This is a genomic window from Sphingomonas sp. AX6 (assembly GCF_902506605.1).
In the GTDB taxonomy this organism is placed as follows: Bacteria; Pseudomonadota; Alphaproteobacteria; order Sphingomonadales; family Sphingomonadaceae; genus Sphingomonas.
Window position 1 is genome coordinate 621256 of record NZ_LR733979.1, and the last position, 57671, is coordinate 678926.

The 57671-nt window shown below is 62.8% G+C and carries 51 protein-coding genes and 1 pseudogene (2 of these 52 only partly in view); 37 read left to right on the plus strand and 15 right to left on the minus strand.

What is annotated here, in order from left to right:
• Positions 1-1132 carry the 3' portion of a hybrid sensor histidine kinase/response regulator gene (locus ENHY17A_RS03050; protein ID WP_236547715.1) on the plus strand. Its footprint begins 878 nt before the window's first position, so 1132 of the gene's 2010 nt are visible here — the last part of the coding sequence; its start codon lies off the left edge, out of view; the stop codon is at positions 1130-1132.
• Positions 1133-1262: 130 nt separating this feature from the next.
• Here ENHY17A_RS03050 and ENHY17A_RS03055 read toward each other — a convergent pair whose 3' ends face one another.
• Positions 1263-1487, minus strand: a complete 225-nt coding sequence (locus tag ENHY17A_RS03055) for a DUF3072 domain-containing protein (protein ID WP_159709956.1) — start codon at positions 1485-1487, stop codon at positions 1263-1265.
• A 215-nt stretch (positions 1488-1702) separates the two neighbouring features.
• Here ENHY17A_RS03055 and ENHY17A_RS03060 point away from each other — a divergent pair, with 215 nt between their 5' ends.
• From ENHY17A_RS03060 to ENHY17A_RS03115, 13 genes are all read left to right on the plus strand, one after another.
• On the plus strand, positions 1703-2476 hold the full coding sequence (locus ENHY17A_RS03060; protein ID WP_159709958.1) for an alpha/beta fold hydrolase: 774 nt from the start codon (positions 1703-1705) through the stop codon (positions 2474-2476).
• A 323-nt stretch (positions 2477-2799) separates the two neighbouring features.
• Positions 2800-3426: a response regulator transcription factor gene (locus ENHY17A_RS03065; protein WP_159709960.1), complete on the plus strand. Its 627-nt coding sequence runs from the start codon at positions 2800-2802 to the stop codon at positions 3424-3426.
• 145 nt (positions 3427-3571) lie between these two features.
• Positions 3572-4177, plus strand: a complete 606-nt coding sequence (locus tag ENHY17A_RS03070; protein ID WP_236547716.1) for a hypothetical protein — start codon at positions 3572-3574, stop codon at positions 4175-4177.
• Between the two features lie 114 nt (positions 4178-4291).
• Positions 4292-4606, plus strand: a complete 315-nt coding sequence (locus ENHY17A_RS14680; RefSeq protein ID WP_236547717.1) for a hypothetical protein — start codon at positions 4292-4294, stop codon at positions 4604-4606.
• Positions 4603-5640: a hypothetical protein gene (locus tag ENHY17A_RS03075; protein WP_236547718.1), complete on the plus strand. Its 1038-nt coding sequence runs from the start codon at positions 4603-4605 to the stop codon at positions 5638-5640. The genes ENHY17A_RS14680 and ENHY17A_RS03075 overlap by 4 nt, the downstream gene beginning before the upstream one ends.
• Positions 5641-5811: 171 nt before the next feature.
• The gene (locus tag ENHY17A_RS03080; RefSeq protein ID WP_159709966.1) at positions 5812-6369 is read left to right on the plus strand and encodes a hypothetical protein; all 558 of its coding nucleotides are present in this window, start codon (positions 5812-5814) and stop codon (positions 6367-6369) included.
• Between the two features lie 329 nt (positions 6370-6698).
• Entirely contained in the window at positions 6699-7457 is a 759-nt protein-coding gene (locus tag ENHY17A_RS03085) for a fimbria/pilus periplasmic chaperone (protein WP_159709968.1), read from the plus strand.
• 15 nt (positions 7458-7472) lie between these two features.
• Positions 7473-9962 (plus strand): fimbrial biogenesis outer membrane usher protein, encoded by a 2490-nt coding sequence (locus tag ENHY17A_RS03090; RefSeq protein ID WP_159709970.1) that lies wholly within the window; start codon positions 7473-7475, stop codon positions 9960-9962.
• A 70-nt stretch (positions 9963-10032) separates the two neighbouring features.
• Entirely contained in the window at positions 10033-12180 is a 2148-nt protein-coding gene (locus ENHY17A_RS03095; protein WP_236547719.1) for an ATP-binding protein, read from the plus strand.
• A complete protein-coding gene (locus ENHY17A_RS03100) occupies positions 12177-12542 on the plus strand; it encodes a response regulator (RefSeq protein WP_159709974.1) in 366 nt (121 codons plus the stop codon). The genes ENHY17A_RS03095 and ENHY17A_RS03100 overlap by 4 nt, the downstream gene beginning before the upstream one ends.
• Complete coding sequence (locus ENHY17A_RS03105; RefSeq protein ID WP_159709976.1) at positions 12539-12826, plus strand: Hpt domain-containing protein; 288 nt, start codon at positions 12539-12541, stop codon at positions 12824-12826. Before ENHY17A_RS03100 ends, ENHY17A_RS03105 begins: the two co-directional genes overlap by 4 nt.
• 252 nt (positions 12827-13078) lie before the next feature.
• Positions 13079-13708: a response regulator gene (locus tag ENHY17A_RS03110; RefSeq protein ID WP_159709978.1), complete on the plus strand. Its 630-nt coding sequence runs from the start codon at positions 13079-13081 to the stop codon at positions 13706-13708.
• 129 nt (positions 13709-13837) lie between these two features.
• Entirely contained in the window at positions 13838-14152 is a 315-nt protein-coding gene (locus ENHY17A_RS03115; RefSeq protein ID WP_159709980.1) for a hypothetical protein, read from the plus strand.
• A 32-nt stretch (positions 14153-14184) separates the two neighbouring features.
• Here the strand turns inward: ENHY17A_RS03115 and ENHY17A_RS03120 are convergent, their stop codons facing one another.
• From ENHY17A_RS03120 to ENHY17A_RS03140, 5 genes are read right to left on the minus strand one after another with little or no spacing between them, the layout of a single operon-like run.
• Positions 14185-15117, minus strand: a complete 933-nt coding sequence (locus ENHY17A_RS03120) for a Csu type fimbrial protein (protein WP_159709982.1) — start codon at positions 15115-15117, stop codon at positions 14185-14187.
• Positions 15108-17369: a fimbria/pilus outer membrane usher protein gene (locus ENHY17A_RS03125; protein WP_159709984.1), complete on the minus strand. Its 2262-nt coding sequence runs from the start codon at positions 17367-17369 to the stop codon at positions 15108-15110. Before ENHY17A_RS03125 ends, ENHY17A_RS03120 begins: the two co-directional genes overlap by 10 nt.
• Positions 17370-17385: 16 nt before the next feature.
• Complete coding sequence (locus ENHY17A_RS03130) at positions 17386-18096, minus strand: fimbrial biogenesis chaperone (protein ID WP_159709986.1); 711 nt, start codon at positions 18094-18096, stop codon at positions 17386-17388.
• A gap of 14 nt (positions 18097-18110) precedes the next feature.
• The gene (locus tag ENHY17A_RS03135; protein WP_159709988.1) at positions 18111-18608 is read right to left on the minus strand and encodes a Csu type fimbrial protein; all 498 of its coding nucleotides are present in this window, start codon (positions 18606-18608) and stop codon (positions 18111-18113) included.
• Between the two features lie 7 nt (positions 18609-18615).
• Entirely contained in the window at positions 18616-19152 is a 537-nt protein-coding gene (locus tag ENHY17A_RS03140) for a Csu type fimbrial protein (RefSeq protein WP_159709990.1), read from the minus strand.
• 483 nt (positions 19153-19635) lie between these two features.
• Between ENHY17A_RS03140 and ENHY17A_RS03145 the strand changes: the two genes are divergently transcribed.
• Entirely contained in the window at positions 19636-20178 is a 543-nt protein-coding gene (locus tag ENHY17A_RS03145) for a tyrosine-type recombinase/integrase (protein ID WP_159709992.1), read from the plus strand.
• 1161 nt (positions 20179-21339) lie between these two features.
• Here ENHY17A_RS03145 and ENHY17A_RS03150 read toward each other — a convergent pair.
• The 3 genes and pseudogenes from ENHY17A_RS03150 to copC all read right to left on the minus strand — a co-directional run bounded on the left by ENHY17A_RS03150 (position 21340) and on the right by copC (position 24575).
• Complete coding sequence (locus tag ENHY17A_RS03150; protein WP_159709994.1) at positions 21340-22914, minus strand: calcium-binding protein; 1575 nt, start codon at positions 22912-22914, stop codon at positions 21340-21342.
• 287 nt (positions 22915-23201) lie between these two features.
• Positions 23202-23807: pseudogene (locus tag ENHY17A_RS03155) on the minus strand (tyrosine-type recombinase/integrase).
• Between the two features lie 378 nt (positions 23808-24185).
• Positions 24186-24575 carry a copper homeostasis periplasmic binding protein CopC gene (gene copC, locus ENHY17A_RS03160; protein ID WP_159709996.1) on the minus strand — a complete coding sequence of 130 codons (390 nt, stop codon included), beginning with the start codon at positions 24573-24575 and terminating at the stop codon, positions 24186-24188.
• 111 nt (positions 24576-24686) lie between these two features.
• On the opposite strand from copC, the gene ENHY17A_RS03165 reads away from it, so the two are divergent.
• The 3 genes from ENHY17A_RS03165 to ENHY17A_RS03175 are packed head-to-tail and all read left to right on the plus strand — an operon-like array spanning position 24687 to position 25944.
• Positions 24687-24968 (plus strand): hypothetical protein, encoded by a 282-nt coding sequence (locus ENHY17A_RS03165; RefSeq protein ID WP_159709998.1) that lies wholly within the window; start codon positions 24687-24689, stop codon positions 24966-24968.
• Positions 24968-25399 carry a periplasmic heavy metal sensor gene (locus tag ENHY17A_RS03170; protein WP_159710000.1) on the plus strand — a complete coding sequence of 144 codons (432 nt, stop codon included), beginning with the start codon at positions 24968-24970 and terminating at the stop codon, positions 25397-25399. The genes ENHY17A_RS03165 and ENHY17A_RS03170 overlap by 1 nt, the downstream gene beginning before the upstream one ends.
• The gene (locus ENHY17A_RS03175) at positions 25396-25944 is read left to right on the plus strand and encodes an RNA polymerase sigma factor (protein ID WP_159710002.1); all 549 of its coding nucleotides are present in this window, start codon (positions 25396-25398) and stop codon (positions 25942-25944) included. Before ENHY17A_RS03170 ends, ENHY17A_RS03175 begins: the two co-directional genes overlap by 4 nt.
• 2 nt (positions 25945-25946) lie before the next feature.
• Here the strand turns inward: ENHY17A_RS03175 and cueR are convergent, their stop codons facing one another.
• Positions 25947-26339: a Cu(I)-responsive transcriptional regulator gene (cueR, locus tag ENHY17A_RS03180; protein WP_159710004.1), complete on the minus strand. Its 393-nt coding sequence runs from the start codon at positions 26337-26339 to the stop codon at positions 25947-25949.
• A 144-nt stretch (positions 26340-26483) separates the two neighbouring features.
• Between cueR and ENHY17A_RS03185 the strand changes: the two genes are divergently transcribed.
• The 14 genes from ENHY17A_RS03185 to ENHY17A_RS03250 all read left to right on the plus strand — a co-directional run bounded on the left by ENHY17A_RS03185 (position 26484) and on the right by ENHY17A_RS03250 (position 45251).
• Positions 26484-27209, plus strand: coding sequence for a glutaredoxin family protein (locus ENHY17A_RS03185; RefSeq protein ID WP_159714068.1), 726 nt, complete (start codon positions 26484-26486; stop codon positions 27207-27209).
• Positions 27210-27279: 70 nt separating this feature from the next.
• Positions 27280-29085 carry a copper resistance system multicopper oxidase gene (locus ENHY17A_RS03190; protein ID WP_159710006.1) on the plus strand — a complete coding sequence of 602 codons (1806 nt, stop codon included), beginning with the start codon at positions 27280-27282 and terminating at the stop codon, positions 29083-29085.
• On the plus strand, positions 29082-30224 hold the full coding sequence (locus ENHY17A_RS03195) for a copper resistance protein B (protein WP_159710008.1): 1143 nt from the start codon (positions 29082-29084) through the stop codon (positions 30222-30224). The genes ENHY17A_RS03190 and ENHY17A_RS03195 overlap by 4 nt, the downstream gene beginning before the upstream one ends.
• 16 nt (positions 30225-30240) lie before the next feature.
• A complete protein-coding gene (locus ENHY17A_RS03200) occupies positions 30241-30591 on the plus strand; it encodes a DUF3147 family protein (RefSeq protein ID WP_159710010.1) in 351 nt (116 codons plus the stop codon).
• A 161-nt stretch (positions 30592-30752) separates the two neighbouring features.
• Positions 30753-31067 carry an L-rhamnose mutarotase gene (locus tag ENHY17A_RS03205; protein WP_159710012.1) on the plus strand — a complete coding sequence of 105 codons (315 nt, stop codon included), beginning with the start codon at positions 30753-30755 and terminating at the stop codon, positions 31065-31067.
• A gap of 14 nt (positions 31068-31081) precedes the next feature.
• Positions 31082-34081, plus strand: coding sequence for a beta-galactosidase (locus tag ENHY17A_RS03210; protein ID WP_159710014.1), 3000 nt, complete (start codon positions 31082-31084; stop codon positions 34079-34081).
• Positions 34078-35307, plus strand: a complete 1230-nt coding sequence (locus tag ENHY17A_RS03215) for a glycosyl hydrolase 53 family protein (protein WP_159710016.1) — start codon at positions 34078-34080, stop codon at positions 35305-35307. Before ENHY17A_RS03210 ends, ENHY17A_RS03215 begins: the two co-directional genes overlap by 4 nt.
• Positions 35308-35341: 34 nt before the next feature.
• Positions 35342-36454 carry a beta-galactosidase BglB gene (gene bglB / locus ENHY17A_RS03220; RefSeq protein WP_159710018.1) on the plus strand — a complete coding sequence of 371 codons (1113 nt, stop codon included), beginning with the start codon at positions 35342-35344 and terminating at the stop codon, positions 36452-36454.
• Between the two features lie 59 nt (positions 36455-36513).
• Positions 36514-37656 (plus strand): glycoside hydrolase family protein, encoded by a 1143-nt coding sequence (locus ENHY17A_RS03225; protein ID WP_236547720.1) that lies wholly within the window; start codon positions 36514-36516, stop codon positions 37654-37656.
• A gap of 2 nt (positions 37657-37658) precedes the next feature.
• On the plus strand, positions 37659-40070 hold the full coding sequence (locus tag ENHY17A_RS03230) for a glycosyl hydrolase 115 family protein (protein ID WP_159710022.1): 2412 nt from the start codon (positions 37659-37661) through the stop codon (positions 40068-40070).
• Between the two features lie 87 nt (positions 40071-40157).
• Positions 40158-41783, plus strand: coding sequence for an MFS transporter (locus ENHY17A_RS03235; RefSeq protein WP_236547721.1), 1626 nt, complete (start codon positions 40158-40160; stop codon positions 41781-41783).
• Positions 41780-42766 (plus strand): glycoside hydrolase family 43, encoded by a 987-nt coding sequence (locus ENHY17A_RS03240; protein WP_159710024.1) that lies wholly within the window; start codon positions 41780-41782, stop codon positions 42764-42766. The genes ENHY17A_RS03235 and ENHY17A_RS03240 overlap by 4 nt, the downstream gene beginning before the upstream one ends.
• Positions 42763-44034 carry a TolB family protein gene (locus ENHY17A_RS03245; protein ID WP_159710026.1) on the plus strand — a complete coding sequence of 424 codons (1272 nt, stop codon included), beginning with the start codon at positions 42763-42765 and terminating at the stop codon, positions 44032-44034. Before ENHY17A_RS03240 ends, ENHY17A_RS03245 begins: the two co-directional genes overlap by 4 nt.
• Positions 44035-44063: 29 nt before the next feature.
• On the plus strand, positions 44064-45251 hold the full coding sequence (locus ENHY17A_RS03250) for an SGNH/GDSL hydrolase family protein (protein ID WP_159710028.1): 1188 nt from the start codon (positions 44064-44066) through the stop codon (positions 45249-45251).
• Between the two features lie 8 nt (positions 45252-45259).
• Here ENHY17A_RS03250 and ENHY17A_RS03255 read toward each other — a convergent pair whose 3' ends face one another.
• Complete coding sequence (locus tag ENHY17A_RS03255) at positions 45260-46516, minus strand: N-acetylmuramoyl-L-alanine amidase (RefSeq protein WP_159710030.1); 1257 nt, start codon at positions 46514-46516, stop codon at positions 45260-45262.
• A 471-nt stretch (positions 46517-46987) separates the two neighbouring features.
• Between ENHY17A_RS03255 and ENHY17A_RS03260 the strand changes: the two genes are divergently transcribed.
• Complete coding sequence (locus tag ENHY17A_RS03260; protein ID WP_236547722.1) at positions 46988-49759, plus strand: Rne/Rng family ribonuclease; 2772 nt, start codon at positions 46988-46990, stop codon at positions 49757-49759.
• A gap of 55 nt (positions 49760-49814) precedes the next feature.
• On the opposite strand, the gene ENHY17A_RS03265 is transcribed toward ENHY17A_RS03260, so the two are convergent.
• On the minus strand, positions 49815-52190 hold the full coding sequence (locus ENHY17A_RS03265) for a S8 family peptidase (RefSeq protein ID WP_159710032.1): 2376 nt from the start codon (positions 52188-52190) through the stop codon (positions 49815-49817).
• A gap of 110 nt (positions 52191-52300) precedes the next feature.
• Here ENHY17A_RS03265 and ENHY17A_RS03270 point away from each other — a divergent pair, with 110 nt between their 5' ends.
• Together ENHY17A_RS03270 and dapD are read left to right on the plus strand one after the other, a co-directional pair.
• Positions 52301-52978 carry a pyrimidine 5'-nucleotidase gene (locus tag ENHY17A_RS03270; protein ID WP_159710034.1) on the plus strand — a complete coding sequence of 226 codons (678 nt, stop codon included), beginning with the start codon at positions 52301-52303 and terminating at the stop codon, positions 52976-52978.
• Positions 52963-53802, plus strand: a complete 840-nt coding sequence (gene dapD, locus ENHY17A_RS03275; protein WP_159710036.1) for a 2,3,4,5-tetrahydropyridine-2,6-dicarboxylate N-succinyltransferase — start codon at positions 52963-52965, stop codon at positions 53800-53802. Before ENHY17A_RS03270 ends, dapD begins: the two co-directional genes overlap by 16 nt.
• Positions 53803-53846: 44 nt before the next feature.
• On the opposite strand, the gene ENHY17A_RS03280 is transcribed toward dapD, so the two are convergent.
• From ENHY17A_RS03280 to ENHY17A_RS03290, 3 genes are all read right to left on the minus strand, one after another.
• Complete coding sequence (locus ENHY17A_RS03280) at positions 53847-54233, minus strand: hypothetical protein (protein ID WP_159710038.1); 387 nt, start codon at positions 54231-54233, stop codon at positions 53847-53849.
• A gap of 78 nt (positions 54234-54311) precedes the next feature.
• On the minus strand, positions 54312-54743 hold the full coding sequence (locus ENHY17A_RS03285) for a CoA-binding protein (RefSeq protein ID WP_159710040.1): 432 nt from the start codon (positions 54741-54743) through the stop codon (positions 54312-54314).
• Between the two features lie 4 nt (positions 54744-54747).
• Complete coding sequence (locus ENHY17A_RS03290) at positions 54748-55713, minus strand: Mrp/NBP35 family ATP-binding protein (protein ID WP_201296331.1); 966 nt, start codon at positions 55711-55713, stop codon at positions 54748-54750.
• Between the two features lie 229 nt (positions 55714-55942).
• Between ENHY17A_RS03290 and hflK the strand changes: the two genes are divergently transcribed.
• The gene (hflK, locus tag ENHY17A_RS03295; RefSeq protein ID WP_159710042.1) at positions 55943-57058 is read left to right on the plus strand and encodes a protease modulator HflK; all 1116 of its coding nucleotides are present in this window, start codon (positions 55943-55945) and stop codon (positions 57056-57058) included.
• A protein-coding gene (hflC, locus tag ENHY17A_RS03300; protein WP_159710044.1) for a protease modulator HflC crosses the window boundary here: on the plus strand, positions 57055-57671 show its 5' portion. Its footprint extends 244 nt past the window's final position; only the first 617 of its 861 coding nucleotides appear in the window; it begins with the start codon at positions 57055-57057; its stop codon lies beyond the right edge, outside the window. Before hflK ends, hflC begins: the two co-directional genes overlap by 4 nt.

The following is a 57671-nucleotide window of genomic DNA, read 5'->3' on the forward strand; positions in this document are numbered from 1 at the left end:
TGCCGCCGAGCAGCTGCACGAGGCCCAGAAGCTTGAGACGATCGGGCAATTGACGGGTGGCGTTGCGCACGACGTCAACAATCTGCTCACCCCCATCACTGGTGCGCTAGACCTGCTCAGCCGTCGTTACGCGGATCAAGATCCTCGCATGGGGCGCCTGATCGATGGAGCGCTTCAATCGGCGGAACGCGCGCGATTACTGGTCAGCCGTTTGCTCGGTTTCGCGCGGCGACAAGTGCTGGAAACGAAAGCGACCGATGTCTGTGCATTGGTCGACGGGGTTCAGGACTTGGTCACGAGTTCAATCGGGCCCGCGATCAAACTTCAGATCGAATGCCCTGATACCTTGCCCGCTGCGATGGCGGATCCCAACCAGCTTGAGCTGGCGATCCTCAATCTCTGCGTCAATGCGCGTGATGCGATGCCGGACGGTGGTACCCTGACGATATCGGCGTCGTGCGTGTCGAGCGACGACTCAAACGCCGATGGTCTGAAGGCGGGACGCTATATCAGCCTCGCAGTCCGCGATACCGGCACAGGCATGGATGCCAATACGCTCGCTCGGGCGGTCGAGCCATTCTACTCTACCAAGGAAGTTGGCAAGGGGACGGGCCTCGGCCTTTCAATGGTCCACGGCCTGGCGGGTCAATTAGGCGGCGCGTTCACCCTGGAAAGCGAAGTCGGTCGCGGCACGCAGGCCCGGTTCTATCTGCCGGTAGCAGATGAGCTGGCACCCCAATCTGTGCAGCATTCAGGCGGCGACGTTCCTGATACCAGACCGCTGCGCATCCTTCTGGTAGACGACGAAGAGCTCGTCCGAGCAGGTACAGCTGAAATGCTCCGCGAGCTCGGACATTCCGTTCGAGATGTTAGCGGCGGTACGCAGGCGTTGAGCGAATTATCTGCCGGACTGGAAATTGATTTGGTGGTTACGGATTACATGATGCCCGGGATGAACGGCGCGATGCTAGCCAAGCGTGTTGCCGCTCAAGATCCTGATATGCCAGTCCTAGTCATCACGGGATATGCCGGCGGCGATCTGAACATTGGCCTTCCCCAACTTACAAAGCCGTTCCGCCAGCCCGAGCTAGCGCAAGCCCTGCACCGCGTGATCCATCCTCAAGCAGCATAGATCGACATCTGATCGATTGATTTTATGGCACGGGGCTGCGCCAGCAGTCTTGGTCTCCCGTGCCTTGCAACACAAAACCGACGTTTGAGGCAGAATGGCAATAGGCCGGCTCGATCTGCGTACAGCCTTGTTAGTTGCGCCCTAGCTGCTCTTTCAATTCGTCGATGTGTTGTGATGCTTCCGCCTTGGTAAGGTCATTTGGCGGCGCTGGATCGCCTGACTCTTCCGCCAACGTGGTTAAATAACTCGCCTGCGCTCCGGTCATCGGCTCGTCACCGGAGACCCAGTCCTTTGGGTCCTTCTCAGCATTTGACGCAGGGTGGGCATCCAATTTGGGATTGTGAAGGTCAGTCATAGCATTGCTCCGTTCTTTCTATGTTCTAAATGCCGGTTGGGGTCGGTTGTTCCGAAGCCGAGAACGAACTTTCACATCGAATTCACAACGCAGCTGTGGGCACGCTCCCTGACGCAGGACCGTAAAGCACTGTCATCATAGCGGAGGGCCCCTCGGGCATATGGACCCAGCTCGTTGTTCCGACTGTTAAGGGCACCAACGAAACGGAGTCCCACATGCATCAGATAGCTCAGGGCAGCGGCAAGCCGCTACTTCTCATCCACGGGCTGGGAAGCAGCTGGCGGGCTTGGCGACCCATCTTGGATGATCTGGCAGCGGAACGATCGGTCATCGCCATCGATCTGCCGGGCCACGGTGCGACACCTGCCGAACCGGACAGCGGTACGTTCGAGGGGCTGGTCGGTAGCGTTGAGCGCTACCTGGCAAACAACGACCTTATCGGCGTCGATGTTGTAGGCAGCTCGATGGGGGCCCGGATCGTGCTGGAGCTGGCACGGCGGGGCAAGGTGGGCAACGTCGTGGCGCTCGATCCCGGCGGCTTCTGGCGCGGTTGGGAGCGTCCGTTCTTTCGCATTACTATCGGCCTGTCTGCGCGGCTATTGCATGCTTTGCGAGCGCGCTTGCCAGCAATCAGCAGGAGTGCAGCGGCACGCACAGCCTTGCTGGCTCAGCTTTCCGCAAAGCCTTCAGCCCTGTCGCCCGAATTGGTGTGCACGGAACTGACCGGGATCACCGATACGCCAACATTCGATGCCCTTGTCAGCGACCTTGCCGATGGCCCCGAGCAGCAAGGCCCTGCCGCCGATCCCATGAAGCGGATCGTGATCGGTTGGGGAAGACATGACCGATTATGCCTGCCCCGGCAGGCGGCTCGGGCGATGGCTGCATTCCCTACGGCGACGCTCCACTGGTTCGAACACAGCGGCCATTTTCCGATGTGGGATATGCCCCGCGAAGCGACGGCGGTTATCTTGGAGGCGACAAGCTAAGGCGACAGTCGCTTCATGCGGCGGTGGCGCGCGGTGGCAAATCGCCAGGCGCGATTGCGTCGTCGCGCCCGGTAGTCTTACGCCTGGGCCGTTTGGTCGAATTACGGTTCGTGAGGCGGCGGAAACGTCTCATTTGGAATGGCAAATGTGCCTCTGAATGAGAAGTTTAAAATGCAAAGAGGATTAGATCGAAAATGAGGGATCGACGTGACGCTGCCGGTGTCCCGTGTAGGCCGAGGATAATTATTTGTTAACGCGTAGCGCGCATGTTCCGCAAACCGGAGAAGACACGATCCTAATCGATCGCGTTACACAGCGTTGAAATGACCAGAGTGCTTTTGGCGGAAGACGATCCGCTCACCCTTGCCGGTATCGAGATACTTCTCGACAAGACCAATTTCGACATCGTTGCGACGGTGGGCACCGGAACTGCGGCGTTGGATGCCTTGCCGAGTGCGCGTCCGGATATGCTCATTCTGGACAATGGAATGCCTGAGCGCACTGGGCTCGACGTCCTACGAACATTGCGTAACCGGGGCGACAATCGCCCGGTCATCCTGCTGACCGGGGGAATTAACGATCTCGCGTCCCGCGAAGCCATGCAGCTTGGCGTCAACGGCATCGTCATAAAATCGACAGCGCCGCGCGATCTACTGACCTGTCTGGACGTGGTTTCTCAAGGTCGGCGATGGCTGGATCAGGAGGTGATGCAGCGCGCGATGGACTTGGCGATGTCGCCCGATGCAGTTCGCGATCCAATGGAGATACTGAGCAGTCGCGAACGTGCGGTGGCGACATTGGTCCAGCGCGGTCTGCGCAACAAGGAAATCGCTGACGAACTGGGCCTGACGGAGGGCACGGTGAAGGTGCATCTGCACAAGGTTTTCGACAAGCTCTCCATCCGGAGCAGAGCCGAACTCATCCTCCTTTCCAAAGGCCAACAGGCCTAGGCTTTCGAGCTACCTATATCGAACGTAATAGGTAAATTCTGCCGTTGGTAATCATTCTTCGTGCCACCTGTTGAATGGTGCACATCGACCGAGGGGTGCATCTGCATGTCTTGCTGGCGGCATCTGACCGCTCTCGACAAGGCGGATGATGACACGGTTACACACGCTCGGACTGGCGATTTTGATGGCGCTCTGCGCTATCATTCAGCCTGCGCGTGCCCAGGTCACCGCCTACGCCACTGGCCAAGGATCAGTGAACAGCATCGATGTCGCCGTGGAAGTGCGCGCTTCGGTGCGCAGCCGTTGCGGTTTTGCGGCTGGCGGTGCGCCAGCCGGGAATATCGATCAGGCCGATTTCGATCAAAGCGGTTTTACGAAGGATTTTGCGATCCAGCTCAACTGCACCGGTGCATCGCGAATTGCAGTCTCCTCGACCAATGGCGGGATGGCGACCCAAACTGTAGGCGGCACGGGATATGGGACCAAGGCCCCCTATCAGGTCGCGCTACGGATGGTGGCGGACAATGGTACCAGTGTTGCAGCCATGTGCGAGGCCGCAACGATCGGCGACGGAAGCTGCTCGTTCGCCGGCATGGCAAGCACCGCCACCGGCCTCCGTTTGGCTGGTGCATCGACCAAAGCCAATGGCTCTTACCTCCGCGTCAGCGCACCGAGCTATTCTGGCAGCGCGCCGCTGGTCGCCGGACGTTACACCGACACCCTGTCGATTACCGTCAGCGTAACCCCTTAAGGCGCCGCTAGGTATTTCATATGAGGCTTTATTCACTCGGAACGGGCTATGCCATGTCCCGTAATGATGCGCAGCCTTCCACTTCGCTTGCCAAGCTTGTGCCATACGGTGCGGATGACCGGCGCAGCGATGTTGGCGCTTCCGCTGCTCGCGAGCCCTGCTCAAGCGAATTCGGATGCCCAAGTCGGCGTGCACGGCCATGTCGCACCCCGCTGCTGGGTGGCAAACCCGGCAACCCGCCAAGCACCTTCGGAAATGCCGGGATCGACAATTGCGGCAATCTGCAATCAGGCGACACCGATGATTCAAACGACGATGCGCGCGCTCGACACCGACGACACCATGGCAGTCCGCACCGAGGCGGCTGGAACTTCCCCGCAATTCGGTGGTCGCGCCGCAAGGGAGATCACGATATCCCCTCAACCATGAGGGTAGTTTCTACTTTTGTTGGTGCCGCGGTTTTCCTGTTGTCCATTGCCTGTGCATCGTCCGCAAACGCACAGGCCCAGATTTCGTCCGTCTGTGGCGTCACCGGCAGCGCAACCGCGCCGACGACGATAACCTACGATCCGTTTTCAGCAGCGGGCCTTTCGGAAGTGACCATACCGCTCGTGCTCCGTCGCAATCGAGGTCTGGTTCTTGGCCGTACAAATGAAGTCAGTCTGGTGTTGGTCGCGCCCTCCGGCACGCCGCCGCTCGACATCACCTATCGCGGCTTTCGCGTTCTTTACGCCGAAGGTGCCACCGCCGGGCGTCCACGATCCCTCGACTCGCGCGATAATGGCGCAGGAGCAGCGGGCGAGATACGCTATAATTTCGGCAACCTGTTCTCCGCGGACGTGTCCGCGCCATTGAATCTTCGGGTGACCGTACCGCCGGGATCCGACCTGTCCGCTGGCGAGCCGATCATTCTGGACATTCTATATATCTGCTCTGGCGAGCTCGGCATTGGCAGCGTGACGACGCCGATGCGCGATACAGCGTCGGTTCGAATCAACGTCAACACCGTCAGCGCGCTTCAGGCATTCTATGCAGGCTCGGCGCTGGACTTTGGGGAAGTCGGCGATCTCACGACTGCGACCGTTCTGGCGGCGCCTGATCGTTACACCACGCCATCCGCCAATTCGCTCCGGGTTCGCAGTTCGGGTCCGTTCGAAGTCCGGATGCGGTCGCAGAACGATTTTCGCCTGACATATCCGGGAGGCAACCTGTCCGACCCCGCTCAGGTCATTCGGTACAGCGCACGGTTTCTGGGACAGGAGATCACGTCGAACGCATCGTTCGGGACACGCACCTGCGCGCGAGCGGGGATAACGGGTGCGGCGGGGACCTTGCCGTTGCGCGCGACGCTGAAGGAAGGCGGGGCAACCAAGACGCCGGCACCCAATTATGGCGACACGATCAGCATCACCTTCACACCGGTCGTCACTGCTTCGGCGGCGACCAACTGCACTGCAATTTAGGCATCACGCCGCGGGTGTGAGAGATATCCGCTATATCCTCCGGTATAATGCTTCACTCCCGAAGATAGCATCGCTTTTTGCCGCACGCTAAATGTGACCGGGCAATATTTCCGGCCATATCCAGGTCATCGGGGCATGGCGCTCCAACGTAATTCCACCTGGAGACTTGAAGTGAAAAAGCTGGTTCTTTCCGCCCTGATGCTCGGTTCGGTCCTCGCAGCAGCCCCGGCATTCGCCCAGGCAAATGGTTCGGTCGACGTGACCGGCACCGTGTCGGCGCGCTGCTCGGCGGTCACCCCCATCAGTGGGAGCATCACGCTGGGCGAACTGGCAAAGGCTGATGGAACCATCGATGCTGCTTTCTCGGGTAACACCGGTGGGCTCAGCCGCAACTTCACCATCAAATGCAACGGCAGCAATCCGAAGGTGTCGGTAGAAGCGAAGCCGCTGGTAAATGCCGCTGCGACCAACTCGCCCAACGGCTACACCAACACTGTCCACTACACCGCAACGGTGGTTGCGATGGGGGCGAAGGGTGGAACGGCCAGTGTCGCCGATCAGTCGATCAGTTCGGGTGCTACCTCGGGCCAAGTCGGCGATCGCCTGGCGGCAGTGGCGAACAACATCGCACTGACCATCGGCACCGGCGTTACCAGCGAATCGACCGCGATCCTCGATGCGGGTACCTATGCAGGCAAGGTCGAAATCACGGTTGCACCGACAGCCTGATCGAGCGACCCCCGGCAAGTTTCATGTTGGACCTGCCGGGGTCAACCTTCGCGCCCGACGAACGGACAAGACCTTGGATCGCTGACCGCCGAACTTCGCGTTCGCACGTTCGGTGCAGGCCTTTCGGAATTCGCTCAGCTAAACTTCCTATACGCTGAATGAGAGCGGCAAACAGAGAGGCAAGGGCAGGAAATCGTAAAGGTTCTGCTGCCAAGGTGACGTCTGTGCGGGCTGTTCGGAAAGCGCCGGCCTTGGCGTGAGCAGCCCATTCGTCCATTATCGGGCGATGCCCGCCCGGTAACAGGCGCGCACGTGTTGGAGTCTGTGTTTTGAAACTGCAGCGTAGATCTGTCATCGCCGCCCTGGCCGCATCGGCCGCTGTGTTGGGGATTTCGACTGCGGTCTATGCCATGACCGTGCAACCCGTTGTAATCGATCTGACCACGTCGGGCCGCGGCATGAGCCAGACGATCACCGTGGAAAATACCTTCGACCGGCCACTTCCGGTAGAACTCCGGGTCGAATCGCTTGATCTTGTTGCCGACGGTGTCCGGCCAACCGGTCGCGACACGGGTGAGCTTGCGTTTTTCCCGCCCCAGGCACTCATTCAGCCCGGCCAGCGCCAAAATTTCCGCGTACAATATGTTGGTGAGCCTGCGCTGGCACGCAGCAAGCACTATTTCATCACCGTCGCGCAATTGCCTGTCGATACCAGCGACACCCAGTCGAACATCCAGCTTCTCTATAATTTCCAGGTGCTGGTCAGCGTCTCGCCTGATGGCGTAAAGCCCGCGCTTTCCATTGCCTCGGCGGAAATCGGGAAAGATGCCGAAGGTGCCGCCGCGCCGGTCATCACCGTTTCCAACGCTTCTGCGGCGCATGGCTATCTCTCACGGGGACGCGTGCGCGTAACTCAGTTCGCGCCCGATGGCCGTCAGCTATTCAATCAGCAGATCGCGGGGCCGGAACTTCAGCAGACGATCGGCTATGGCCTGATCGGCGGAGGACAAACGCGCCGCATCGTGCTTCCCGTGAAGCTGCCGCGGACCGATGGGCGGATCGAAGCACAGTTCACGCCCGAGGGCTGAGACATCGCGCGCCGCATGAAACCCCGTATTGTAGCAGGGGCGCTGCTTCTCTGTGCACTCATCGGGCCGCTATCCGCGAGCGCACAAATTGCCGACCAAGCCCAGTCAAAGGTTATCATCGATCCCGGGACGGACGGGTCGCAGATCAATCCGACAGGCCGCGCGATCATACTCACGACGCCGGTCATGGACGGCCAAGCATATCTGGGGGACGCGACCGTTACGCTCGACCCGTCCGGCCAAGCCAGCTTTTCCGGAAGTCGACTGATCGCGCTACTGGAGCCCCGAATTGCTGCACCCCTGATTACGCGCTTGCGCGACAGGTTGGCCGAGCGCGGCCTGATCGACCGAACGGACCTTCAGAGCGTCGGCGTCGGCATCCGATACGATGCTCAGTCACTGCAAGTGATGCTGGACATCGCTGCGCCGAGCCGCGCGAGCAGAACCGTGGAACTAAAAGACGGCGCATCGCGGGCCTCGGCCACCTATATCGCGCCCGCAGATTTCAGTGCCTATCTCAATATCCGCGGTTCGCTCGACTGGGTGCAGCAGGGCAGCGAGCAGGGTTTGGCAGCGCCAATCACCTTTCTCGACGGTGCGATCCGCGCAGGTGGCGTCGTGGTCGAGGGTGAAGCCAATTGGCAGGCGGGCGCGATCGGCCCCGATTTCCAGCGGCGAGGGACGCGGGCGGTATATGACGATCGCCGTAACCTGGTCCGTTGGACCGGCGGCGATCTTCAGACGTTGGCACGAGGTTTCCAGTCTGCACCAGAGATTGCCGGGCTTTCGGTCTCGCGCTTCTACTCGCTGATCGATCCCCAGACGATCATTCGACCACGCGGCAGCCGCAGCTTTAAGCTTGAGCGACGCTCGACTGTCGAGGTTCGTATCAACGACCAGCTCGTTCGACGATTGGAACTCGATCCGGGCACGTTCGACCTGACCGATTTCCCCTTCACGCAAGGGGCAAACGACGTGCGACTGACCGTCACCGACGATACCGGGCGCACCCAGTCCTTCGACTTTGATATCTTCCTCGACCAATCTCAACTTGCCGCCGGGCTTAGCGAATTTGGTGTTTATGCAGGTACGCTCGCACCGCTTGGTCGGACCGGTCCAGTCTACAGCGACGACCCCGCGTTCAGCGGCTTTTATCGGCGCGGGATCAGCGACCAATTGACGCTTGGCGCCAATGCCCAGGCAGACCGACGGGGATGGATGGGCGGGGTGGAGACCGTGATAGGCACGCCGATCGGCGCGTTCGGTGGCTTCGCTTCGGCCTCACACGTCAATGGTGTGGGATCGGGTTGGGCGTCGATCCTGACGTTTCAACGCACCATCAATCGTTCGGAGCTTGGTGCCGACGCCTTGTCGTTTTCGATCGAAACGCGCAGCCGCGACTTCGCACCGATCGGCACAGCCTCTCCTTTCAACCCCTATGCGCTCATCGCAGGTGCCAGCTACAACACGACGATCAGCGAGGCAGTCTATGCCGGGCTCGATTTTCGCTATTCACGTGGACGCGACAACGAGCCTGACGTTGGCAGCGTTCGCGCGAGCGGCGGATGGCGAATTAATCCGCTGCTCAACTTCACGGGCGATCTTTCCTACGAGCGCGACGGCAGAGGTAGTCGCGTCGCTGCCTTCCTGTCGCTGACCCTGAGGCTCGATCGTGCATCCAGCATACGCGCGGACTATGACAGCCGCTTCAACCGGGCTCGCATGACGTACCAGACCTATCGCGGTTCGGGGACCGGTGCCTATAATCTGAGCGCTGATGTGGAACGCAGCGATCTGGGCGTGGGCGCAAACGCCAGCGGCGTGTATTACACCAATCGTGCCGAGCTCGGGTTCAGTCATTTCGGAACATTTGATCGGAATCTGTCGGGATCGACCAGCCAGCGAAGCTCGCTGAGGTTCGGCACTGCGCTGGCGGTGGCCGATGGCAGCGTTTCGATGGGACGCCCGATCCAAGACGGTTTTGCCATCGTCCGTCGGCATGCTTCGCTCGGCGACACCGACATTCTGATCGACGAGAGTGGTGGAAGTTCCACGGCCAATACCGGCATGCTGGGCACCGCGCTCCAATCGAGCCTCAGTAGCTATAGCGAGCGCAATCTTCAGGTCACAGCGCCCGATGCAGATCTCGGCGTCGATCTGGGCGACGGCTCGTACCGGCTTCTGCCGCCCTATCGCGCCGGATACCGGCTGACGGTGGGCTCGGATTACAGGATCAGCGTCGTCGGTCGCCTGACCAACGCCAACGGCGAACCTATCTCGCTCGTCGCAGGAACGGCGATTGAACTGGCGCAGCCCGAACGAGAGCCGGTTCCGTTGTTCACCAATGCAGCGGGTCGATTTGGCGCTACTGGTCTGGCGCCTGGCCGTTGGCGCATTACTCTGGCCGACCGCGACAAGACGAGCTTCGATCTATTGATATCGGACGCCGCCGAAAATACGATCGCCGTCGGTGATCTACGCCCGGCACAATATTGGACGCCTTAAACGGAAATTCGGTAGCGACACCATGGCGATAAGACTTGAGATCTAAGTCATCCCCCGCCACAATTCGACGATGATAAAGCGCAAGAGCTACGACCGTTTGCCTTGGCTTCTGGCCGTGTTGCTCGTGATTGCCATTCCCGTGTCATTGCTGGGGGTGAATGCCATCCTGGCGCGCGAATTTGACGCCAGTGAACGCTATGCAGCGGCAGTGTCGAGATCGTTCGAAACGCGCGAGCAATTGCGGCTTTTATTGTCGCTCCATCAGGACGCCGAAACGGGCCAGCGCGGATTTGCGTTGACTGCAAATCCCGCGTTTCTCGAACCGTACACGTTGGCCCGGGGTCGCATCGACGGCACGTTTCAACGATTGGGATCACTGCTCGGCAACGATTTGGGAACGCAAAAGTCGACCACCGCGCTCCGGGCTGCCTCCCGCGCCAAGCTTGAGATCGTCGATCGCGATGTTGCGCTCGCCAAGGCCGGGGAGATTGGCCAAGCCCAGGCGTTGATCGCGACGGGCGAAGGACGCAGGCGGATGGACGCCCTGCGCACAATGGTTGCCGCGATGGACGCGGCCGAAGGCGAGCAACTGGCTGAGCAAACTGCGGCATCGAACCAATCGCGAAAAACACTTCAACAAACCGCCCTTGCTTTGAACGCTGCACTGATCGTGTTGCTGGCGCTCGCCGGGTTCGCGATCATGCGGGCGCTTCGCGGTCGGGCACGCGCAGTGGATCAGGCTCGAGATCAGGCTGCGCGACAGGCAGCCGTATTTGACGGCGCCAAAGACGCCATGATCACGATCAATCCGTCGGGGAGCATAGAGACGCTTAATCCCGCTGCCGCCCGACTGTTCGGCCATGCCTCCGATGATTTGCTACGGCGCGACGTCGGCATTTTGTTTGAGGTCGCACCTGATCGGGGGCGCGTGGAAACGTTCCTAAAACGGCTTCAGGCCAGATCGTCCTTGCAGAACGGGCGTGCGGAGGAATTCTGGGCAAAACGGCAGGACGGATCAACGTTTCTTGCCGACGTCACGATCAGTCCTGTGCCGCTTGTCGACGGCTATCGCTATCTCGCGGTGTTGCGCGACGTCACCGAGCGAAAACAGGTCGAGCGAATGAAGACGGAGTTCGTCTCCACCGTCAGTCACGAACTGCGCACCCCGCTGACGTCGATCGCAGGATCGCTGGGGCTGTTGTCGGGTGGCGCGGCAGGGACGCTGCCCGAACGCGCGGGACGACTGGTCGATATTGCGTATAATAATTGCCAGCGGCTGGTGCGGCTGATCAACGATATTCTTGATATCGAAAAGATTGAATCGGGTCAGATGCGGTTCGACAATCGCCCCGTCGACCTGGTCACTGCAACGGAAAGCTGCGTTCAGGCCAATACCGGCTTTGCCGAAGCACATCGCGTGACGATGGCCGTTGCGTCATTCGCGGGCGATGCGACGGTCATCGCCGATCCGGACCGATTGACGCAAATCGTGACCAATTTGCTGTCCAATGCGATCAAATTTTCGCCAGCAGGGGGCGTGGTCGATGTCGAGATATTGCCCCTGGACCGGCGGTTTCGCCTGACCGTCGCCGATCGTGGTCCGGGCATTCCGGCGGAGTTTCGCGACCGTATTTTTGCCAAGTTTGCTCAGGCCGATTCATCGGACACGCGTAGCAAAGGTGGGACAGGCCTGGGTCTTTCGATCGTTCGTGAATTGGCCTTGCGGATGGGCGGATCGGTGATGTTCGAGGATCGCGAGGGGGGCGGCACGGTGTTCAGCGTTGATCTTCCCGCCGGGGAGACGACGATTGACGGAGAATTGAAACTTAAACCCGTTGCCACGATGGTCGGGCTGCCAATCATTCTTCATGTCGATGACGATCCAGACATGCTCCGCGTCGTTTCGGCAAACTTCGAGGGGCGGGCCGATATCCGATCAGCGAAGACCGTTGAGGCTGCACGCAGCCTGATCCGCGTCCAGCATTTCGACGCCGCTATTCTGGATATCGGGATGGCTGACGGATCTGGGCTCGATCTGTTGCCACTGCTGCGCGAAAAGCTACCGGCGGCGCCGGTTGTGGTATTCACGGCCCAGGATCCGGATTCCGACCTGGATGGAGCGGTCGAAGCCTTGTTCGTCAAGTCGCGCGCCAGTCTGGACAGGCTGGTCTCCCGAACGTTGGAACTCTGCGGCGCGAAGGACGCTGACCCTGTATGACCCGCATACTTTACATCGACGACGAAGCCGACATCCGGGAAATAGCGGCACTGTCGCTCGAACTCGAAGGCGATCTCGACGTTCGTTGCTGTGCATCGGGCGCAGAGGGAATTGTCGTGGCGCGCCAATGGCAACCCACGTTGATTTTGCTCGACGTCATGATGCCGCAAATGGACGGGCCGACGACATACGCGGCTTTGGCAGATGATCCGGCGACGGCGTCGATCCCCGTCGTCTTTATCACGGCGCGAACCCAATCCGCGGATGTCGACGCTTTAAAGGCTTTGGGCGCGCGGGGCGTAATCGCCAAGCCGTTCGATCCAATGGCGCTGGGCGGCCAGGTGAAGGCGTTGATTGAATGAACGACGTCGAGGCGCGGATGGCCGCGTTACGCCGTCGGTTTGCAGACTCGGCTGATCAACATTCAATTGCGCTACGCGCGGCGTTTCAAATCGATGATCGGGACCGTGTGTCGGAAATCGCACATCATCTCGCCGGTGCGGCAGGCATTTTCGGTCAGCCGGTTTTGGGGAACTGCGGAGCGCAACTTGAACAAGCAATAGACGCGGGCGCGGATGGCGTAGCGCTTGAGGCGTTTGTCGATGCTGTTTTAGCAGCGCTCAATCAGATGGCTCGATCGCGCTGACGAACGGTGGGAACCGATCGAGCGTTTGAAAACGAGCATGCGCATGAAATTCTGAGGTAGGCCCGGTCCTGCCAACGCTTCGCAGATCGCACGGCGCGATTTACGCAACCGGTAATGACAGCATGCGTGCAAAATTAGACGAAAGTCTAATTTCTTGGCCGTGATATTGGACATCGTGTGTCAAATCGGCGATGCTCGACACAGGAATAAGCAACAGTAATCGAACGACTTGAGCGCCGAGGGGACGACGCCATGCCGAACATGATACTGATCGCCGACGATCATCCGTTGACCTGCGAGGGGCTGGCAATGGCCGCGCGGCTGGCGGTTCCCGGCGCAATCGTTCATTTCGCTGGGACCATCGCGGAAGCCGAGCAACGCGTCGATGCCATTGGCAGTTATCAGTTGATCCTGCTCGACCTGATGCTACCCGATACAACCGGGTTTTCGGGCCTGCTCAGGTTGCAGTTCGCCGACCCGGATGCGCGCATCGCGGTGATCACCGCACGCCAGGAACCCGCCCTTGCGACCCAGGCCCGCGAATTGGGAGCGGTTGCCTTTCTTCGCAAATCCGAGCCAATCGACGCACTGGCAGCGCACATTCGAAACATCGTCGCCGGTGTGGCTGTATTTCCGCCCGACCTGCCGATCGCAAAGAACAGCATGCGCGACCGGATCGCCCAGCTGTCCGAGGCCCAGCGCCGCGTGTTGTTCGCGCTTGCCGATGGGCGTTCGAACAAGCAGATCGCCTATGACCTGGGCATCACCGAGGCGACGGTGAAAGCGCATCTGACTGCAATTTTCCGCGGACTTAATGTCTACAACCGAGCCCAGGCACTGGTTGCGCTGCAACCGCTCCTCGGGTCGATCGGCGACGAGTAGCGCCTGCTTCGACCAATAAGTCATCGCTCGAGTCAGACATTGGTCTTAGATTCGCGTCAAACTGTGCGCACAAGCGAACTCAGGTAAGACGAATGGGAGATCGTTGTTGGGAAACAGCGAGAGCCCATCATGCCCGAAATCGAAGCCGACCGGCAGCACCTCCATTTCCTGCTCGATCACATGCAACAAGTGCTCGATCACGCCGATGCCGCTTCGGGATCTGTGCTTGCGCAATTGCGCTGGGAGCTCGCACGTCGGCTATTCCCGTATTTGACGGTAGACGGCTTGCGAAACCCGTGCCGCAAGGCAAGCTGCGGCGTCCTTCTGGAGAGGGTACGCGGACATTTCAAAACCTGGGACAGCAGCAGGATCGATCGCGACTGGCCGGCTTATCGCCGAGAGGCGCGCGGACTGGTCCAGTCGCTAAGGCTACATCTCGGCTAATCCCCAAGCCGCAATACGCTGGGGTACCTATTTCAGAATGTAACGACCACGCTGACAGTGTCGGAATAGCTGCCCGCAGGCGGCGTCGGCTGGTTTACATCGATGCGCGCGCGATAGGTGAAGGGCTGGTTGGCAACCGTACTGCCCGTGCCCGGCGCTGCTGACACGAGGGGGTTGCTCTCGTCCCAGATCGTGCTGCCGTCGCTCCGATACAGATTGTATCGCAGGACGTTGCCGCCCGGCCCGCGCATCGCCCGCCACGGACGCGCACTACCATTGCCGCCGCTGGTCATCGACACGGCGTAGCTACTTCCCCTGGTACAGGCGACCATCACCGATTGGCTGATCTCGGCGAATTGACGCACCAATGAGGCGCTTCCGAAATCGAGCGGCGGGGCGGCGATGCGGCAATCTGCCGCAACCGTGATCGTCACATTGATCACCGCGATTCCGGTGCCGGTTTCCGACAGGATGCAAATGCCCGCCAGATTGACCAGCCGACACATGTTCCAATTCCACTGGACGGTCAGCGTGTCGCTATAAACGCCGGCCGCGACATTGGCGTTGCCCTGAATGGCGGCATGGAACACCGGCTGTAAATTGCTGCCGTTCAGTAATCCGATAAGGTCGCCCGAAAAATAATCGATCGTGCCGCCTTGCGTGAAGTTGCGCGTGCCGGTGGCGTTGGCGCTCAATCGGTACGGGATCAGGTCGCCCGTCGTGCCGCCCAGCCGGAAATTGCGCGCGCTGGTCACGGTCGCGCGGGCAGAATTGCCGCTCAGCAGCACGATCGGGGTACCGGTGCACGACAGGCCGCCCGGCCCGCTGGTCCCCGCGACGCTGCCGGATTGCACCGCGTAGGAACCGGTCGCGCCAAAACCGAGCGTGCCCCCGCCTACCGTGCAAGCGGCCTGCGCGATACCAGGAAACAGGATCGCGGCGATGATCGCAAAGATCAGACGCATGGTACGCCCCCGATATGGTCTAGGCCCTTACGTACTTCCGGCATGGTCACCGACACGCGGCACGATCCACCATCCTGGCGCGTGACGGAGAAGGCGAGCGAGGCGGGCGCATCACCGACGAACAGCACACCGTCCCAGCCGATGGACAGTACCTGCCCGCCCAGATCGGCAATGCTGCCCGCCGGGATGGCGCTGCCCTGCGCATCGACCAGGCCCAGCGTGACGCTGGCGGTGCGGTGGATCGGCATTCGGATGACCGCGCCAGATCCTTCGACGATCGCGACCCGCCGCTCGACCACGCTTGGCGACAGATCGGCATCAAGGCCGATCGGGTCGATCGAATAGCGCGCGGCGTGATAAGGTGCGACGCGCGGCACGAACACATGGCCGCGCCGGTTGGTCACGCCGACGATCTGATTTTCATAGCGGACCGGTACCCCGGCAACGCCTTCGGTGGAGACGAGCGCGAACGCGCTGCTGGTGCCGTTGGCCAGATGCACGCCACCGTCCATCACGATCACCGAGCCCGATACGCCCATCAGACCGATGGCCCGGTTTCCGGAGAAGGCGACGCCCGCATTTGCCTGAGCCGACTGGCCACGCGCGGTGAGGGTCGCTTGCCCCTGGTGGAAGCCACCGGCATCGGCGGCGATCCCGGCGTTGATGCCGATCCCCCCCGCATAGGGAACCGCGCTGCCATATTCGGCGTGAACCTGCGCCCGATCGCGCCCTGCCCGTCGTGCGCCGACACTGATACTCGCGCCGCCCAGCGCCATCGACACGCGAACCTGAAGCCCGAGTCGACGCCGGTCGATATCGTAATCCACACCCGCAAAACCCGCGACGCGCGATCCCAACGGCAACGACCAAGACGCCGTCGCCAGCCGTGCCCGTGGGCCTTGGGCGGGCCGCACATCCAGATAGCCGAGCCCGACATTGCCCCATCGTTCGAAATTGCCGCTGGCAAAGACGCGCGTGCTGTTACCACCGACGGCTAGCGCGCGCGCGTCAAGATCGGCGATCGACCGGAAATCTCGCGATGCGCGGCGATGATCCGCCGATAGCGACCAGCGCCGCGCGATATAGCTGTATCCGGCGGACCATAGATGCCCCGTCCCTGCGTCCGCGCGTCCCAGCGTCACATTGGCGTGGACGGTACCGAACAGGCCCGGCATCCACGCCGCGCCGATACCGGCGGCGGCGCTGCGTGTGCTGGCTTCGCCGTGCCCCTCGATCGTCAGCCGGTCATTCAACCCGTGTCGAACGAAACCGCTGGCGGCGACCATGCCGTAATCGAAGCTCGACTGGCCATAACGGCGGCGTACCAGCCCGGTTTCCAGTCCGAAATCGGTCAGCCCGCGCGCCAGCAGATCGGGCGCAACGTAAAATGGGATATCGGTCGCAATCTGGCGTCCGACCGCATCGGTGGTCACGATCCGTGCATTGCCGGCGCCGGTCACCACCGGCAGATCCTCGATCACGAAGCGCCCGGGGTCGACCGCGCGCTGCTGCTGTCGCTGGCCGTCAATGAACAGATCGACCGCCGACGGCACCGCAGCCTCGCCTGCGAAACGGGGCAGCGGCATGGTGATCAGGTCAGGCCGAATGCGCCACGCGCGACCGATCTGGATGCCCCCCATCCGGTACGCGCGCGTCCAGTTCAGCCCGCCCGAAATCAGGTCGCCCGCCACCAGATGCAACGCACGTTCCGCGTCCACGCGCCGGAAATGAGTGTCGTAGCGCAGATAGGCGGTCGGACCGTTACCGAAGCGCAGCACGCCATTGTTCGACAGGCTTCCGCCCGACGAAAACCAGCGCTGCTCGGTCCACAGGCCGCCGCCCACATGGCTGCCGCCGACCTGGACGTTCAGATCATAGCTGAACGCCAGGCCAGTGCCGCTTTCTGCTATGATGCGTGCAGTCGCGACGCTCGCGTGATGCGCAATAGGCAAAAGGGTGATGGCTACCGTCAGCGACAGGCGTTGGCCTAGCGGATCGTAATCGGCGGTGAAGCGTGAGTCATGCGCGACGTCGGTGCGCCCATCGCCTTCGATCGCGATGCCCGCTGCCATCAGCGCCGCATTGGGCACCCACAGCGCGTCGCTAATCGATTCGATCTCCACCAGCTCGGGATGGGCGCGACCGTTGACGACGAGCTCGACGAACAACGGCGTCCCGGCACCCTGCGCCGATGCGACCAGTGGCGACAGCAGCGCGCACCAGCTCAACAACAGGGCAAGGAGACGGATCATGGCCGTGGATACGCAGTCAGATTGCGGGCGTGAGCACGACCGAATGGCCGTTGACGCCCGCGCGCAGCACCGATGCCGGGGCCAGCGTATCGGGCAACGCCCAGCGCATCGTCGCGCCGGGCAGGACATAGCCGACCAGCCCCGACTGCACCGGCGATACCGCGCCGCGTTGTTCAAGGGTCAGGTCGGTCAGGCGCGCATGTCCGTTGCCGGTGTTGCGCACGACCAGCCAGCGCTTCCCGTCCTCGATCATGACGCGCGAATCGAGCGCAGGCTTGGCGGTGTCACGCGCTGCGTCGTAAGCGAACAATGGCAACGAATAGCGCATCTGGACGTCCAGCCGCGCGCTGACGGCGCCGGTTTCGCTGCGCGGGCGCGGCAGTTCATCGATAATCAGGCGATAGGCGCGCTCGCCGCTGGCCGCCGGGCCGCGTCGGATGACGCGCACCAACTGGCGTTCGCCCGGTGCGACCGTGGCAATCGGCGGGCTGGCGACGATCGCCGATTGATCGACATGCGCATCGGTGCCGCTCGACTGGTCCCAGCCGAAGCTGCGCAATTGCAGCGTGACCGGGTCTGCGCCCTTGTTCTCAAGCCAGATCGCGGTCGCCTGTTCACCCTGTTCGATCCTGGGATCGACCGGCCAGATCACGACGGCGGATTGCGCCAGCGCAGGCGCGGGCAGCAGAAGGAGCGCGGCCAGGACCGCGCGCGACAGCGAGTTCATCGTCAATGTTCCTTTTACCAGGTAACCGTGACGCGCACGGTGTCGGTGTAGAGCCCGGCGGCGTGCGCACCGGTCAGGGTCGCGCGACCCTTAAGCGCCAATCGCTGCGCGCTGCCGCCGACCGGAAAGCTGAGCGCGACGGACTGGCTTCCCCAGACCGTCGCCCCGCTTCCGACCAGCAGACGATACCCGATACGGTTGGTGCCATTGCCCAGCCGACGCTCCCCGCCCGCAGCATGGTCGCCCAAGTCCGCCGACACATTGGCAGTGGCGCCCGGCGTGCATTCGATCGCGATCCCGGTGCCGCTGCGGGACAGCAGATCGGCCTCTACGCTCTGGCTGGCAGTTCCCGGCACGGTACCGAAATCGATCCGCCCCAGCGCCCCGCCACCATCGATTGCGACTGCGCAACCGTTCACGACGCGAGCTGACACGGTGAAGTCGGCATGGGTCTGCGCCTGGGCCCGCACGGCCAAGGTCGCGACCGCAACCGAGAGCAGAACCAGGCGCATGACCGGCTTACCAGCTCAGCGTGATCTGAACCGTGTCGGCATAGCTGCCTGCAGGCAGAATGCCCCCGCTGTTGGTCGCGCGAGCATAGATCGGCACGACGATCGCGGCACTGCTCGCCGCACCCAGCGCTAGGCTGCGCCCGATGCCGATTTCGTCATTACGCGCCGCATTGGTGTAGAGCCGATACGGCACCGCGCTGCTCCCCGACACCATCTGCCGCACGCCCGCTTGGTCGTTGGCACCCGCGCCGATCGTAAGTGCTGGCGTAGCGCCCGGCGAACACCGAACAGCCAGTGCTCCCAGCGCACCGACCAGTTCGCCATCCACCGCGGAAAAGGTGCCGGGCTGATCGGTGAAGTGGATGTCGCCCGTACGCCCCAGATCGGTCTGAAGCGCGGTCGCGTCATTCACAACACAGGCATTGGTGATGTTGAGCCGAACGCCGATCGTGCCGGTCGCCGACTGAGCGTTTGCTGGTACCGCTGACAATAGGATGGTGGCCGGAGCCGAGATGGCGAATGCTTTAAACAAAGAAATAAACATGGTTGGTCCCCCGCAATCTACGAGCCACCAGATTGCCGCACCGGGTAAACGAAACCTTTCATCATCGGTTTGACCGTGATCTGGTTCGACCTAAGTCTATAAATTGCACTACCTGGTGAGGGACATCTCAATCTTTTTGGGCACTGCTCGTGCCGAGTTTTTACAACGCAGCAGACTGCACGGCGACTGTACAAACACGGACTTGCGTTGCGAGCTTTTGCAACTTTCGTCTTCGACAAAAACTTACGGTCGCCGCCACCAAGTCCATATTTCCATTGCTTAGGTTGGGGTCTGGCCTAGTTTCAATCACGGAAAATCAAAATTCTCCAATGATTTGAGTGCCCAGCTTTGTCCTCTGTGGGGCACCAGAGCCTGTTCCAGGGACGTCCAGAAACGTCCGGAAAGTGGCTGTTTTCCGAGGTTTTTAATGGCATATTCGTTCGGTAACATCCGGGCGGATTTACCACCGATACCATCAGTCTGATGGTATCAAGCCGCTCGAAAACGGGTGGATACCATCGTGGCGTTGACCGCAATAGGCATCAAGAATGCAGCGCCGCAGGGCAAGGCCTGTATCTGCTGGTCACACCGAAAGGCGTAAAGCTGTGGCGGATGAACTACCGGCATCTCAATCGGCAGAAGACGCTGGCGTTCGGCACCTGGCCGGACGTGACCCTGGCTGAAGCGCGCGCAAAGCGCGATGGTGTGCGCAAGCAAATCAGCCAGGGCATCGATCCTGCCGAAACGCAAAGGCTCGATCATCTGTCCGCGCTTCTCGAGGCTGAAAACACCTTCAAGGCGATTGCCGAGGAATGGGTCACGAAGAACGAGCGCGAAGGTCGTGCTCCGGTCACGCTCGACAAGATCCGCTGGCTTCTTAACATTACTTATCCAACGCTGGGCGGCCGGCCAATCAACAAGATCAGTCCGCAGGAAGTTCTGCTTGTTTTGCGGAAGGTCGAAGCGACCGGGCGGATCTCCCAGGTGCCACCGACCGTCGCACTGGGGGAAACTTCAATCTACTGACGAACTCTGTCAGCGCAGGCCTACGCCCAATCAGGCAGAGTGAAGACGCTGCCAATCACAGGCTTGAATTCTCATCTAATCCGATATGGGAGCATTCGAAACCACGCATTTATGGGGTTTTCAGGAAGTGGTGCCCCATGGGACAAAGATGGGCACCCAAATCATACCAAAGTTTCGGTTTTACGCGACTGAAATTGGGCGGGACCCGAAGGGCTGCTTTTTCGCAATCGTCGCGATTTCCTGCCGGTCAGGTCCCGACCCCATTGCGGACGCAGCCAAAACCTATATTCCATGTGGATGCTATCGATTGAATTGACCTTCTTAATCGGTGCGGTCTTCGGAATGCTGGCTGGGGTTTTCGCCTCTCGAAAGATCGGCTGCCTTCTCTTGCTTCCTATACCAATCGCAATGTTCGTCTACGTGGGCGAGTGGCAGGACCAACACCCCGAAAGCCTAAAATCTACAAGTGTCCTAGACTTTTATTTCAGCGCGCTTTGGCCGAGCCTTGGCGCGCTATTGGGATTGTGGACTGGAAGGTATTTGCGCGCCCGTATGCGCGAGAAATAGCGAATGCCCGCTTTCCACCCAGTTCGAGGCGTCGGATGCGCTCGACGACGTTCGCTAATGCAGCCAGATGATGTTCAACCTTGGAAAGAGGATTAACCTCGATTTCTCGATAAACCGAAAAGATACCTCACGGTAAAATACAACGGAATTCCATAGGACAGAATGAATAGAACTACCCATTTTGAATTATCTATAAGGTGTTCGCTTGTAAGCGGTGGCCACAAAGGCAATGAACCTGACCACAGCCAACCTAAGACCAATCCGGGCAATAGTAATATCAGCCAAAGAATAGCCAGCACCCATTCGAACTTGCTAATTTTATGCTTTTTATTTCTTCTATTAATATTTGCCATTATAAGCAGCATCCTTGTCGGTTTACCACGTTGGTTGTGGGGAACAAAACTCTCGATTGCTGCCCCCCTTACGGCAGCTAACCACCCAGTTCGAGGCGTGAGGCAAGCCACTTCGTTTTCCCGAAACCCGTCGCGCCGCGATCGACCCCATTGGAGTCATTTGGGGTCTGTCCCGTGTGTTTACGCATCACCGACGGTTGGGCTCGACGGCAAGTAGCCGAGCCCAATCTTGCTCTGCAAATTAGACCGAGGGTGTGGCCGCCGCGAGCATAGTAAAGCTGGTGGTCTCCAGCGCGGAACCTGGCGCAACGGTTGCGAACAGAACAGCAGCCCCGGTTCCGGTGCCGTCAGCATCATAGAACAGTTGTCCCGATACCTGGTCGTAGATAACTTGGGCATTGGTGCCGGCCGCAGCCGTACCCCTCAAGAACTCATTCGTATCGAGGCTTGCGCCGAGCGCCTCGAACCCGGTTGAAAGACCGATACGATCGGCCTGTCCGCCTGCGTTGAAGTCGCCAATCACGGCAACGTTGCCGGCAGCCGTTCCACTCATCACGAACAGATCGGCACCGCCGCCGCCGAACAGCGTGTCCATGCCGCCCCCGCCAGCGATCGTATCCGCACCCTCGGTCCCAGCGATCGTCTGCGCGAACACATTCCCGGACAATCGCAGTCCGATCGTCGAGCTGCGATCCTGTGCGGCAAGCAGCTCAACCGAGACGCCGGCTGCGAGGGAATAATCGACCGAGGTGACGACGGTGTCGAAGCCCTGGCCATCCTGTTCCTGGATCACCGTTGCGCTGTCGCCCACAGCATAAATATCGTTGCCGAATAGGCCGATCAGCGTGTCTAGACCGCCCGATCCGCCATTCAGAACGTTGTCGCCATAATTGCCGATAATCGTCTGGGCAACAAAGTTACCAATCAGGTTTATTGTGACGGTTGCCGAATGATCTACTGTAGATAGGACCTCGATCGAGTTATCGCCGAGATTATAACTGGTCGTAGTGTAGATGATGTCTGTCCCGCCATCGACGCGCTCGATGACAACGTCACTCGCGCTATCCACGAGGTAGGTGTCATTGCCTAGAAGACCAACAAGCGTATCATCACCCCCTCCGCCGATAAGCACGCTACCATCGTCGTTACCGACAATCAGTTGATCGAAGCGGTTACCGACTATATCGATACGAAGACCACCTGAAATACGAATTTCTTCAATCTCTGCATCAGCGGATAGTTCGTACGACCCCCCGGCGACCTGACGGTTCGTGTTGATAGTAATCGTATCATAGCCACCACCAACAGCCTCTATTACCTTTGTGGTGGAACCGCGGACAATGTAATGATCGTTTCCACCCAGGCCCATTAACGTTTCAGGGCGAGCGGGCGAAGAAGATATGTCAAATGTGTTTGCCGGTAAGCCGGTGTCGAGCAAGTCGTCCCCGTTTCCCCCAGTGATGTCCTGCGAGAAACTGTTGCCAATGAGCGTGATCCCGGTGGTACGGTCGGGATCACTAGCGCGAAGCACTTCAATGGCCATCTCGCTGCGATAGACACCGAAGGTGAACAGCTCGAAGCGGTCACCGCTGACCAAGACCGTGTCGAAGCCGTACCGCTCTTCGAAAATGTCCCCCCGCTCATCAATTACGACTTGGCCATCGACTTGGTAAGTATCATCACCCATGCCACCGGCCATCGTGTCAAATCCACCCCCACTGATTAGGAGATCATTCCCGCCGCCGGCGCTAAAAACGTCGTCCGCAGAAGTGCCAATCAGTGTGTCCGCACCCTCGGTTCCATTAATAACAGCCACGTGACTTACTCCAATTTTGGGGCACCAACAGCGCGATGATCGACCTAAAGCATCGAACCATGGAATTGAAAACAAAACAACTTCAAGTGGTTAAGAATATGGCCGCCGTCGCCAACGGAAATGCGGAACCGGAAATGGCTTTGGCTCAATGAACGATCCCGGACCATAAGAACCGATCGGTTTTGCCTAGAGCTGCCCGACAGCGATCACCCAGTTGCCGTCGATCCGAGACATATGCCGTCTCCCATTAGCGGCCATCGGGCAATGCCCGACAGCCGCATCGATGGTCAGATTTCGGTACGCTCAGCGAGCATGAGCGCATCCTCGACATCGACGCCTAGATAGCGGACGGTGTTCTCGATCTTGGTGTGTCCTGGCAGGATCTGCACCGCCCTGAGATTGCCGGTAGCCCTGTAGATCATGGTCGCCTTCGTCCGCCTCATCGAATGGGTGCCATAGTCTTCGCGCCGTAGTCCGATTGCTGTGACCCATTCGTCCACGAGCCGGGCATACTGCCTCGTACCCATCGGGCGACTGTGATCCAGTCGACTGGGGAACACATAGTCATCGGCTGTTCCGCCGCGGCGCTGCAGCCACGCGGCAAGGCTCCCACGCGCGTCAGCGGTAATTTCGAATTGCACCGGCCGACCAGTCTTCTGCTGGATTACCATAGCGCGAGTCCGAATATCCTACCCGGCTATGAGACCGCCGATCCTCAGCTTCACGAGGTCGCTGCCCCGCAACTTGCTATCGATGGCAAGGTCAAACAACGCGCGATCTCGCAGCCGCTCCTCTCGATCAAGAAGGAAGCGGATCGCCCAGATCTGCTTCTGCGTGAGCGGTCGCTTCGTGCCAACCGTTTTACCGGCATTCCAGGCCACGCGGTTCTGCATGACGGGATCCAGATTAGGTCATCGTCGTTCTCCTTGGCCGTGATTGGCCAAAGGCAAAAACGGACGACGATCACTGAGAGTCGTCCAAAGAGGACTCACACCACCGGGTAATATGACCGGTTTCCGGCGACACCGAGGGTTGGCCCTAGGACCGGGATGCGGGCGCGTTTCAGTCTCAGACCTGTCGCTAAAAGTTCTCGCCTAACCACTTAAGAGGCTTCTCGCATATACGGTTAAATAGCAAAGTTCTTCAGCGTAGCCGTGCCTGACAGTCGCGGCGAACCCCGCCTTACCAATCCAGCCGGCATTGGCAGATCGAGACTGCCAAGAAAACGCAGCGTCACCGCCGCGCCTTCCCCTGCCGCCCAGGCGATCACCTCAGTTGACGGCGAATGCGTGCGTACCCGTGATCCGATGGGTGTCGGCGCCGACGACGTGCCAATCGACGCGGTAGGTGCCCGCGGGAAGCGGCTTGGCCGAGGTCAGGACGATCGAGCTTCCGTCGCTGCCGATCGCGGCGTTGACGCCGGTCATCTTCATATCGGGATGATTGGCCATGCCGGGCATCCCGGTCATCGTCAGGGTGGCACCAGATAGCCGAGGCGTCAGCCGTTCGCTGAATTTGAGCGCGATCCGCGTCACCCCCTTCGCCGACGCGTTCGCCGCGGGAGACGCCGATACCAGCTTGGGATGGGCGACCGCGACGCCGGGTGCCGCAAAGGCAATGACAGCGGCCAGCGAGAGTGCGATTTTCGAGAGGATGCGCATATTCACTCCATGGGTTTTCGATCCCAGATACGCGATCGCGCGCCCAACCCCTCGAAAATTTCGAGGGGCGCGCCGACAGCACGCGTAGAGGGGACCGACGGAGACGAGGATATGACGACCGACATCGACGACGCATTGCACGCGCTGGGACGGGTTCCCGACCACGCCGCGCTGACCGGCATCGAGGATCGCGTGCTTGCCGCGATCGATGCGCGGCGCGGCGAAACGTTGGGCTCGCGGATGACGGTCGGGCTGGCTGTCGGCGCGCTGCTGATCGGCGCGGGCGGCGCGGCCTTGCCGTATCGATCGGCCACCGCATCTACGCCTGCGAGTTTTGCGGCACCCGGTCCGCTTGCGCCGTCGTCGCTGCTGCTGGGATCGGCCGAGCGGTGATGAAGCGCAATTTGACGATCGCCCTGATCGCTTTTGTCGCGGCATTGCTCGGCGTATTTGCCGGCCGTGCGCTGGCTCCGGCAGAAGCTGAGGCGGGGATCGATATCCATGCCGTGCTGCACGACCGGCTCGACCTCGACGCCGATCAGGAACGGCGGCTGGAAGTGCTCGAACGTGATTTCGCCGTTCAACGACGTGCGCTCGAAGCGGAAATGCGCGCCGACAACCGGCGGCTGGCAGCGGCGATCCAGGCCGAACATCGAAATGGTCCTGCGGTGGAATCCGCGATCGACGCGACGCACAGGACGATGGGCGAGCTGCAAAAGGCGACGCTGGCCCATGTGTTCGCGATGCGCGCATTGCTGCGCGACGATCAGGCCGTCATTTTCGACGAGGCGGTGACCAAGGCGCTGGTCGAAGACGGGCAGTGACCGCGCCATCCGGCGACAGCGATGGCGCGTTGGCGGCACGATCGATCGCGGGCGACGATCGGGCGTTCGCTGAAATCGTTCGCCGCCATAAGCAGTTTCTCTATGGCCTGACCGCGCGTCTGGTCGGCAATCCCGACGATGCGCTCGATCTGGTGCAGGAGGCGTTCGTGTCGGCGCACGGTGCGCTCAGACGCTACGACCCCGACCGACCGATGCGCACCTGGCTGGCGCGGATCGCGGTCAACAAGGCGCGCGACTGGCAGCGCAAGGAACGCGTGCGCGCGGTACTGCGTAGCATTCTGCCTTTGGGCGACGTCGCCGATGTCGCCGCCGAGCAGGTGTCGGTCGAACAGGCGGTGTCCGACCGTGCGGACCTGGCAGAGGTGCGTGATCGCATCGCGAAAATGCCCGCCAAGCTTCGTGAAGTGCTGGTATTGCGGACGATTGAGGGATTGCCGCAGGCCCAGGTCGCCGAACTGCTCGGAATTAGCGAAAAGGCGGTGGAAACCCGGCTCTACCGCGCGCGGCGGCACCTTTCCACATAGTCTCAGGCGGTATCGCCGAGCCGCTGGATGATCGGGCAATCGGGGCGGTCGTCGCCTGCGCAGGCGTCGGAGAGCGTCTGGAGCGTGTCGACCATCGCCTGCATGTCGTCGATCTTGCTGCGAAGCCGGTCGATATGGCTGCGCGCCATCGCCTTCACATCGCCGCTGCGGCGCGTTCGGTCGCGCCACAGGCCGAGCAGCTCGGAAATTTCCGCAACGGAGAAGCCCAGATCGCGTGCGCGGCGGATGAAGCGCAGTTCGTGGACGTTGGCGTCGGCATAGTCGCGATAGCCCGATGCGCGCCGGTCGGCGGGCGGGATGAGCCCGGTTTCCTCATAATAGCGTATCATCTTTGCCGAAATGCCCGACTGGCGGGCGGCTTCGCCGATGTTCATGGGGGCTCCTTCGCGTTGCGAGACCGATACGGCGATGCGCCCTTGACCTTCCAATGATTGGAAGCCCCACATGGTGGGTCAGACCGAAGCATTGACGAGGAGCGAGACGTGGCACAGCGCCCGACCAAGGCAGAACTATACCGGATGGTGATGCCCGAACACACCTGCCCTTACGGCCTGAAAGCGCTCGACCTGCTCAGGCGCGAGGGGTTCGAGGTCGCCGACCACCACCTGACGACGCGCCCGGAAACCGATGCGTTCAAGGCCAAGCACGACGTGAAGACCACGCCGCAGGTCTTCATCGATGGCCAGCGGATCGGCGGCTATGACGATCTGCGCCGGTATTTCGGCAAGCGGGTGGAGGACAAGGACGCGGTCACCTATACTCCGGTAATCGCGCTGTTCGCGATGGCGGCGCTGATGGCGGTCGCGGCCAATTGGGCGACGGCAGGCAGCGTGCTGAGCATCCGCACGGGCGAATGGTTCATCGCCTTTTCGATGTGTCTGCTCGCGCTCCAGAAATTGAAAGACGTGGACAGCTTCGCGACGATGTTCCTGAACTACGACCTGCTCGCCAAGCGCTGGGTGCCGTACGGCCATATCTATCCCTTCGCCGAAGGCGCGGCGGGGCTGCTAATGATCGCAGGGATTGCGATGTGGGCATCGGTGCCGATCGCGCTGTTCATCGGTACGATCGGTGCGGTCTCGGTGTTCAAGGCGGTCTATATCGACAAGCGCGAGTTGAAATGCGCTTGCGTCGGCGGCGACAGCAAGGTGCCGCTGGGGTTCGTGTCGTTGACCGAAAACCTGATGATGGTGGCGATGGCGCTGTGGATGATCGCCAAGCCTTCGCTGCTCGGCACGCATTGATGTGCCTCGACTTCGAGGGGTAGCGGGGCGCCGCGCGTAGAACCCGATAACCAACGGAGCTTCATACCAGATGACTGCATTATTCGACCGGCGGCAATTGCTACGCGGCGCGGGGCTCGGCGGCGGCGCGCTGGCGCTGTCGGCATGGATGCCCGCCTGGGCGCAGACCAATTCGCCGGGCCTTGTCCGCGACCTGCCCGAGGTGTCGGGCGAGGATATCCGGCTGAAGATCGCGCATCAGATGCTGACCATCGACGGCAAGCCAGGCCACGGCATCGGCATCAACGGCACCGTGCCGGGGCCGCTGATTCGCTTACGCGAGGGCCAGAATGTCCGCCTCCATGTCGAAAACGCGCTGGACGAGGATAGCTCGATCCACTGGCACGGGCTGATCCTGCCGTTCCATATGGACGGCGTGCCGGGTGTGAGCTTTCCGGGCATCAAGCCGCGCGCGACCTTCACCTACGAATTCCCGATCCTTCAGGCGGGCACCTATTGGTATCACAGCCATTCGGGGTTGCAGGAGCAGATGGGGCATTACGGCCCGATCGTGATCGACCCCGAGGGCGCCGATCCGATCACGTCCGATCGCGAGCATGTGGTGGTGCTGTCCGATTACAGCTTCCTGCACCCGCACATGATCTTCCGGAAACTCAAGCAGATGGGCGGCTATTTCAACCAGCAGAAGCTGACCGCGACCGACGGCGAGCCGATGGCGGCGAGCGAGCGGCTCGAATGGGGCCGGATGCGGATGGACCCGACCGACGTCGCAGACGTGACCGGTTCGACCTATAGCTATCTGGTCAACGGGCATGGTCCGCGCGACAATTGGACCGCCCTGTTCAAGCCTGGCGAACGGGTGCGGCTGCGCTTCGTCAATGCGTCGGCAATGACGACGTTCAACGTGCGGATACCGGGGCTGAAGATCACCATCGTCCAGGCGGATGGCCTTAACGTGAGGCCGGTGCCGGTGGACGAATTTCAGATCGCGGTTGCCGAAACCTATGACGCGATCGTCGAGCCCGCCGACGACCGCGCCTATACGCTGGTCGCCGAAAGCATCGACCGGTCGGGTATGGGCGTAGCCACGCTGGCGCCGCGGCCCAGTATGGCGGCCGAAGTCCCGCCACTGCGCAAGCGCCCGCTCGCGACCATGAAGGACATGGGGATGGGCGCGATGGATCACGGTGCTGCCGCGGGTTGCACCGCGGAGCATGCGGCGATGGGCCACTGCACAATGCCCGAGGGCGATAGCGCAGTCGATCATGCCGCGATGGGCCATGGTGCGGCTCAGGGCGCGGCGGGCGGCATGGCGATGGATCATTCGATGCGCGATTTCTCCGTCGCGCCGGGGGTGAAGAAGACGCCGACCGTCCAGACCATCTCGCCCATGCCGGTCGACCGGATGGGCGATCCGGGCCAGGGGCTGGAGGATGTCGGCCACCGAGTGCTCACGTACCGCGATCTCATCGCGACGACGCGCAACCCCGATATCCGCGCACCCGAACGCGAAATGCGCATCCATCTGACCGGCAACATGGAACGCTATATGTGGGCATTCGACGGCGAGAAACTTTCCGAAGTCCGCGATCCGATCCCGTTCCTGGAGGGCGAGCGGGTTCGCATCACCCTGGTCAACGACACGATGATGACGCACCCCATCCATCTGCACGGCCATTTTTTCGAACTGGTGACCGGGCACGGCGATTTTGCGCCGCGCAAGCATACGGTGAACGTCCAGCCGGGCGGCACCGCGGCTTTCGACTTCACCGCGGACGCGGTCGGCGACTGGGCGTTCCACTGCCACATGCTCTATCACATGCACGCCGGGATGATGCAGGTCGTGACCGTGCGTCCGCGGGAGGAAGCGGCATGAACCGGCTGCTGTTCCTGGGTGCGGCGATGGGCGAGTTGGTCACCGCGACGCCCGCGCTGGCGCAATCGCATGGTGGGCACAGCCAGCATGGCGCCGCGCCCGCGCCTCCGCCCGCCCCGACGCCCAGCCCGACACCTGCGCTGACAACATCGGCCTGCACACCGGAACATGCGGAAATGGGGCATTGCGAGATGCCCGCGCCGCCCGCCGCTTCGCAACAGACGGGCTGCACGCCCGAACACGCTGAGATGGGCCATTGCAAGATGCCCGAAGCGTCGACTCCCGAGTCCGCAGCCCAAGATCCGGACTGCCTGCCCGAACACGCGGAGATGGGCCATTGCACATCGGGCACTGGTGCGGCCGATGCCGATGGCGAAGCAGACGGAACCGACCTGTCGCCGGGCGATGCCCCCGCACCGCGACCGGTCGTCGCGAACTATGCCGATCGGGTGTGGGGCCAAAGCGCGATGCAACCCGCGCGCGACATGCTCCGCCGCGAGCATGGCGGCGGCAGCTTCAGCCAGGTGATGATCGACCTTGCCGAGGTAAAGATCGCCAATGGTCATGCCGGCTATAAATTCGAAGCCGATGCCTGGTTCGGCGGCGACATTAATCGGTTGGTGCTCAAAGCCGACGGCGAGGGCGAATTCGGCGAGCCGTTCGCAGACGTCGAACTCAAGGCGCTCTATTCGCGCGCGATCGGTCCCTATTTCAATCTTCCAGCGGGCGTCCGGCAGGATCTGGGCGTCGGCCCCGACCGCACCCATGCCGCGATCGGCGTCGAGGGACTCGCACCCTATTGGTTCGAGGTCGATGGCTATCTCTATCTCTCCACCCAAGGCGAAGTCCGCGCCAGCGCGTCGGCCGAATACGACCAGCGCCTAACCCAGCGCCTGACCCTCCAGCCGAAGGTCGAGTTCGAACTGTCGGCGCAGGACATCCCCGAACTCGGCATCGGATCGGGCCTGACCAGCGCCGAAATTGGCCTGCGCCTGCGCTACGAAATCGCTCGCGAGTTCGCACCTTATGTCGGCATCGTCCACGAAGCGAAGTTCGGTTGCACCGCCGATTTCGCGCGCGCGGCGGGCGACGATCCGTCCTCGACCAACCTCGTCGTCGGGATTCGTGCCTGGTTCTAAGGCCAAAGGGGAGCTCATGCTTTATCTCGTCATCAAAGCAGCGATTTCCGGCGTGCTGATCGCGGTCGCGAGCGAGATCGCGCGGCGCTATCCCGGCTGGGGTGCGCTGGTCGCATCGCTGCCTCTGGTATCGATCCTGGGCATGATGTGGCTGTGGCGCGACACCCGCGACCTGACCCGGCTTGGCGAGCACAGCACCGCGACCTTCTGGTTCGTATTGCCCAGCCTGCCGATGTTTCTAGTGGTTCCGTGGCTATTCAAACGCGGGCTTGGGTTCTGGCCGGCGCTGGCGATCGGATGCGCGTTGACGGTCATTCTGTACGTGGCAATGATCCAGATCCTGCCTAAAATCGGTGTTCGGCTCTGACAGAGTGACGGCCGTGATCGGTCGCGAGATCATCAAAGCGTGCCGCCAGCGTTCAGCAGTTTCAGACCGCCTCCATCCCGCTCCCGGCACATTGACCTGCCCCGCATCACCTGATACCAGATGGTGATAACATATTCCACATAGTGGTAATGGAGGGGGATATGGGCGTTCACGCCTTTCGGATGCAGCTCAAACCCGGCAAGCTTGCCGAATACCGTGCCGCGCACGACGCGATCTGGCCCGAACTGGTCGATCTGCTCCGCGACGCCGGAATCTCCGATTATTCGATCTATCACGACGCCGACTCCAATGCGCTGTTCGCGACCCTGACGCTGGCGGATGAGAGCAAACGCGATGCCTTGCCGCAGCATCCGGTGATGAAGCGCTGGTGGGATGCGATGGCCCCGCTCATGGAAACCAATCCCGACAATTCCCCACGCGAATGGCCGCTTGCCCGCGTGTTCCACCTGGCCTGATGAGGGGATTGCCGATGCTCCGCCCGCTACTGCTCGCCTGCACCATGCTCGCCGCCATGCCCGCCGCCGCTCAGGTCGCCAAGCCCACCCAAAATCTCGAAGCGCCCATCCAGAATTTCGGCCGCGTCGGCTTCGACGCGCGCTCGCTGCTGATCGACGGCAAGCGGCTGGTGATCTGGGGCGGGGAAATGCACGCCTTTCGCCTGCCCTCCCCCGATCTGTGGCGCGACATCCTGCAAAAGATGAAGGCGACCGGATACAACACCGTCGCGATCTACGTTTATTGGGGCTTCCACAGCCCGAAACAGGGCGTCTATGATTTCAACGGCATCCGCGACATCGACCTGTTGCTCAAAATGGCGGCGGAAGAGGGCCTCTACGTCATCACCCGCGCCGGTCCCTATGTGAATGCGGAATTGTCGCGCGGCGGCTATCCCGGCTGGCTGGTCAACCAGCGCGTCCGCGCACGCACCGATGCGCCCGAATATCTCGAAGCGTCGGACGAGTGGCTGACCGAGATCAACCGGATCATTGCGCGGCACCAGATCAATGGCGGCCCGAACGGGGAGAAGGGCGGCAGCGTCATCCTCCACCAGATCGAGAACGAACTCGCGCTGACCACGCCCGCCCAGTCGCGCTACATGGATCACCTCTATGCCAAGGCGCGCGCCGACGGCATCACCATCCCGATCTTTCACAACGACCAGGGCCGCAACGGATATTGGGTGCCCGAGGATTCGCCGGTCGAGAAGACCGTCAAAGGCCCGGTCGATCTCTATGCATTCGACGGCTATCCCGGTGGCACCTGCACCGTGGGCGGCGAGCCGACCAAGGGATCGGCGGCCCCGGACTGGGGCTATTACGGCACCGGGGGCGCGCGCGGTGGTGCCTCCGCCAGCCCCAACACGCCCGGCTTCGCCGCAGAATTCGGCGGCGGCTGGTTCGATTATTGGGGATCGAACGGCGGCTATGAATGCAACGCCATCCAGCGCGGTCGGCGTTATCAGCGCGTCTTCTACGGCACCAACCTCTCCAACGGGATCAACATCCAGAGCTTTTACATGACCTATGGCGGCACGAGCTGGGGCTGGACCCCTGCGCCGGTCGTGTTCACCAGCTATGACTATGGCGCCGCCATCAGCGAGCCGCGCGAGGTGCGCGACAAGGCGCTGGAGATGAAGCAACTGGGGGGGCTAATCGAGGCCGTGCCCGATCTCGCGGGCATGATCCCCGCGCCCGCGGTCCAGAAATCGAGCGACAAGGTTCAGGTATATCACAACCGGTCGCCGGAAACCGACGCGCGCTTCCTGCTCGTGACGCAGAACCCATCGAACGAGAGCGGCAACCACCGCTTCACGGTGACCACCGACCTGCCCGACGGGCGCTATACGATGCCGCTGCAACTCAACGGCTATGACGCCAAATGGCTGGTTGCGGGCGTGACCGTCGCGGGCCAGCGGCTGGTCTATTCGACGAGCGAATTGCAGTACGCGATGACGCTCGACGGCGAGGCGCTTGCGTTGATCTATGGCCGTGCGGCGGAGGATGGCCAGACATTGCTGCGTTACACCAGTGCGCCGACGGTGACCGTGCTCGAAGGCACCGTCCGCCACCGCTTCGATGCGGCGACCGGCGACCTCACGCTCGATTATCAGCATCAGGGCCTGGCGCGCATGAGGATCGAGGGCGGAGGGCGTCCGGCGCTCAATTTGCTGATCGCCGACGAACCCGAAGCGATGCGCTTCTGGAAGGATGGCGACGTGCTAGTCCGCGGCCCGCAATTGCTGCGCACCGCAGAATTGCGCGGCAGCCGTCTAGCGTTGACGGGTGATACGGCGATCGAAAGCCCGCTCGAAGTCTGGGCACCGCGCGCCGCGCGCACGGTTACGTGGAACGGCACGCGCGTCGCAACCGTGCCGGGCGTCGGCACCAGCCGCGTCGCTTCGAGCAAGCTAGCAGGGCCGGTCGACTTCGCGCTTCCCGCGCTGACCGACTGGCGCATGGCAACGGGCTCGCCCGAAACCCAGGCCGCATTCGACGACAGCGCGTGGCAGGCGATCGACCGCCGCGCCTATGCCAGCAACACCATCCGTCCCGATGGCGAGCCCAACATGCTGATGGATGCCTATGGCTTCCACGAAGGCGATGTCTGGTATCGCGGACGGTTCCAGGGAACACCCGATGCCGAGCGCATCCGCTTTCACTATGGCGCGGGCGGTGCCGGGATGGCGCAGGTGTTCCTCGACGGCAAGTTCGTCGGCCAGCATGAATTGCCCGCCGGCGCACCCCGCCCGATCACCACGGGCGCGACCAGTTTCGACTTGCCGCCAGAGGCGCGCACCCCCGGCGAGCATGTCGTCAGCATCATGGTCCGCAACAACGGCCATAACTGGAACCTCGAATCCGACGACTTCCACAAGGAAGCGCGCGGCCTTGTTTCCGCATCGGTCGAAAAGCAGGCCGGGCGCAGCTTCGCCATTCCGGTGGCGTGGAAAATCCAGGGCCGCCGCGGCGGGGAAGATCTCGCCGATCCGGTGCGTGGCGTACCCAATAATGGCGGTCTTTATGGCGAACGCGTCGGCTGGCACCTGCCCGGCTTCGACGACCGCCGCTGGGAAGCTGCGACCGTCCCCGCCACGACCGCGCAAGCAGGTACGAGCTGGTATCGCACCAAGTTCAACCTAAGCGTGCCCAAGGGTCAGGACGCGACCATCGCCGTTCAGTTCGGCGATCCCGATACGCCGCGCTCCGCCGTCGATTACCGTGTGCTGCTGTTCGTCAATGGCTGGAACATGGGCCAGTTCATCGCGCATGTCGGCCCGCAGCGCACCTTCCCGATCCCCGAAGGCATCCTCAACCATCGCGGGTCGAACGTCATCTCGCTGGCGGTGACGTCGGACGGAAAGCCGGGCAATGCGCTGGAACCGGTGCGGCTTGTGACGATGCGCAACGTAAAGGGTGGCCTGCCGGTGCGCATGGTCCCCGCCCCCCGCACGCCTGCGGAACTAAAATGAGCGGCCTCACCCGCCGCGATCTGGGCACGGCGGCGGGCGCAACGCTGGTCGCCGGGCTCGCCGGTTGCGCGACGATGCCGCACACCGGTGCGACGGCACCCAAGGCCGCGCGTCCCTGGCCCTATCTGATCGGTGCCGACGTTTCGTGGATCCCCGAGGACGAAGCACGGGGCGCCACCTATTTCGAGAACGGCGTCCGGCGCGATCCGTTCGACATCTTGAAGGACGCAGGGTTCAACGCGATCAAGGCGCGGTTGTTCGTCGATCCCGCCCGCGGCTATTCGAAAGAGAAACCCGGCGGCCCGTGGTGCGACATGGCGCAAATGGTGAAGTTCGCCCGCCGCATCCGCGACGGTGGCTTTCACACGTCGGTCACCATCCATTATTCGGACGACTGGACCAATCCAGAACGTCAGGACAAGCCGCACGCCTGGACCAACCTGCCCTTTTCCAGGCTGGTCGATGCCGTCCACGCGCACGGTGCTGACGCAATGAAGGCGATGACGGCGGGCGGCGCCACCCCCGACATGGTGGTGCTGGGCAACGAGATCACCTTTGGCATGCTGTGGCCCGAAGGGCGCCTGCCCGCGACCATCGCCACCGGCAATCCGGTCACCGATGCGCGCCAGAATACCAACATCCTGCCGGGCGGGCACGACCGCTTCGCCGCGATCATGAAAGCCGCGATCGCGGGCGCGCGCGAACACGCGCCCGATGCGAAGATCGTGCTCCACAACCATCTTGGTCGCCACTGGCAAATCGTCCAGGACTGGATGGACAATCTTCTCGCCCGCGATGTGCGGTTCGATTGCGCGGGTTTTTCCTGTTACCAGCAATTGGCGCAAGGCGATTGGGAACGGACCTTTGCGGCGTTCCCCGAACGCTATCCCGATCACGGTTTCCTCGCGCTCGAATATTCGTCGCGCAAGCGTTACCTCAACGACATTGTCCATGCGCAGCCATCGGGTTGGGGCAGCTTCATCTGGGAACCGATCCGGCATCAGGAAGCCATCTTCACCCGCGAAGGCGTCAACGCAGGCGGCGGCCCCCGCCCCGATCTGTTGAGCCAGGGATTGAGCGCCGCCGAAGCACCCGGATCGACCCCGGCCGCAACGACCGTTCCGCAAGAACCGCATTTCGACCATCCCGGTGGCCGCTATGATGCGATCCCAGAATTCCTCGACCTCTACCGATCCATGGCGCGCGATTACGGCCTGAAGGCCTGACCCGTCGCCTCATCAATCCACAGGAGATATCAACTTGGCCGCGCTGACCCACGACATTCCCCGCCAGCAGGTGACGGACGCGATCCAGCTCCTCATGCACAACCTCGTCAACATCAAGGACGAGACCGGCGAGTTCCTGCTCCATCTCGACGATGGACGGATCATCGACACCAAGGGCTGGGCCGGATGGGAATGGACCCACGGCATCGGCCTGTTCGGCATGTGGCGCTATTTCGAGCAGACCGGCGACCAAAAGGCGCTCGACATCATCAAGCAGTGGTTCGAGGATCGCTTTGCAGAGGGCACGCCGACCAAGAACATCAATACCGTCGCGCCCTTCATCACGCTGGCCTATCTCTACGAACACGAGCCCGACCCGCGCTACATCCCCTATCTCGACACCTGGGCCGAATGGCTGATGGCCCCCGACGGCCTGCCCAAGACCGAGGAAGGCGGGTTCCAGCACATCGTCTATAACGACGAGAATCCCGGCGAAATGTGGGACGACACGTTGATGATGTCGGTGCTGCCGCTCGCCAAGATCGGCCTGCTGCTCAACCGCCCGCATTATGTCGAGGAGGCCAAGCGCCAGTTCCTGGTCCACATCAAATATCTGTTCGATAAGAAGACCGGCCTGTGGTTTCACGGTTGGGACTTCAACGGTCGCCACAACTTTGCTGAGGCGCTGTGGGCGCGCGGCAATTGTTGGGTCACGATCGCGATCCCCGAAATCATCGAGATTCTGGATTTGCCAGAAGGCGACGCATTCCGCACCTTCCTCATCGATACACTCGCCGCCCAGGTGAAGACGCTGGCCGAGACGCAGGACGAAAGCGGACTGTGGCACACGCTGATCGTCGATCCGACCAGCTATCTCGAGGCATCGGCGACCGCGGGCTTCGCTTACGGCATCCTGAAGGCGGTGCGTAAGGGCTATCTGCCACGCGAATACGAAGCCGTCGGGATCAAGGCGGTGCGCGGCGTGCTCGACAATATCGACGAAACCGGCGAGCTTCAGCAGGTGTCGTTCGGCACCGCGATGGGTGACACCTTGCAATTCTACAAGGACATCCGCCTGACCTCGATGCCCTACGGCCAAAGCTTGGCAACCTGCGCGCTGGCCGAATTCATGCGGACCTATATCTGATGGACAAGGGGCGGCGTGCGCTGCTTCGGGCAACCGCGATCGCGCCGCTCTTGCCCGGCATGACGAATGCCTTCCTAGCGCCGTTTGCCCATGCGCAAACGGTCGCGCGGGAGATGGTCCCGGTACTAGGACCACGCCCGTTCATCGACTATTTCACCGCGACCCCGATCGTCAGCCCGCTTCGCAGCGATGCTTGGGGCGCGGCGGAGGTTGGATCGCGCGATGTCGGCAACGGCCTCGAAGATGCCAGCATGGCCCAGTGGAACTACTGGGACGGCCAGATCCTCAAAGGGCAGGACGGCCGATACCGCATGTACGCCAGCCGCTGGGACCAGGCACTCGGTCACAGCGAATGGGGTAAATCGCAAGCCGTTCTGGCGGCGAGCGATACTTTATGGGGTCCGTACCGGGACAAAGGGTTGATGTGGCCCGATGACCGAGGCGGCCTTGGCCATAATGTGATCGCCCTGCGCATGGCCGATGGCCGGTTCGCGGTCGTGGTCAGCGAGACGCGCAATGGTGACATCTTCGTGTCCGAAACCGCCGATGGCCCCTGGCGCAACATCGGCAGTATCGAGGTCGATCAAAGCGCGTTCAAATCGGTCAAGACGCCCGGCGACCTTCAGGCAACGAGCGAACTGAAGCCTTGGAAGGCGTCCAACGTCAGCCTAATCCTGCGGCCCGACGGGGCGTATCAGATCATCCAACGATCTGGGCAGATGCTGCTTAGCAACAGCGGCATTCTCGGCCCATACAAGGTCACGGGCGACAGCATCTATCGCGGTCTTGTAGGCGTGCCCCAGCGCGACATGCGCGCCTATGAAGACCCCGTGCTGTGGTACAGCGGAGGCTGGTATCATGTGATCGTCAATCATTGGCGCGAACGGCGCGCCTATCACATGATTTCCCGCAATGGATTGACCGGCTGGCGCGTTCAGGGGCTGGCCTATGAACCTGGCGCCAATTTCATCCGCTATTCCAACGGGCAGGTGAACCACTGGAACAAGCTCGAACGCCCTGCCGTCGTAATGGAGGATGGGCATGTCATCGCGCTCACCTTCGCCGTGATCGACACGCCAAAGGAATCGCAGATGGGCAATAACGGTCATGGCAGCAAGATCATCGTCGTGCCCTTTGACGGAGCGGCGATGGATCGCGATTTGGCGAACGCCGATCGTCCGAAGGCCGAACGGGCGACTTAGCAATGAGGATCATCGTTGCGCTGATCCTGCTCGCGTTCGCCTTGCCCGCCCTGGCAGAGGAGCGCTGGGCAGCGTTCGACGCAGGGCCAGGGTTCGCATTGCTGAAATCAGGGCGCGGCGCGCCGGTATCGACTGACCCCCGCGACGCGGAAGTGGTGCGGATCGCCGCCGCCGACCTGCGCACGGATATGGTCAGTGTGGGCGGTCGCGCCGTCGATTCCGAAGCGCCACCGATCTGGGCGGGAACACTGGGACGCCATGCCGAAATCGATCGGCTTGTGGCAGCGGGGCGGATCGACGTGTCGCAAGTGCGTGGTCGCTGGGAAGCCTATCTGATCGCGGCCGTCGAGCGACCCGCGCCCGGCGTACCGCAAGCATTGGTCGTGGTCGGCAGCGATCGGCGGGGCACCGCATATGGGATTTACGCGCTGTCGGGTGCGATGGGCGTGTCACCCTGGCAATGGTGGGCCGACGTCACACCGACGCGGCGCAACCATGTTCGCGTCCTGCCGGGGACGCACCATATCGATGCGCCGGACGTCAAATATCGGGGGCTGTTCATCAACGACGAGGATTGGGCGCTCGTCCCCTGGGCCGCCACGACCCACGCGCCGGATGAAAAACCGCTCGGTCCCAAAACCTATGCGCGCGTGTTCGAACTGCTGCTGCGATTACGCGCCAATCTGCTTTGGCCCGCGATGCACAAGAGCACGGCACCGTTCAACGCAGACCCGGCCAACGCCGCGCTGGCGGATCGCTATGCGGTCGTCATGGGATCTAGCCATGCCGAACCGATGCTGCGCAACAATGTCGGTGAATGGACGGCGCCCGCCGACCGGTTCGATTATGTGAAGAACGCGGACGGCGTGCGCGATTATTGGCGCGCGCGGGTCGATACCAATGCGAAGTACGAAAGCGTCTGGACGCTGGGGATGCGCGGTATCCACGACAGTGGCATGGCCGGGCCGACGACGACCGCGGAACGCCGCGCGTTGCTGGAGACGATCTTTGCCGATCAGCGCGGCCTTCTAACCAAGGCAGGCGTGCCGCAAGCGCCGCAGGTCTTCACGCCCTATAAGGAAGTGCTCGACATCTACCGCGCCGGATTGAAGGTGCCGGACGATGTCACGCTGATGTGGCCCAACGACAATTTCGGTTACATCCGACAATTCCCCAACGCCACCGAACGCGAGCGATTGGGCGGATCGGGGGTCTATTACCACCTGTCCTATCTCGGCGCGCCGATGGCCTATCTATGGCTATCGACCACCCCGCCTGCGTTGATTCGCGAAGAGATGACGCGGGCGTGGGATCTGGGCGCGCGGCGGATGTGGGTGGTCAACGCAGGCGACATCAAGCCCGCCGAACTCGGCATCGACTATTTCATGCAGCTCGCCTGGGATGTGGAAGGGACGCGGGCGCGCCCGATCGACGACTATGTCCGCGGCTGGGCGGCGGCAAACATCGACCCGGCGCTCGCGGAGCAAATTGCCCCGATCATGGCCGAGCATCACCGGCTGAACTTCGCGCGGCGGCCCGAACATCTGCAATGGTGGCTGCCGCATGGCCGCACCCGCGCCAGCGCATTGCCGACGCACGAAATTGCAGATCGGATGACGGGGTTCGAACGCAACCTCTCCGCGCTGGGTCAGGTCGCCGATCGCGTACCCGCGCATCGACAGGACGCGTTCTTCCAGCTTGTCGGCTATCCGGTGGAGGCAGCCGCTCGCGCCAACGAACGAGTCTTCGCCGCCGAAGCGCACGACCGGCTGCGCGACCGCGATTTCGCCACCGCAATGGGCTGGGCCGCGCGGGCGAACGCTGCCGATGCGCGGATCACTGCCCTCACGCGGCGCTACAACGAAGAGATCGCAGGCGGCAAATGGCGCGGGATGATGGCGGTCGAACCCGCCGACGGCCAGTGGCGATCCTATCGCGCGATGCCGGTCACGCTGCCCGCTGTCACCGGCAATCCAACGCGCCCGACCATCTGGCCCGATACGGCCAAGGGCCGTGACGTGGTGGTCGAGGCCGAGCAGGCCACCGGCAACTGGCGACGCATCGACGGGCTGGGTCGCAACGGCACTGCAATCGGATCGCGCGTCGATGCCCCCGTCAGCGGCACGATCCGTTCGACCATCCCGCCTGGAAGTTGGCGCGCTTCGGTCGAGATTTTGCCGACCTATGCCGATCGCGACGGCGAACCGCTGCGACTGGACGTAACGATCGACGGCAAGCGCCACCGGCTGACCGCTCCGCGCAACACCGGCGACGACGACTGGAAGCAGGCGGTGCTCGACAATCGCATCCTGCTACCGCTGCCCGACGCCATCGGGGGTGGCGCGCACGTCATAACCCTCGCCACCGAGGGCGGCGGCATGATCGTCGATCGGCTAATCCTAACGCCGATGTAGCGCTTGACCGTTCCATATTCTGTGATAGTAATTCAATATGTGGATATTTGAGCGATAACGCTCAGATGCTCGGGGAGGATTCGGCCAGTGGGCAGCGCAGCACCTATCGCGTCCGGGCAACGTCAGCCGCGCTGGTATAATTACTGGGGCTGGGGATCGGGCGACATGCTCGGCGCGGGCGCGCAGGCGGTCATCACCGGCTGGCTGCTCTATTTCTTCGTCACCTTCTGCGATCTGTCAGCCGCCGAAGCCGGGCTCATCCTCGGCCTGCCGCGCTTGCTCGAGGCGATCACCTGTCCGCTGATCGGCTATGTCTCCGACAATCTGCGCCACACCTGGATCGGCCGAAAGGTCGGGCGCCGCAAGATCTTCCTGCTCATCACCATCCCCCTGCTGCCCAGCTTCGCGCTGATCTTCGTCTCGGGCCAGACCTTCACCTATTATCTGCTGACCTTCATCTTCTTCGAGCTGGTCTACACCATGTTCCTGATCCCGTGGGAAACCCTCGCGGCGGAGATGACCAACGATTACCGGAAGAAGGCGAAGTTCGCGGGCGCGCGGATGCTGGTCGCGCAGACCTCCGCGATCCTCGCTTCGTATCTGCCGACGCTGATCATCAACAATATGGGCGGGCAGGATTCGCCCGACACCTTCTTCATCATGGCCGCGATCTTCGGCGGGCTGTTTAGCTTCGTGGTGTTGCTCGTCGTGATCTTCAGCTGGGAGCGTCCCTATACCGAGGCCGAGAAGCTCATCCAGCCCCAGCCGCTCGACGTGAAACGCGCGCTGGCGATCCCGGTCGTGATGTTCCGCGACCTGTTTTCGACGCTGCGCATCCGGGCGTTTCGCCAGCATCTGTCGATCTATCTCGGCGGCTACATTTCGCAGGACATCTTCAACACCGCCTTCCCGATTTTCGTGGTGACGGTGATGGCGGGCGCAACGCTCATCATCTCCCAAATGCTCACGACCATGTATGTGGCGCAGCTCATTTCGGTATTGATCGCGATCAACATCGTGATCCGTACCGGGCCGGTCATCGCGTACCGCATCGCGATCAGCTTCTACATCGCCGGGCTGTTGCTGTTCCTCGCCTTCTACTTCCTGCGCCCGGAGCAATTCACCGCCAGCATGGGCGGGCTGGACGGCAATGTCCTGTCCGCGCTGAACCCGCTTTCGGCTGGTTTCAGCCCGATCCTCGTTTTCTGGCTGTTCGTCCCAATCGTCCTGGCGGGCCTGGGTCGCGGCACGCTGAATTTCGTGCCCTGGTCGGTCTATAACTATCTTCCCGATGTCGATGAAGCGGTCACCGGCCAGCGGCGCGAAGGCATCTTCGCAGGCGTGATGACGCTGGTGCGCAAGGTCGCGCAATCGATCGCGATCGTCCTGACCGGCTGGATCATCGATCTCGGCGGCTATGTCTCGCCTCCGCCTGGGGGCACCGCAACGCAAAGCCCGGAGGCGATCGCAACCGTCACCTGGCTGCTGGTGCTGGGGCCGGTGCTGGTCATGCTCGCAGGGTTGTTCGCCTCGTGGCGGTTCCGCCTCAACGCCGGGACACATGACGTGCTGATGGCGGAGATCGAGCATCTGCGCGAGGGCGGCACCAGCCCCACCTCGCCTGAAGCACGCGGCGTTGTCGAGGATCTGACCGGCTGGCGCTACGATCAGCTCTGGGGCCGCAATGCCGTCGCGGCGCCGCCTCGCCAATGATCGCGCTGTCGCTGGCGCTGATGCTGGGGGCGGCGGGGGACCAGCAGGTCGCGCCCAAGCCGCTCCACCGCGATCCGGTGCACGACGGCGCGGCGGACGCCTCCACCGTCTATGATCCGGCAGCGCGCGAATGGCGGATGTTCTACACCAACCGCCGTGCCGACTTGAACGTCGCCGACAAGGACGTAAGTTGGGTGCACGGCACCCATATCGGCGTGGCCACATCGAAGGACGGCGCGACCTGGACCTATGCCGGGGTCGCGAACATTCCCGCGGCGTGTACGGGGCCGACCCTGTGGGCACCCGAGGTCAAGCGCTTCGGCAACACCTGGCACATGTGGCTGACGGTCGTGCCGGGTGTGTTCAGCGACTGGAATGCCGAGCGCTTCATTGTCCACCTGACCAGCGGCGACCTGAAGACCTGGACCTGCGGCGAACGCCTGAACCTCGGCTCCGACCGGGTGATCGATGCGAGTGTGGTCGCCCTCCCCTCCGGCGGATACCGGCTGTGGTTCAACGACGAGCGGCTGGGCAAGGCGATCCGCTACGCCGACAGCACCGATCTGAAGCATTGGCAGGTAAAGGAAACCGTGGTCGAAACCCCCGGCGAAGGCCCCAAGGCATTCCGGTGGAAGAGCCGCTGGTGGCTGGTGAGCGACGCATGGAAGGGGTTGCTCGTCATGCGCTCCGAGGACGCGGCCAACTGGACGCAGCAGGCAGACCATCTGCTCGCGGAGCCCGGCACCCACGCCACCGACCGCGCGAAGGGCCAGCATCCCGACGTGATCGTCTCCGGCGATCACGCCTACCTCATTTATTTCGTCCACCAGTCAGGCGAGCCGCAGGCCATAAGCGATCCGAACTGGCACCGCCGCAGCGTGCTTCAGATCGTCGAACTGAATGAAGCCGGCGGCATCGTCACCGTCGATCGCAACGCGACGACGCGCGTTCGCCTGACCCCACCCGAGGAGAAGACCCCATGATCCTGCGCAGCCTCGCGTTCGTTGCCCTGCTCGCCAGCACCGCCCCTGCCTCCGCCCAGGTCGGACGCGTCTTTCCAAGCGAAAAGCAGGTCGTGGCCGACCGCACCACCGGACGCCCCATCACCTTCCTGACCGACGGGCGCGGCGACGCCAAAATCTATCCCACCCATCCGCAATGGGCGCAGGACGGGCGGCATATCCTGTTCCGCTCCTCGACGCGCGCTGAGGGGTCGCAGATTTTCGCGGTAGACGAGATATCCGGCCGGATCACCCAGCTCACGCAAGGCGAAGGCGTCGGCGCGGGCAGCATCAACGTCGCCCGCCTGACCAACCGCATCTATTACATGCGCACCGATGGCAGTCGCACTCGGCTGATCGAACTCGACCTCGACCCGATCCTCGCCGATGCCGCCGCAGGCAAGGTCCGCCGCACCGGGTATGAGCGCGTCGTTTCCACCATGCCCGATGGCCATATCGAGGCGGGCGGCTTCACCCTGGATGCAGACGAGACCGCCGCCTATGTCGGCTTCGACGCCCGCCGCGCACCACCGCGCAGGGCGGGCCAGCCAGTGCCCCAAGTGCCGGGCGGCATCCGCGCCATCGACATCAAAACCGGCGCGGTCCGAACCGTCGTCGAAACCGATTTCCGCATGGGCCATGTCCAGGCAAACCCGTTCGTGCCCGGCGAAATCCTCTATTGCCACGAAACCGGCGGCGACGCGCCGCAACGTATGTGGATCGTCAACGCCGACGGCACCGGCAACCGTCCCGTGTATAAGGAAGGGCCGCTCGACTGGGTCACCCACGAACAATTCGCGGACAAGGACCACGTCATCTTCAACCTGATGGGTCACAAGCGCGACCTGCGTCAGGTGCCGACCGGTATCCTGGTCGTCAATCTGCGCGACAACAGCGTCGAGCATCTCGGCCAGCTTCCCATTGACGCATTCAAGCGCACCGCGCTCGCCGGGTTTGCCGATCCCAACATCCCGCAGGATGATACCAGCACCGGGGGTTACTGGCACAACGCCGTCACCTATGACGGGCGCTTCGCGGCGGGCGACGATTTCGACGGCAACCTGCACCTGATCGATCGGCGGACTGGCAAGCGCACGCTGCTAACCACCGGCCATTGGATGCGCCCCGACCATCTCCATCCCAGTTTCAGCGCCGATAATGCGCGGCTGCTGGTCCAGTCGGGGATGCTGACCGATGGCAAGAGCCTGGCACTTGCGATAGTCCAGGTGCCGGAGGCCGCCACTCAATAACCACGCACCGAACAAAGGGAACCAGACCGATGATCCGCAGCCTGATCGCGCTTGCCCTGCTATCGGTGGCGACGCCGTCCGTCGCACAAAGCTGGTCGCGAAGCTGGGCCGTGGCTCCGCAATCGGCGCCCACCGACGCCAATCGCCGCATCCCCGACCTGACCGACCGCACCGTGCGTCAGGTGGTGCGCCTGTCGAGCGGAGGGACGCGACTTCGAGTGCGCCTCAGCAACGAAATGTCGGACCGGGTGTTGCGCATCGGATCAGTCGAGGTCGCACTGGCCGACGCTGACGGACGGATTGTCGCCGGCACCAGTCGACAGGTTCGATTCGACGGTGAAACCAGCGCGGTCGTACCGATGCACGCACCGTTGGTCAGCGATCCGATCGCGCTGTCGGTCGAGCCGCTGGCCCGCATCGCCATCACCATCCACCTGCCGAGCGGCGCGCCATCGCCCACCGTCCATTCGCACGCCGCCGCCACCGCCTGGATCGCGCCCGGCAATCAGACCGACGCGATTACGATGCGCAATGCCACGCGCTTCGGTCAGCGGCTGATGATCGCCGGTGTCGATGTCGAGGCGCGCGCCCGCCAGCGCACGATCGTCGCATTCGGCGATTCGATCACCGATGGTGCTCGCGCTACCAACGATGCCGACACCCGCTGGCCCGATGCGCTCGCCAACCGGTTGCAGGCCGCACGGATGACCGGCGTTGGCGTCGCCAATCTGGGGATCGGCGGCAACCGCGTGCTGCTCGACGGCAGCGGTCTTAACGCGCTGGCGCGGTTCGACCGCGACGTGCTGTCGGTGCCCGGCGTCAGCCATGTCATCATACTCGAAGGCGTCAACGATATCGGTTCGGCCTGGCGCGACAAGGTCGCCGAACGACCGACTGCGGACGACATCATCGACGGCTATCGCCAGATCATCGCGCGGGCGAATGATCGCAGCGTGAAGGTCGTGTTCGGCACCATCCTCCCCTATAAAGGAGCAAGTTACTGGAGTGAATGGGGCGAAGGCGTCCGAGCAGAGGTCAATCAATGGATTCGCACCAATCGCGAAGCCGACGGCTTCGTCGATTTCGATGCCGCGACCCGCGACCCCGCCGATCCTCAGCGCATGGCCAAAGCCTATGACGGTGGCGACGCGCTGCATCCAAACGATGCGGGATTCAAGGCGATGGCGGACGCGGTGGCGTTGAAGCTGCTGCGCTAGCCTTGCGCCTAGCGCGCAGCCAATTGCGTCGCGAAGTGAATCTCCACCGATTCGCGCACCGTTTGTGCAATCCGAGTTCGCCCGGCGTTGGAATTCAAGAACTCCGCATCGCCCTCGTTCGACAGATAACCGGTCTCGAACAGCACCGACGGCATGTCGGGGGCCTTGAGCACCATTAGCGACGCCATGCGATGGAAATGTTCGCGGGTCGGGATGCGGTCCTTCGCCTCGCGTCCCAGCAGGCGCGCGAAGCGGGCCGAGGTGTTGAGCGTCTCGCGCTGGGCCAGGTCGATCAGGATCGACGAGATGTCCGACGTCTGTTCGGCCAGGTTCACGCCCGCCAGCACATCGGCCTTGTTCTCGCGCGCCGCCAGCCGCGCGGCTTCGCGGTCGGAGGCGACTTCGGACAGGGTATAGGCGGTCGCGCCCGACGCCTGGACATTGCCCGCGCTGTCGCAGTGGACCGAAATGAACAGGTTCGCGCCCAGCCGCCGGGCGATGCCATAACGTTCCTGCAGGATCAGGAATTTGTCGTCCTCGCGTGTCAGTGCCACGCGCACGCGGCCAGATTTGACCAGCGCGTCCCGGATCGCAAGCGCGGTGGCGAGCGTCAGGTCTTTCTCACGCGTGCCGTCGGCGGCGATCGCGCCGGGATCGTGTCCGCCATGACCGGCATCGATTACCACCAGCGGTCGGCTGTCGTCGGCGATGCCGTGGATGCGCGGCAGGCCCGTGCCCTTTTTCGCGACGGGAACCGCGACGCGAACTTTGGTCGCGGCGGGGCGTTCGGGCCGCAGCCCCATTGAAAAGGTCGGGAGGATATCGATCCGACCCGCGCTGGTCGCCCGCGCGAAGCTCCGGCCGTCGACCCCCTTCAGCATCAGCGTCAGCGTGCGTCCGTCCTCACCGAAGCGGCCCTCGGTGACGATCGCCGGACGCGCCAGATCGAACACGATCCGCGCGCCGTCGCCTTGATTGCCCTGGCGCACGGCCGCGACCGGTCCGCCGATCAGCATCGTCCCCTGCCCCGGCTGCGCGCCGGTCACATCGACCGCGATCCGGTCCGGCCCGGCAAGCAGGAACGCCGACGCATTGGCGACCCGCGCGTCGAAGGTCAGGACGATCCGGTCGCCGCGCACCTCGATGCCGGTCACCACGCCCGCCAGCGCAGGCGTGCCCTGCAACCACATCAGGAGGATGGTGAAGAAAAGCCCCATACGCAGGCTATGCCAAGCGGAGCCGTGGCCGGTCCAGCCGAAAATCATATCCGCTACTCATGTCGTTACTGCCCTGTTGCGCATTGGATAGGACGCGCGCCCTTCGATCGCGGTTGACGGGCGCGGTTAATTTGCCGTTCGGCATATTCTTGCCGCCCGACCGGCAAGAAGCTGCCAGTTGATGCGCAGGCCTGGCGGTGCTAGGCCGCAGGGGTCCGGGAAGTTGCGTCATGTGCGCCGCAGGTTGTTCCGGCATTTCATCGCCCGCCCGGCTTTCATTCGGGACGGCGCATCCAGGTTGACGCTGCATGAGGCTTTTCCCGTCATTTCCGCAATCAGGCGCCCCATCGGGCGGCCGTGCGGCGACGGGAGTTCCGATCCACAGGATCGGACATGTCCAGACAGCAGAGGCACATCATCCACATCGATCGACCGGAGCGGCGCTTTACCGCCCGATCGACCCCCTTATGAGCGCGCGGCCGAACCCTTTACGGGGATGGCGCGCGTGGAGAGACTTAAATGACAACGCGTATGCTGATCGACGCACGCCACCGGGAAGAGACCCGCGTGGCGGTCGTCAAGGGAAACCGGATTGAAGAGTTCGATTTCGAAAGTGCCGAACGCAAGCAGTTAAAAGGCAATATCTACCTCGCCAAGGTTACCCGCGTCGAACCGTCGCTTCAGGCGGCGTTCGTCGATTATGGCGGCAATCGCCACGGTTTCCTGGCGTTCAGCGAAATCCACCCCGATTATTATCAGATCCCCAAGGAAGATCGCGAAGCCCTGCTCCGTGAGGAAGCCGAACATGCTGCCGAAGAGGCAGCCCTTCGCGCCGATTCCGATCATGACGACGACCATCACGACGACGATGTCGAAGTGGTTGAGCGCTTGTCCGACGAGGACGAAGTCGCAGCAGGCGACGATTTCGACGACGAAGACGCGGAGCCGACCGAGGACGGCGAACCCGAAGAAGGCGGCGATCGTCGCCGGGGACGCGGCCGCAAGAAGGGCGGCAGCGAAGACCCCGCGGTCGAGGCGCTTCGCCAGCGCCGCCTGAATCTGCGCAAGCGCTACAAGATTCAGGACGTGATCCGCAGGCGGCAGGTGCTGCTGGTTCAGATCGTCAAGGAAGAACGCGGCAACAAGGGCGCGGCGCTCACCAGCTATCTGAGCCTTGCAGGTCGTTACTGCGTGCTGATGCCCAACACCGCGCATGGCGGCGGCATTTCGCGCAAGATCTCATCTGCATCGGATCGCAAGCGACTCAAGACGATCATGTCGGACCTGAAGCTGCCCCCGACGATGGGCTGCATCGTCCGCACCGCCGGCCTTCAGCGGACCAAGGTCGAGATCAAGCGCGACTTCGATTATTTGGCGCGACTGTGGGACGGCATTCGCGAGGAAACGCTGAAATCGGCGGCGCCTGCGCTCGTGTACGGCGACAGCGACCTCATCAAGCGCGCCATCCGCGACATCTATAATCGCGAGATCGACGAGGTAATCGTTGAGGGCGAGGACGGATATCGTCAGGCCAAGGATTTCATGAAGCTGCTGATGCCGAGCCATGCGCGCAAGGTGAAGCAATATTCGGACGCGGTGCCGCTGTATCAGCGTCATCATGTCGAGGATCAGCTGGCGGCAATGTACCATCCCGTCGTCCAACTGAAATCGGGCGGCTATCTGGTCATCAACCCGACCGAGGCGTTGGTGTCGATCGACATCAACTCAGGGAGGTCGACTCGCGAACACTCGATCGAACAGACCGCGACCGCGACCAATTTGGAAGCCGCACAGGAAATTGCGCGTCAGTTGCGCCTGCGCGACATGGCCGGCCTGGTCGTGATCGATTTCATCGACATGGATCATTCGTCCAACGTCCGTAAGGTCGAAAAGGCGATGAAGGAGGCGCTGAAGAACGATCGCGCCCGTATTCAGGTCGGCCGCATCAGTGCATTCGGCCTGATGGAAATGAGCCGCCAGCGGCTTCGGACCGGCGTGCTCGAAGCGTCCACGCGCCAGTGCCCGCACTGCGAAGGCACCGGCTTGGTCCGCACCGCATCTTCGGCGGGGCTTTCAGCGCTGCGCCTGATCGAGGACGAGGCCGCCCGCGGTCGCGGATCGAACATCACGCTGCGCGCGAGCCAGGAAGCGGCGTTCTACGTCCTCAACAACAAGCGCGCCGACATCGCCGAGATCGAGGAACGCTACGGCGTCCGCGTCGAAATCCTGTCGGACGGCGAAGTCGAAGGCGCGCGCATGTCGGTCGAGGCGAGCGGCCCGCCACCCGCCTATGCGCCGCGTTTCGCGCCGGTCGTCGAGGAAGTCGAGGAGGACTATCCCGAGGATATCGAGGACGAGATCGAGGAAGAGGAAGCCGAGGAAGCCGCCCCCTCTGCCCGCCGCGAACGCGAGCGTGACGACAGTGATGGCGAAGGCGGACGCAAGCGTCGCCGCCGTCGTGGACGCCGGGGTCGCGGACGTGATGAAGGCGAAACCAGTGATGGCGAAGAGCGCGAAGAAGGCCAGGCCGAACGCCAGGAAAGTGAGGTCTCTGACGACACGCAGGACGCTGCCGATAACGACGTTGCCGAAGAAAACGGCCATGAGCGCGGCGAAAAGCGCAAGCGTCGTCGGCGCGGTCGTCGCGGCGGTGCACGTCGCAGCGAAACCGCGTCGAACGGTGACGAAGCGGGCGAAGGTGCCGATGCAACGGGCGAACAGCCGGTCGACGACGCGGTGATCGCGGCATCCGAACCGGTCGAACTCGCCGCCGAGGAAGGCGCGGCTGAAAAACCCAAGCGCGCGCGTCGTCGCCCGCGGGCACGTGCCGCCGACGCCGAAGCGCCCGCAACCGTCGATGCTCCGGCCGAAACCGTTGTCGAGGCACCGGTAGAAGCCGAAGCGGACGAAAAGCCCAAGCCAAAACGCACCCGTCGCAAAAAGGCGGACGTAGAGGCGACCACCGCCACCGAAACGCCGGTCGTCGAGCAGGTCGTCCAGGCCGATGAGCCCGAAGCCGAAGCACCAAAGCCAAAGCGGACGCGCCGCAAAAAGGTTGATGCTGGGGAACCCGCGGCAATGGCAGACGACGACGCGCCCAAAGCGCCCGCACGAACGCGCAAGGTAGCGGCCACCGCTGCGGTCGAGGCTCCGTCGCAGGCGGCACCTGCGGCACAGGCACCGGAACCAACACCGTCAGGCGATACTGCCCCGACCGATGCCGGAGACGCGGAAAGCGATGAGGACGGCAACCCGCGTCGCGGCTGGTGGCAGCGCACGTTCGGCGCGTAATTATATGAATCGGTGATGCCCCGTTCGCGCGATGCGGACGGGGCATCACCGCCATTCAGAACGCCATCGAATATCGCGCGACTGCGCCGACATCATTGCCCAGTTGCGCGAAATTGCCCGGATGGCGGCGCAGGAAAAGGTTCGTTCCCAAGTTTCCGGCCCACAAGGGCGTCGAATAACGCATCTCGACATCGATCTCGCGCCCGGTTGGGGCCAGGTTCAGCCGCTGGGTCGTCCAGGCATCGACACTGCTGCTCGCATAGTCCCAATTGGTCGGCAGCCGCAGGTCGAGCCCGCCCAGCGCGACGCGCATCGGCTGCGCGAACCGCAACCCCCAGCGATCGGACCTGCTGAACACCGCCAACCTGGCGATATCGATCGCATAGCCGTTGGTGCGGAGGGTTCCCGCACCTTCGACCCCGCCGCGCAGCCGCGCCTGGGTCCAGCCCTGGCGCATCGACATGCCCAGCGACCAGTCCCGGTCCCAAGACCAGCGCATCGAGGTGTCGACATAATAACTGGTGGCCCGCGCCGCGCCCAGCGCGCCCGAAAACTGCGCACCGAGCACGGTGTCGGCCTCTGCCAGCCGCGTGACGTTCAGATTGGTGGCCAGTGCACCAAAGCGGCGATCAAAACCGATCGTGATCCGGTCATAGCCATAGCGATCGAACCGACCCCGCAACTGCGGAAACGCGCCCTGTCCGCGGGTCAGCACGTCACCGCTTTCGACCGCGACGGTCAGCCCCAGCCTGCCCCATTGCTGGCGCACCGCGACCGACGCATCCGACGAAATGTCGAAACCCGCGCTGCGCGTCGCATCGCCCGCGACCAGAAACGCTGGATCATCGCGACCCGATAGCTGGGCGACCAGCCCTCCGCTCCCTTCGGAAACACCGAAGCCGAACGTCACGTCTTCCCCCAGTCGCCCCGTCGCCGTTGCGGCGATCGCGCGCGACACCTGGGCATCGCCCATCGGCATTTCCAGCCGCTCGATCAGGTTGCGCGCGCGTGTCGGCGCGATCGTCACCGCGATCGAGCCGCCCGGATAGGCGGCGCTCACATGACGGCGGTCGGTGCGCAGAACGCCCGACAGGCTGCGCGCCGGGCCTTCGCGGCGGATCGTCGTCGCCAGGTCGATGGCGAAGGCGCGGTCGTACCCGTCCAGGATCACCGCACCCAGCCCGGCATGGCTGGTCGCGTCGCCCATCGGCGCCGACAAGGTGGCATTGCTGCTGAGCGACACGCTTTCGCTCATTCCCGCAATGCCCGTGGTGCCGACCGGCTGAAACGCGCGCGTGAGGTCGAGCACACCGCGTCCATAAATGGCGTCCGTGCCTGCCGCGCCGACGTCGCGCGCGGTCGTCAGCAACAAATCGACGATTTGCTGCCCGGTCAGGTTCGGAAATGCCTGGGCAAGCAGCGCCGCCGCACCCGCGATCTGCGGCGCGGAAAAGCTGGTGCCCGACCACAGGAACGGGACATTTTCCTGATTGGGGGCTCGCACCCGTTCGCCCACCGCCGACAGATAGACTGCCGCAGCGCTCCCGGCTCGGTTGCTGAACGTCGAAATTTCATCGGTGGTGCCGACCGATCCGGCGATGACAATCAGGCCTCGGGCAATCGAGCTATTGAGCGCCGGGGTGGATGCAAAGGCGTCGGGATTGGCCTCCGCGTCATTTCCCGCCGAAATCACGATGATGACGCCCGCGGCGGTTGCGCGGTTGATCGCCTGGAGCAGCGTGTTGCCAACCCCGCCGCCGCCGCCCAGCGAAATATTGACCACCCGCGCGCCGTTGGTGCGCGCGACATCGAGTGCCGATGCGATTGCGCTTTCGGGATGTCTGCATCCGCTGTCGTCGTTTTCGGGATCTTCGGTCGCGCAGCTTCCCGGTCGGTCGGTACGAAGCGCCAGCACGGTCGCGTCGAACGCGATCCCGTGGGTGCCGACGTCGTTGCGACGACCCGCAAGCGTGAAGGCAACCGCGGTGCCGTGTCCGCCTTCATCGTCGACGGTGCCGTTGCCCGCGGTGTCCTGAGACGCGGGGTGGATGCGTCCGCCGAATTCCTCGCTTTGCAGGTCGATGCCGGTGTCGATCACGCCGACCGTGATGCCCGCGCCGGTCGCCGCGCGATTATAGGCCGCCAGCGCATTGGCCGACACCGCACCCACCGTCGCGCGATATTCGGTCGTATCGTAATTGACCGTCGGGGTGGGTGTGGGGGTCGGCGCGGGCGTGGGCACCGGAGTCGGTGTGGGCGTCGGTGCGACCGGAGGCGGGGTGATCGGGTTGACACGACCGCCTCCCCCGCCGCCACCGCAGGCCGACGCCAGCAACAGGACCGACAGCGCCGCACCGCCGCGCAGATGGATGGGACGCAGCCGCGCGAAATCGCGCCGCTCGCGGGAGAGCAAATAGGATACGCAATACATGGTTCGATGACCTCACCGCCCATCGGCTGGCGGAACGCGAAGGGTCACCCAACCCCTGCGCGCGCTTCGCTTGCCCCGCGCAAGCGCCATGCCTAAAGGCTCAAGCCATCATGCTTGCCCAGCTTTCGCATATCCGCAACTGGATTTTCGATCTCGACAACACGCTGTACCCGGCGTCGGCGGGTCTGTTTACCCATATCGACAAACGAATGGGCAGCTTCGTGGCCGATCTGATCGGATGCGAAACGACCGAAGCGCAGCGTATCCAGAAAGCATATTTTTTCGAACACGGCACGACGCTGGCCGGGCTGATGGCCGAACACGACATCGATCCGCACGCGTTTCTGGACTATGTCCACGACATCGACATGTCGGCGTTGCAAGCCAATGTCGCACTTGCCGATGCGATCGCGCGACTGCCGGGGCGCAAACTGGTCTTCACCAATGGCAGTGCACCTTATGCACTGAAGGTGCTCGAGCGGCTGGGATTGCAGGACAGTTTCGAGGCGATCCACGACATCCATGCCGTTGATTACCAGTGCAAGCCGATGGCTGCCGCCTATGCCAGCCTGTGCGACACCCACGACCTCGACCCGCGCGAAAGCCTGTTCGTCGAGGACATGGCGCGCAACCTGGCGCCTGCAAAGGCGATCGGGATGACCACGGTGTGGGTCGACAACGGTTCGGAACAAGCCCCCGACGCGGCGCGCGATTTCATCGACTTTACCACGCACGATATCGGGCACTGGCTCGAAAACCTATTGGAGGACACATGTCCAGCGACCTGATTTCCGTCATCGATGCCGCTTGGGAAGACCGCGCCACGATCAGCTTCGCGACATCGGGTGCGGTCCGCGATGCGGTGAACACCGCGCTCGAACAGCTCGACTCTGGCGAAGCACGGGTCGCGCAACCCGATGACAATGGCGGCTGGACGGTCAATCAGTGGCTGAAGAAAGCGGTGCTGTTGTCGTTCCGCCTCAATGACAATGTCCTGATCGACGGGCCGGGCCTGTCCAACTGGTTCGACAAGGTGCCGTCCAAATTCGACGGCTGGCGCGAACAGCGCTTCCGCACCGCAGGCTTTCGCGCGGTGCCCGGCAGCATCGTCCGCCGCGGCGCATTCGTGGGCAAGGGCGCGGTGCTGATGCCCAGCTTCGTCAATATCGGCGCCTATGTCGGCGAAGGCACGATGGTCGACACCTGGGCGACGGTCGGTAGCTGCGCTCAGATCGGCAAGAACGTTCACTTGTCGGGCGGTGCAGGCATCGGCGGCGTGCTGGAGCCACTGCAGGCCGACCCGGTCATCATCGGCGACGGCGCGTTCATCGGCGCGCGGGCCGAGGTCGCCGAGGGCGTGCGCGTCGGCGAAGGCGCGGTGCTGTCGATGGGCGTGTATCTGGGCGCATCGACCAAGATTATCGACCGCGCGACCGGCGAAGTGTTTCGCGGGGAAGTCCCGCCCTATGCGGTGGTGGTGCCCGGCAACATCGGTGGTGGCACCGATGAATCAGGGGGGGCCAAGCCTGCGCTCTACTGCGCGGTGATCGTCAAGCGCGTGGACGAACAGACGCGCAGCAAAACCAGCATCAACGAGTTGCTGCGGGATTAAGACAGGGCAAACGCCGAACCCTGAACCCGGTCAGCGCGCGGGATCTAAGCCCCTGCGTCCCATAATTCGTGAAAGGGTGTCTGGTCCAACCCCGTCGGGACCATGCCCTTTCCGCGCACCCCTACCGAGAACCCGGCAGACGTTGATTGTTGAACGCAACGCGCGACCTTCAGATCGTCGGCGTTGCTGTCGCCGGTCACGACCACGCGATATGTATTTCTGCGCACGACCGTCAATTTCTGGCCACCGCACTGTTCGACGACATCGTAGAAGCCCTGTCGCGACCATTCAGTCTGTTCAGTCGACAGCCCGAGCACTTTCGGGTTTGCTCGCGCGCCGCGTGCGAAAACAAAAGTAAGGCGCTCGTCACGAGGGGCGACTGTACTCAGCCCGGATATTGCCTGGGCAGCCAACAATGCAGAAATGATCATTCGGTTTATCCCTTTGAGCGGAACCAAACAGAAACCCGGACAGTCGATATCTTAGTTGTACATCACCGCTGTTAGGAATCAACCGTTGCGCCGATCCACTCCCAGCCGCGGAATTTCGATCTTAGGACAGCGGTCCATTACCACCTTCAGTCCTGCCGCCTCGGCGCGCGCGGCGGCCACCTCGTTGACGACGCCGAGCTGCATCCACACCGCCTTCGCGCCGATATCGATCGCCTGATCGACGGCATCAGCGGCGGCTTCGGAGTTACGAAAGATATCGACGATATCGATGGGCTCACCGATCTGGCTAAGTTCGCGGAACACGAATTCGCCGTGGAGATGCTCGCCGGTGATCTGCGGATTGACCGGGATCACGCGGTAGCCGCGACCCTGCAGATATTCCATTACACCGTTCGATGCGCGCTCGGGGCGGTCGGAGGCGCCGACCATCGCGATCATCTTTGCCGATTCGAGCAGTTTCTTGATCTCGGCGTCGCTGGTGATCGGCATGAGCTTACTCCGGCTGGTGTTGCAGCCAGTCGTTCACGCGCCCGGCCACATCCATGAACGCCGCCGCGTCCGCGCCGTTCCCGAAGGCGGGCGGCGTGCCCGCATCGGACGCAGTGCGGATACCGATGCTGAGCGGGATGCGTCCCAGGAACGGCACGCCCAGTTGCACCGCCGCCGCCTCCGCGCCGCCCTGACCAAACGGGTCCGACACCTCGCCGCAATGCGGGCAGGCGTAGCCCGCCATATTCTCGACCAAGCCGATGATCGGCACGCCCGCGGTATTGAACAGGTCGATCGCCCGGCGCGCGTCGATCAGCGCCAGATCCTGTGGGGTGGAGACGATCACCGCGCCGCTCGGCTTATGCTTCTGCACCATCGTCAGTTGCACATCGCCCGTGCCGGGCGGCAGATCGAGAACCAGCGTATCGGCGTCGCCCCAATCGGCATCGACCAACTGGCCCAGCGCACCAGAGGCCATCGGCCCGCGCCACGCCAGCGCCTTTTCGGGTGCCGCGAGTTGCCCCATCGACAGAATCGGCACGCCGTAAGGGGTGGCAACCGGCAGCAATTGCTTCTCGCGCGCCTGCGCTTTGCTGCCCGCCACGCCGAACAAGGTAGGCTGCGACGGGCCATAGATATCGGCATCGACCAGTCCGACTTTTCGCCCCGCCCTGGCCAGCGCGATCGCGAGGTTGGCGGACACGGTGGATTTCCCCACCCCGCCCTTCCCGCTGGCCACCGCGATCAGGCGGCGGCGGGTGCGGTTCGATGTCTGGACGACCCGCACAGTGGCAATGCCGGGCGCGGTTTCCGCCGCGTGCCGCACGTCCGTTTCCAGCGCCTCTCGCGCACCCTCGGGCAAGCCGGTCACGTCGAGCATGATGCTCGCCACCCCTTCCTTAACGCGCGCGGCGGCACGACCGGCGGCGACGGGGGCAAGCAGGGCGTTCATGGCAGCGGTATCGGTCATGTGCGGGGACATAGGCGCTAGAAGCCGGTTTGAGAATGCGGGGATGACGCAATCTGAAAGCCTTGCCTCGCAAAAGCGTGCTCCTGCGAAAGCAGGAGCGTTGGCCAGTGACGTTTCCCTCGCTGCCACGACTCCTGCTTTCGCAGAAGCACAGCTCATCCGTACGCGCCTTCCCAACAAACCGCGTGTTGCCCCTGTAAATCGCCGCGCGGACCCCTATAAAGGGCTCATGTCGATTTTCTCGGGGTGGATCGCACGCGCCAGCGTGCTGCGGAACGATAATGCCAAAGGCCCATGGGGCAGCGGCGGCAACGGAGGCTCAGGCGGGGGCGACGAGGGTGGCCCGCGCAATCCATGGCAGTTCCCGCCCGAGGGGAAGCGCGGTCGCGGCGGCAACGCCACCTCGCTCGAAGATTTCCTGAAGCGCACGCGCGGAAATGGCGGCGGTGGCGGTGGTTTCGGCGGTGGCGGCTTCGAAGCACCCGGCGGCAAAAAAGTGTGGATTTTCGGTGCGCTGGCGGTGCTTGCGGCGTTCCTGGCCTTCACCATGTTCCACCGCGTCGGTCCGCAGGAGCGCGCTGTCGTATCGTCGCTCGGCAAATATTCGCGGACCCTCAATCCCGGCATCCACTTCACCCTGCCAGCCCCGTTCAACACCGTGCGGGTCGTCGATGTGACCGGCATCCGCAACGAGGATTTCCCGCAAGGTGGCGGTGAGAATCTGGTACTGACCGGCGATCAGAACATCGTCGACCTCGCCTATTCGATGCGCTGGAACATTGCCGATCCGGAAAGCTATCTGTTCCAGATCGCCAATCCAGAATCGACCGTGCGCGCCGTCGCCGAAAGTTCGATGCGCGCCGCAGTCGCCAGCGTAACGCTGGACGAAATCATCGGCGCGGGCCGGTCGGCGACCGAAGTACGCGTTCAGCAATTCGCGCAGCAAATGCTCGACGAATATAATTCGGGCATCCAGATTCAGGGCGTCGCCATCCGCACTGCCAATCCCCCGGCAGCGGTGGATGAAGCGTTCAAGGCGGTGACCGCGTCGCAGCAGGCGGCCCAGGCCAACCTCAATCAGGCGCGCGCCTATGCGCAGCAGATCATCGCCCGGTCGCAGGGCGATGCCGCGTCGTTCGACCAGATCTACGAGCAATATCGCCTGGCCCCAGCGGTCACCCGCCAGCGTATCTATTACGAGACGATGGAAGAAATCCTGGCCAAGTCGAACAAGACGATCGTCGAGACGCCCGGCGTCACCCCCTATCTGCCGCTGCCCGCGGTACGTGGCCAGCAGGCGCAGCCCGCACCGCAACCGCAAGCCGCGACGGGAGCCGCACAATGAGCTGGTCGCTGAAAAATCCGATGGTGCTGGCGATCATCGCGGTGTTCGCCGCGATCATCCTGTCGATGTCATTGTCGATCGTGCCAGAGACTCGCCAAGGCGTGATCCTGCGCTTCGAACAGCCGGTCGGGACGGTCAACCGCTACCGCGAGGGCGAAGCGTTCGGGAATACCGGCGCGGGCCTGATCGCGCGCTATCCGTTGATCGAACGCATCGTTTGGGTCGACAAGCGCGTCCTCGATATCGAGCTTGAGAACCAGCAAGTGCTGTCGATCGACCAGTTGCGGCTGGAGGTCGACGCGTTTGCCCGGTTCCGCGTGGTCGATCCGCTGCGCATGGTCACCACCGCGCGCAGCGAACAGGGCGTGATCGACGCCCTGCGCCCAATCCTGGGATCGGCGCTGCGCAACGAACTCGGGCGACGGCCCTTTGCCGCACTGCTCAGCCCCGAGCGCGGTCAGGTGATGGACAATATCCAGACCGGCTTGCAAAATGTCGCGCGTCAGTACGGCGTCGATATCGTCGATGTGCGGATCAAGCAGGCGGGCTTGCCGTCAGGCAGTCCGCTCGATTCGGCGCTTGAGCGGATGCGGACCGCGCGTGGTCAGGAAGC

What these genes read in the sequence shown, in the direction of transcription:
- ENHY17A_RS03190 (WP_159710006.1), top strand. Translation starts at nt 27,280, where the DNA reads ATGACTGCATTATTCGACCGGCGGCAATTGCTACGCGGCGCGGGGCTC.
- ENHY17A_RS03125 (WP_159709984.1), bottom strand. Translation starts at nt 17,369, where the DNA reads ATGATCCGTCTCCTTGCCCTGTTGTTGAGCTGGTGCGCGCTGCTGTCG.
- ENHY17A_RS03130 (WP_159709986.1), bottom strand. Translation starts at nt 18,096, where the DNA reads ATGAACTCGCTGTCGCGCGCGGTCCTGGCCGCGCTCCTTCTGCTGCCC.
- dapD (WP_159710036.1), top strand. Translation starts at nt 52,963, where the DNA reads ATGTCCAGCGACCTGATTTCCGTCATCGATGCCGCTTGGGAAGACCGC.
- ENHY17A_RS03285 (WP_159710040.1), bottom strand. Translation starts at nt 54,743, where the DNA reads ATGCCGATCACCAGCGACGCCGAGATCAAGAAACTGCTCGAATCGGCA.
- ENHY17A_RS03135 (WP_159709988.1), bottom strand. Translation starts at nt 18,608, where the DNA reads ATGCGCCTGGTTCTGCTCTCGGTTGCGGTCGCGACCTTGGCCGTGCGG.
- ENHY17A_RS03270 (WP_159710034.1), top strand. Translation starts at nt 52,301, where the DNA reads ATGCTTGCCCAGCTTTCGCATATCCGCAACTGGATTTTCGATCTCGAC.
- ENHY17A_RS03075 (WP_236547718.1), top strand. Translation starts at nt 4,603, where the DNA reads ATGAGGGTAGTTTCTACTTTTGTTGGTGCCGCGGTTTTCCTGTTGTCC.
- ENHY17A_RS03140 (WP_159709990.1), bottom strand. Translation starts at nt 19,152, where the DNA reads ATGTTTATTTCTTTGTTTAAAGCATTCGCCATCTCGGCTCCGGCCACC.
- ENHY17A_RS03060 (WP_159709958.1), top strand. Translation starts at nt 1,703, where the DNA reads ATGCATCAGATAGCTCAGGGCAGCGGCAAGCCGCTACTTCTCATCCAC.
- cueR (WP_159710004.1), bottom strand. Translation starts at nt 26,339, where the DNA reads ATGAACATCGGCGAAGCCGCCCGCCAGTCGGGCATTTCGGCAAAGATG.
- ENHY17A_RS03065 (WP_159709960.1), top strand. Translation starts at nt 2,800, where the DNA reads ATGACCAGAGTGCTTTTGGCGGAAGACGATCCGCTCACCCTTGCCGGT.
- copC (WP_159709996.1), bottom strand. Translation starts at nt 24,575, where the DNA reads ATGCGCATCCTCTCGAAAATCGCACTCTCGCTGGCCGCTGTCATTGCC.
- ENHY17A_RS03165 (WP_159709998.1), top strand. Translation starts at nt 24,687, where the DNA reads ATGACGACCGACATCGACGACGCATTGCACGCGCTGGGACGGGTTCCC.
- ENHY17A_RS03210 (WP_159710014.1), top strand. Translation starts at nt 31,082, where the DNA reads ATGCTCCGCCCGCTACTGCTCGCCTGCACCATGCTCGCCGCCATGCCC.
- ENHY17A_RS03090 (WP_159709970.1), top strand. Translation starts at nt 7,473, where the DNA reads ATGAAACCCCGTATTGTAGCAGGGGCGCTGCTTCTCTGTGCACTCATC.
- ENHY17A_RS03195 (WP_159710008.1), top strand. Translation starts at nt 29,082, where the DNA reads ATGAACCGGCTGCTGTTCCTGGGTGCGGCGATGGGCGAGTTGGTCACC.
- ENHY17A_RS03105 (WP_159709976.1), top strand. Translation starts at nt 12,539, where the DNA reads ATGAACGACGTCGAGGCGCGGATGGCCGCGTTACGCCGTCGGTTTGCA.
- ENHY17A_RS03200 (WP_159710010.1), top strand. Translation starts at nt 30,241, where the DNA reads ATGCTTTATCTCGTCATCAAAGCAGCGATTTCCGGCGTGCTGATCGCG.
- ENHY17A_RS03205 (WP_159710012.1), top strand. Translation starts at nt 30,753, where the DNA reads ATGGGCGTTCACGCCTTTCGGATGCAGCTCAAACCCGGCAAGCTTGCC.
- ENHY17A_RS03170 (WP_159710000.1), top strand. Translation starts at nt 24,968, where the DNA reads ATGAAGCGCAATTTGACGATCGCCCTGATCGCTTTTGTCGCGGCATTG.
- ENHY17A_RS03245 (WP_159710026.1), top strand. Translation starts at nt 42,763, where the DNA reads ATGATCCTGCGCAGCCTCGCGTTCGTTGCCCTGCTCGCCAGCACCGCC.
- ENHY17A_RS03280 (WP_159710038.1), bottom strand. Translation starts at nt 54,233, where the DNA reads ATGATCATTTCTGCATTGTTGGCTGCCCAGGCAATATCCGGGCTGAGT.
- ENHY17A_RS14680 (WP_236547717.1), top strand. Translation starts at nt 4,292, where the DNA reads ATGACCGGCGCAGCGATGTTGGCGCTTCCGCTGCTCGCGAGCCCTGCT.
- ENHY17A_RS03095 (WP_236547719.1), top strand. Translation starts at nt 10,033, where the DNA reads ATGATAAAGCGCAAGAGCTACGACCGTTTGCCTTGGCTTCTGGCCGTG.
- ENHY17A_RS03215 (WP_159710016.1), top strand. Translation starts at nt 34,078, where the DNA reads ATGAGCGGCCTCACCCGCCGCGATCTGGGCACGGCGGCGGGCGCAACG.
- ENHY17A_RS03265 (WP_159710032.1), bottom strand. Translation starts at nt 52,190, where the DNA reads ATGTATTGCGTATCCTATTTGCTCTCCCGCGAGCGGCGCGATTTCGCG.
- ENHY17A_RS03120 (WP_159709982.1), bottom strand. Translation starts at nt 15,117, where the DNA reads ATGCGTCTGATCTTTGCGATCATCGCCGCGATCCTGTTTCCTGGTATC.
- ENHY17A_RS03260 (WP_236547722.1), top strand. Translation starts at nt 46,988, where the DNA reads ATGACAACGCGTATGCTGATCGACGCACGCCACCGGGAAGAGACCCGC.
- ENHY17A_RS03225 (WP_236547720.1), top strand. Translation starts at nt 36,514, where the DNA reads ATGACGAATGCCTTCCTAGCGCCGTTTGCCCATGCGCAAACGGTCGCG.
- ENHY17A_RS03145 (WP_159709992.1), top strand. Translation starts at nt 19,636, where the DNA reads ATGGTATCAAGCCGCTCGAAAACGGGTGGATACCATCGTGGCGTTGAC.
- ENHY17A_RS03250 (WP_159710028.1), top strand. Translation starts at nt 44,064, where the DNA reads ATGATCCGCAGCCTGATCGCGCTTGCCCTGCTATCGGTGGCGACGCCG.
- ENHY17A_RS03230 (WP_159710022.1), top strand. Translation starts at nt 37,659, where the DNA reads ATGAGGATCATCGTTGCGCTGATCCTGCTCGCGTTCGCCTTGCCCGCC.
- ENHY17A_RS03110 (WP_159709978.1), top strand. Translation starts at nt 13,079, where the DNA reads ATGCCGAACATGATACTGATCGCCGACGATCATCCGTTGACCTGCGAG.
- hflK (WP_159710042.1), top strand. Translation starts at nt 55,943, where the DNA reads ATGTCGATTTTCTCGGGGTGGATCGCACGCGCCAGCGTGCTGCGGAAC.
- ENHY17A_RS03240 (WP_159710024.1), top strand. Translation starts at nt 41,780, where the DNA reads ATGATCGCGCTGTCGCTGGCGCTGATGCTGGGGGCGGCGGGGGACCAG.
- ENHY17A_RS03070 (WP_236547716.1), top strand. Translation starts at nt 3,572, where the DNA reads ATGATGACACGGTTACACACGCTCGGACTGGCGATTTTGATGGCGCTC.
- ENHY17A_RS03100 (WP_159709974.1), top strand. Translation starts at nt 12,177, where the DNA reads ATGACCCGCATACTTTACATCGACGACGAAGCCGACATCCGGGAAATA.
- ENHY17A_RS03255 (WP_159710030.1), bottom strand. Translation starts at nt 46,516, where the DNA reads ATGATTTTCGGCTGGACCGGCCACGGCTCCGCTTGGCATAGCCTGCGT.
- ENHY17A_RS03115 (WP_159709980.1), top strand. Translation starts at nt 13,838, where the DNA reads ATGCCCGAAATCGAAGCCGACCGGCAGCACCTCCATTTCCTGCTCGAT.
- ENHY17A_RS03055 (WP_159709956.1), bottom strand. Translation starts at nt 1,487, where the DNA reads ATGACTGACCTTCACAATCCCAAATTGGATGCCCACCCTGCGTCAAAT.
- ENHY17A_RS03290 (WP_201296331.1), bottom strand. Translation starts at nt 55,713, where the DNA reads ATGACCGATACCGCTGCCATGAACGCCCTGCTTGCCCCCGTCGCCGCC.
- ENHY17A_RS03185 (WP_159714068.1), top strand. Translation starts at nt 26,484, where the DNA reads ATGGTGATGCCCGAACACACCTGCCCTTACGGCCTGAAAGCGCTCGAC.